Source organism: Vibrio sp. ABH4_348 (genome assembly GCF_056159765.1).
Window position 1 is genome coordinate 57,672 of sequence record NZ_JBSWVW010000003.1, and the last position, 57,671, is coordinate 115,342.

General features: G+C 46.4%; 47 protein-coding genes, 6 tRNA genes, 1 rRNA gene and 1 pseudogene (1 of these 55 only partly in view). 14 read left to right on the forward strand and 41 right to left on the reverse strand.

Translation table 11 applies throughout. The annotated features are described in order from the left end of the window. Positions 1-201: 201 nt before the first annotated feature. From ACXAFJ_RS19820 to trxA, 8 genes and pseudogenes are all read right to left on the reverse strand, one after another. Positions 202-277: transfer RNA gene (locus tag ACXAFJ_RS19820), tRNA-Glu, on the reverse strand. Positions 278-367: 90 nt separating this feature from the next. Next, positions 368-1,919 (reverse strand): 16S ribosomal RNA (locus ACXAFJ_RS19825). A gap of 495 nt (positions 1,920-2,414) precedes the next feature. Beyond that, complete coding sequence (gene fre / locus ACXAFJ_RS19830; protein ID WP_475325879.1) at positions 2,415-3,128, reverse strand: NAD(P)H-flavin reductase; 714 nt, start codon at positions 3,126-3,128, stop codon at positions 2,415-2,417. Positions 3,129-3,248: 120 nt separating this feature from the next. Continuing rightward, on the reverse strand, positions 3,249-3,671 hold the full coding sequence (locus tag ACXAFJ_RS19835; RefSeq protein WP_475325999.1) for a hypothetical protein: 423 nt from the start codon (positions 3,669-3,671) through the stop codon (positions 3,249-3,251). Between the two features lie 23 nt (positions 3,672-3,694). Further along, positions 3,695-5,114 (reverse strand): annotated as a pseudogene (gene ubiD, locus ACXAFJ_RS19840) (4-hydroxy-3-polyprenylbenzoate decarboxylase); the annotation flags it as partial. Positions 5,115-5,182: 68 nt separating this feature from the next. Further along, a complete protein-coding gene (locus ACXAFJ_RS19845) occupies positions 5,183-6,187 on the reverse strand; it encodes a hypothetical protein (RefSeq protein WP_475325880.1) in 1,005 nt (334 codons plus the stop codon). A 110-nt stretch (positions 6,188-6,297) separates the two neighbouring features. Continuing rightward, a complete protein-coding gene (gene rho / locus ACXAFJ_RS19850) occupies positions 6,298-7,557 on the reverse strand; it encodes a transcription termination factor Rho (protein ID WP_112418499.1) in 1,260 nt (419 codons plus the stop codon). A 200-nt stretch (positions 7,558-7,757) separates the two neighbouring features. Further along, complete coding sequence (trxA, locus tag ACXAFJ_RS19855) at positions 7,758-8,084, reverse strand: thioredoxin TrxA (RefSeq protein ID WP_475325882.1); 327 nt, start codon at positions 8,082-8,084, stop codon at positions 7,758-7,760. A gap of 113 nt (positions 8,085-8,197) precedes the next feature. On the opposite strand from trxA, the gene rhlB reads away from it, so the two are divergent. Further along, entirely contained in the window at positions 8,198-9,487 is a 1,290-nt protein-coding gene (rhlB, locus tag ACXAFJ_RS19860) for an ATP-dependent RNA helicase RhlB (protein ID WP_475325883.1), read from the forward strand. A 6-nt stretch (positions 9,488-9,493) separates the two neighbouring features. After that, positions 9,494-10,987, forward strand: a complete 1,494-nt coding sequence (gene gppA / locus ACXAFJ_RS19865; protein ID WP_475325884.1) for a guanosine-5'-triphosphate,3'-diphosphate diphosphatase — start codon at positions 9,494-9,496, stop codon at positions 10,985-10,987. Between the two features lie 98 nt (positions 10,988-11,085). Here gppA and ACXAFJ_RS19870 read toward each other — a convergent pair whose 3' ends face one another. From ACXAFJ_RS19870 to recQ, 3 genes are all read right to left on the reverse strand, one after another. Beyond that, complete coding sequence (locus tag ACXAFJ_RS19870) at positions 11,086-11,754, reverse strand: 7-cyano-7-deazaguanine/7-aminomethyl-7-deazaguanine transporter (protein ID WP_475325885.1); 669 nt, start codon at positions 11,752-11,754, stop codon at positions 11,086-11,088. A 189-nt stretch (positions 11,755-11,943) separates the two neighbouring features. Beyond that, positions 11,944-12,264, reverse strand: coding sequence for a DUF3630 family protein (locus ACXAFJ_RS19875; protein ID WP_475325887.1), 321 nt, complete (start codon positions 12,262-12,264; stop codon positions 11,944-11,946). 3 nt (positions 12,265-12,267) lie between these two features. Continuing rightward, positions 12,268-14,103 (reverse strand): ATP-dependent DNA helicase RecQ, encoded by a 1,836-nt coding sequence (gene recQ / locus ACXAFJ_RS19880; RefSeq protein WP_475325888.1) that lies wholly within the window; start codon positions 14,101-14,103, stop codon positions 12,268-12,270. 176 nt (positions 14,104-14,279) lie between these two features. Between recQ and rarD the strand changes: the two genes are divergently transcribed. From rarD to ACXAFJ_RS19895, 3 genes are all read left to right on the forward strand, one after another. Continuing rightward, positions 14,280-15,206 carry an EamA family transporter RarD gene (rarD, locus tag ACXAFJ_RS19885; RefSeq protein WP_475325890.1) on the forward strand — a complete coding sequence of 309 codons (927 nt, stop codon included), beginning with the start codon at positions 14,280-14,282 and terminating at the stop codon, positions 15,204-15,206. A 368-nt stretch (positions 15,207-15,574) separates the two neighbouring features. Further along, positions 15,575-16,366 (forward strand): AraC family transcriptional regulator, encoded by a 792-nt coding sequence (locus ACXAFJ_RS19890; RefSeq protein ID WP_475325891.1) that lies wholly within the window; start codon positions 15,575-15,577, stop codon positions 16,364-16,366. A gap of 105 nt (positions 16,367-16,471) precedes the next feature. Further along, complete coding sequence (locus ACXAFJ_RS19895) at positions 16,472-17,158, forward strand: LysE family translocator (RefSeq protein ID WP_475325892.1); 687 nt, start codon at positions 16,472-16,474, stop codon at positions 17,156-17,158. 637 nt (positions 17,159-17,795) lie between these two features. On the opposite strand, the gene ACXAFJ_RS19900 is transcribed toward ACXAFJ_RS19895, so the two are convergent. Both ACXAFJ_RS19900 and uvrD read right to left on the reverse strand, forming a co-directional pair. Then, positions 17,796-18,299, reverse strand: a complete 504-nt coding sequence (locus ACXAFJ_RS19900) for a prepilin-type N-terminal cleavage/methylation domain-containing protein (protein ID WP_475325894.1) — start codon at positions 18,297-18,299, stop codon at positions 17,796-17,798. Positions 18,300-18,393: 94 nt separating this feature from the next. Beyond that, positions 18,394-20,568: a DNA helicase II gene (gene uvrD, locus ACXAFJ_RS19905; RefSeq protein WP_475325895.1), complete on the reverse strand. Its 2,175-nt coding sequence runs from the start codon at positions 20,566-20,568 to the stop codon at positions 18,394-18,396. A 254-nt stretch (positions 20,569-20,822) separates the two neighbouring features. Between uvrD and ACXAFJ_RS19910 the strand changes: the two genes are divergently transcribed. The 4 genes from ACXAFJ_RS19910 (at position 20,823) to ACXAFJ_RS19925 (ending at position 23,268) form a co-directional block, all read left to right on the forward strand. Beyond that, a complete protein-coding gene (locus ACXAFJ_RS19910) occupies positions 20,823-21,083 on the forward strand; it encodes a BufA1 family periplasmic bufferin-type metallophore (protein ID WP_475325896.1) in 261 nt (86 codons plus the stop codon). Positions 21,084-21,146: 63 nt separating this feature from the next. After that, a complete protein-coding gene (gene bufB, locus ACXAFJ_RS19915; protein ID WP_475325898.1) occupies positions 21,147-22,013 on the forward strand; it encodes an MNIO family bufferin maturase in 867 nt (288 codons plus the stop codon). Continuing rightward, positions 22,013-22,798: an HvfC/BufC N-terminal domain-containing protein gene (locus ACXAFJ_RS19920; protein ID WP_475325899.1), complete on the forward strand. Its 786-nt coding sequence runs from the start codon at positions 22,013-22,015 to the stop codon at positions 22,796-22,798. The genes bufB and ACXAFJ_RS19920 overlap by 1 nt, the downstream gene beginning before the upstream one ends. Positions 22,799-22,815: 17 nt before the next feature. Beyond that, positions 22,816-23,268: a DoxX family protein gene (locus tag ACXAFJ_RS19925; protein WP_475325900.1), complete on the forward strand. Its 453-nt coding sequence runs from the start codon at positions 22,816-22,818 to the stop codon at positions 23,266-23,268. Positions 23,269-23,364: 96 nt separating this feature from the next. Here ACXAFJ_RS19925 and prlC read toward each other — a convergent pair whose 3' ends face one another. Continuing rightward, a complete protein-coding gene (prlC, locus tag ACXAFJ_RS19930; protein ID WP_475325902.1) occupies positions 23,365-25,407 on the reverse strand; it encodes an oligopeptidase A in 2,043 nt (680 codons plus the stop codon). A 279-nt stretch (positions 25,408-25,686) separates the two neighbouring features. Between prlC and ACXAFJ_RS19935 the strand changes: the two genes are divergently transcribed. From ACXAFJ_RS19935 to ACXAFJ_RS19945, 3 genes are all read left to right on the forward strand, one after another. Continuing rightward, positions 25,687-26,523: a 23S rRNA (adenine(2030)-N(6))-methyltransferase RlmJ gene (locus tag ACXAFJ_RS19935; protein ID WP_475326000.1), complete on the forward strand. Its 837-nt coding sequence runs from the start codon at positions 25,687-25,689 to the stop codon at positions 26,521-26,523. A gap of 101 nt (positions 26,524-26,624) precedes the next feature. Beyond that, entirely contained in the window at positions 26,625-27,983 is a 1,359-nt protein-coding gene (gene gorA / locus ACXAFJ_RS19940) for a glutathione-disulfide reductase (RefSeq protein WP_475325903.1), read from the forward strand. 333 nt (positions 27,984-28,316) lie between these two features. Next, positions 28,317-31,172, forward strand: a complete 2,856-nt coding sequence (locus tag ACXAFJ_RS19945; protein ID WP_475325904.1) for a cellulose-binding domain-containing protein — start codon at positions 28,317-28,319, stop codon at positions 31,170-31,172. A gap of 51 nt (positions 31,173-31,223) precedes the next feature. Here ACXAFJ_RS19945 and ACXAFJ_RS19950 read toward each other — a convergent pair whose 3' ends face one another. The 10 genes from ACXAFJ_RS19950 to ACXAFJ_RS19995 form a co-directional block, all read right to left on the reverse strand. Next, entirely contained in the window at positions 31,224-32,186 is a 963-nt protein-coding gene (locus ACXAFJ_RS19950) for an SPOR domain-containing protein (protein ID WP_475325906.1), read from the reverse strand. A gap of 209 nt (positions 32,187-32,395) precedes the next feature. Beyond that, positions 32,396-33,337 carry an ABC transporter permease gene (locus ACXAFJ_RS19955; RefSeq protein ID WP_475325907.1) on the reverse strand — a complete coding sequence of 314 codons (942 nt, stop codon included), beginning with the start codon at positions 33,335-33,337 and terminating at the stop codon, positions 32,396-32,398. Positions 33,338-33,339: 2 nt separating this feature from the next. Beyond that, positions 33,340-34,317 (reverse strand): ABC transporter permease, encoded by a 978-nt coding sequence (locus ACXAFJ_RS19960; RefSeq protein WP_475325909.1) that lies wholly within the window; start codon positions 34,315-34,317, stop codon positions 33,340-33,342. A gap of 258 nt (positions 34,318-34,575) precedes the next feature. Next, positions 34,576-36,129 carry an ABC transporter substrate-binding protein gene (locus ACXAFJ_RS19965; protein WP_475325910.1) on the reverse strand — a complete coding sequence of 518 codons (1,554 nt, stop codon included), beginning with the start codon at positions 36,127-36,129 and terminating at the stop codon, positions 34,576-34,578. 72 nt (positions 36,130-36,201) lie between these two features. Next, entirely contained in the window at positions 36,202-37,917 is a 1,716-nt protein-coding gene (locus tag ACXAFJ_RS19970) for a dipeptide ABC transporter ATP-binding protein (protein WP_475325911.1), read from the reverse strand. Between the two features lie 1,273 nt (positions 37,918-39,190). Continuing rightward, positions 39,191-39,267: transfer RNA gene (locus tag ACXAFJ_RS19975), tRNA-Pro, on the reverse strand. Between the two features lie 3 nt (positions 39,268-39,270). Continuing rightward, positions 39,271-39,346 (reverse strand) — tRNA-His (locus tag ACXAFJ_RS19980). 68 nt (positions 39,347-39,414) lie between these two features. After that, positions 39,415-39,491: transfer RNA gene (locus tag ACXAFJ_RS19985), tRNA-Pro, on the reverse strand. An 83-nt stretch (positions 39,492-39,574) separates the two neighbouring features. Beyond that, positions 39,575-39,650, reverse strand: a tRNA-His gene (locus ACXAFJ_RS19990). Positions 39,651-39,682: 32 nt separating this feature from the next. Further along, positions 39,683-39,759, reverse strand: a tRNA-Arg gene (locus ACXAFJ_RS19995). A gap of 290 nt (positions 39,760-40,049) precedes the next feature. On the opposite strand from ACXAFJ_RS19995, the gene ACXAFJ_RS20000 reads away from it, so the two are divergent. Then, positions 40,050-40,463: a c-type cytochrome gene (locus ACXAFJ_RS20000; RefSeq protein WP_475325913.1), complete on the forward strand. Its 414-nt coding sequence runs from the start codon at positions 40,050-40,052 to the stop codon at positions 40,461-40,463. A 68-nt stretch (positions 40,464-40,531) separates the two neighbouring features. Here the strand turns inward: ACXAFJ_RS20000 and ACXAFJ_RS20005 are convergent, their stop codons facing one another. The 17 genes from ACXAFJ_RS20005 to ACXAFJ_RS20085 all read right to left on the reverse strand — a co-directional run bounded on the left by ACXAFJ_RS20005 (position 40,532) and on the right by ACXAFJ_RS20085 (position 55,878). Beyond that, the gene (locus ACXAFJ_RS20005; protein WP_475325914.1) at positions 40,532-42,202 is read right to left on the reverse strand and encodes an amino acid ABC transporter ATP-binding/permease protein; all 1,671 of its coding nucleotides are present in this window, start codon (positions 42,200-42,202) and stop codon (positions 40,532-40,534) included. Beyond that, a complete protein-coding gene (locus ACXAFJ_RS20010) occupies positions 42,196-43,770 on the reverse strand; it encodes an ATP-binding cassette domain-containing protein (RefSeq protein WP_475325915.1) in 1,575 nt (524 codons plus the stop codon). Before ACXAFJ_RS20010 ends, ACXAFJ_RS20005 begins: the two co-directional genes overlap by 7 nt. 171 nt (positions 43,771-43,941) lie before the next feature. Further along, positions 43,942-44,352, reverse strand: coding sequence for a YbaN family protein (locus tag ACXAFJ_RS20015; RefSeq protein WP_475325917.1), 411 nt, complete (start codon positions 44,350-44,352; stop codon positions 43,942-43,944). A gap of 23 nt (positions 44,353-44,375) precedes the next feature. Further along, a complete protein-coding gene (locus ACXAFJ_RS20020; protein WP_475325918.1) occupies positions 44,376-44,924 on the reverse strand; it encodes a HugZ family pyridoxamine 5'-phosphate oxidase in 549 nt (182 codons plus the stop codon). Positions 44,925-44,941: 17 nt separating this feature from the next. Then, positions 44,942-46,321, reverse strand: coding sequence for a VWA domain-containing protein (locus ACXAFJ_RS20025; protein WP_475325919.1), 1,380 nt, complete (start codon positions 46,319-46,321; stop codon positions 44,942-44,944). Next, positions 46,318-46,809, reverse strand: coding sequence for a TadE/TadG family type IV pilus assembly protein (locus tag ACXAFJ_RS20030; protein WP_475325921.1), 492 nt, complete (start codon positions 46,807-46,809; stop codon positions 46,318-46,320). Before ACXAFJ_RS20030 ends, ACXAFJ_RS20025 begins: the two co-directional genes overlap by 4 nt. Then, on the reverse strand, positions 46,806-47,270 hold the full coding sequence (locus ACXAFJ_RS20035) for a TadE/TadG family type IV pilus assembly protein (RefSeq protein WP_475325922.1): 465 nt from the start codon (positions 47,268-47,270) through the stop codon (positions 46,806-46,808). The genes ACXAFJ_RS20030 and ACXAFJ_RS20035 overlap by 4 nt, the downstream gene beginning before the upstream one ends. After that, complete coding sequence (locus ACXAFJ_RS20040) at positions 47,263-48,051, reverse strand: tetratricopeptide repeat protein (RefSeq protein WP_475325923.1); 789 nt, start codon at positions 48,049-48,051, stop codon at positions 47,263-47,265. Before ACXAFJ_RS20040 ends, ACXAFJ_RS20035 begins: the two co-directional genes overlap by 8 nt. 5 nt (positions 48,052-48,056) lie before the next feature. Then, complete coding sequence (locus ACXAFJ_RS20045) at positions 48,057-48,971, reverse strand: type II secretion system F family protein (RefSeq protein WP_475325925.1); 915 nt, start codon at positions 48,969-48,971, stop codon at positions 48,057-48,059. Between the two features lie 5 nt (positions 48,972-48,976). After that, complete coding sequence (locus ACXAFJ_RS20050) at positions 48,977-49,873, reverse strand: type II secretion system F family protein (RefSeq protein ID WP_475325926.1); 897 nt, start codon at positions 49,871-49,873, stop codon at positions 48,977-48,979. Next, complete coding sequence (locus tag ACXAFJ_RS20055) at positions 49,870-51,171, reverse strand: CpaF family protein (RefSeq protein WP_475325927.1); 1,302 nt, start codon at positions 51,169-51,171, stop codon at positions 49,870-49,872. Before ACXAFJ_RS20055 ends, ACXAFJ_RS20050 begins: the two co-directional genes overlap by 4 nt. 12 nt (positions 51,172-51,183) lie before the next feature. Then, a complete protein-coding gene (locus ACXAFJ_RS20060; protein WP_475325929.1) occupies positions 51,184-52,299 on the reverse strand; it encodes a CpaE/TadZ family protein in 1,116 nt (371 codons plus the stop codon). Positions 52,300-52,302: 3 nt separating this feature from the next. Then, positions 52,303-52,932 (reverse strand): hypothetical protein, encoded by a 630-nt coding sequence (locus ACXAFJ_RS20065; protein ID WP_475325930.1) that lies wholly within the window; start codon positions 52,930-52,932, stop codon positions 52,303-52,305. Then, positions 52,932-54,347, reverse strand: coding sequence for a type II and III secretion system protein family protein (locus ACXAFJ_RS20070; protein WP_475325931.1), 1,416 nt, complete (start codon positions 54,345-54,347; stop codon positions 52,932-52,934). The genes ACXAFJ_RS20065 and ACXAFJ_RS20070 overlap by 1 nt, the downstream gene beginning before the upstream one ends. Before the next feature lie 3 nt (positions 54,348-54,350). Further along, entirely contained in the window at positions 54,351-55,238 is an 888-nt protein-coding gene (gene cpaB / locus ACXAFJ_RS20075) for a Flp pilus assembly protein CpaB (RefSeq protein ID WP_475325933.1), read from the reverse strand. A gap of 9 nt (positions 55,239-55,247) precedes the next feature. Further along, positions 55,248-55,691 carry a prepilin peptidase gene (locus ACXAFJ_RS20080; protein WP_475325934.1) on the reverse strand — a complete coding sequence of 148 codons (444 nt, stop codon included), beginning with the start codon at positions 55,689-55,691 and terminating at the stop codon, positions 55,248-55,250. Continuing rightward, positions 55,678-55,878, reverse strand: a complete 201-nt coding sequence (locus tag ACXAFJ_RS20085) for a Flp family type IVb pilin (RefSeq protein ID WP_475325935.1) — start codon at positions 55,876-55,878, stop codon at positions 55,678-55,680. Before ACXAFJ_RS20085 ends, ACXAFJ_RS20080 begins: the two co-directional genes overlap by 14 nt. 235 nt (positions 55,879-56,113) lie before the next feature. Here ACXAFJ_RS20085 and ACXAFJ_RS20090 point away from each other — a divergent pair, with 235 nt between their 5' ends. After that, a protein-coding gene (locus ACXAFJ_RS20090; protein ID WP_475325936.1) for an Lcl domain-containing protein crosses the window boundary here: on the forward strand, positions 56,114-57,671 show its 5' end (the start). 2,021 nt of this gene lie beyond the right edge of the window; 1,558 of the gene's 3,579 nt are visible here — the first part of the coding sequence; it begins with the start codon at positions 56,114-56,116; the stop codon falls past the right edge of the window.

Here is a 57,671-nt window from a genome sequence, read left to right on the forward strand (position 1 = left end):
TTGAATGTGTGTTGGTACCTAAATCACTTATATTTCAAAGTAAGTTAGGATTTGAGAACTTTTAAATGAATAACAACGCATATCCGAAGATATGGGGATTGTTGTTATTCGTCAGCTTTCCAAATTGTTAAAGAGCAGAGTTACTTTCTATCTAAAGAAAGAAACCATTTTTAAAAACTCTCAAAAGAGAATGTTTAAAGATGGTATCCCGTAGGGGAGTCGAACCCCTGTTACCGCCGTGAAAGGGCGGTGTCCTAGGCCTCTAGACGAACGGGACACTAAGCAGTAAGTGTTGGGCACTTACTTGTAAACTCTTTACATCATAAACCATCAATCTGTGTGAACACTCATCGCAATAATCTTTTCGTAAGGAGGTGATCCAGCGCCAGGTTCCCCTAGCGCTACCTTGTTACGACTTCACCCCAGTCATGAACCACAAAGTGGTGAGCGTCCTCCCGAAGGTTAAACTACCCACTTCTTTTGCAGCCCACTCCCATGGTGTGACGGGCGGTGTGTACAAGGCCCGGGAACGTATTCACCGTAGCATTCTGATCTACGATTACTAGCGATTCCGACTTCATGGAGTCGAGTTGCAGACTCCAATCCGGACTACGACGCACTTTTTGGGATTCGCTCACTCTCGCAAGTTGGCCACCCTCTGTATGCGCCATTGTAGCACGTGTGTAGCCCTACTCGTAAGGGCCATGATGACTTGACGTCGTCCCCACCTTCCTCCGGTTTATCACCGGCAGTCTCCCTGGAGTTCCCACCCGAAGTGCTGGCAAACAAGGATAAGGGTTGCGCTCGTTGCGGGACTTAACCCAACATTTCACAACACGAGCTGACGACAGCCATGCAGCACCTGTCTCTCAGTTCCCGAAGGCACAAGACTGTCTCCAGTCTCTTCTGAGGATGTCAAGAGTAGGTAAGGTTCTTCGCGTTGCATCGAATTAAACCACATGCTCCACCGCTTGTGCGGGCCCCCGTCAATTCATTTGAGTTTTAATCTTGCGACCGTACTCCCCAGGCGGTCTACTTAACGCGTTAGCTCCGAAAGCCACGGCTCAAGGCCACAACCTCCAAGTAGACATCGTTTACGGCGTGGACTACCAGGGTATCTAATCCTGTTTGCTCCCCACGCTTTCGCATCTGAGTGTCAGTATCTGTCCAGGGGGCCGCCTTCGCCACCGGTATTCCTTCAGATCTCTACGCATTTCACCGCTACACCTGAAATTCTACCCCCCTCTACAGTACTCTAGACGACCAGTTTCAAATGCAGTTCCCAGGTTGAGCCCGGGGCTTTCACATCTGACTTAGTCATCCACCTGCATGCGCTTTACGCCCAGTAATTCCGATTAACGCTCGCACCCTCCGTATTACCGCGGCTGCTGGCACGGAGTTAGCCGGTGCTTCTTCTGTTGCTAACGTCAAATGATACCGCTATTAACGGCACCACCTTCCTCACAACTGAAAGTACTTTACAACCCGAAGGCCTTCTTCATACACGCGGCATGGCTGCATCAGGCTTGCGCCCATTGTGCAATATTCCCCACTGCTGCCTCCCGTAGGAGTCTGGACCGTGTCTCAGTTCCAGTGTGGCTGATCATCCTCTCAGACCAGCTAGGGATCGTCGCCTTGGTGAGCCTTTACCTCACCAACTAGCTAATCCCACCTGGGCATATCCTGACGCGAGAGGCCCGAAGGTCCCCCTCTTTGAGCCGAAGCTGTTATGCGGTATTAGCCATCGTTTCCAATGGTTATCCCCCACATCAGGGCAATTTCCCAGGCATTACTCACCCGTCCGCCGCTCGACGTCCAACAAATCATCCGAAGAGTCAATGTTGCCGTTTCCGCTCGACTTGCATGTGTTAGGCCTGCCGCCAGCGTTCAATCTGAGCCATGATCAAACTCTTCAATTTAAGTTTTGGTTGGCTCAATGAATACTGACATTACATATGTAATGTTGAATTGACTGTGCTGAATCCGAAGATTCAATGGTCACTTCGTTCATTGAAACCGAATTGATACCGCTCTTTACTAAGAGAAATATCTAATTGGATTATCATCAACGAGTGCCCACACAGATTGATAGGTTTATATTGTTAAAGAGCGTTTCTCTATAAAAGAGAGGCCTCTCAGCCTGCTTGCTTGTCTGGTTACCCTTCGAAGCGGAGGTGCATTCTAGCGAGTTAATCTTCGGTGTCAAACACTTTTTAAAACTCTTTTTGAACCTCTTTCCGACTCGTTTGATTCGTTGCTCTCCCGTGTCGGTGGATGCGCATTATAGGGAGCAAAGATTTGCACGCAAGTGTTTTTTATCAAAATCACAAAAAAACACTCTAGATGCTCAAAAAACATTCTAAAAAGCAAAAAAGAGAGCAAATTGCTCTCTTTTATCTCTTCCAATAGCACTTTTAGATAAAGGCGTAAGCATCCGCATACAAGTGATCTCGACGAGCTTCTTTATTTTGAGTAAACAAATCTCGCGCAGCTCCAGCCATTTCAAAACGACCAGCAATATAGATATCGAAGTTCTCTAACGATTCAAAGTTTCGCTCAACAGCTTGCAAGACATTACCGTGCTCTCCTTTCCAATCATCAGTAATGTTTTCTAGTACAGGAATAAAGTGAACGTGGTCGTTCTGATCAGCAATTGCTTTCAATTCACTGTAAGCATAAAGCTGCTCGTGAGCTTTTGCTCCCCAGTACAAGTAGACTGGTCTAGTAATATTCTGTGCAATGCAATGATCTAGTATTGAGCGAACATAGCTAAACCCAGTACCACCAGCGATAAGAAGAATATTTGACTCGCTGTCTTCACGAATCCATGCATCACCGTGTGGTGCGTCGATTTCAATCGACGAACCTGAATCAAATGCCGCCTGCATCGCCTCTACGACTTCTAACGCATAGGCATTTTGCTCTGACGCACCAATGTGCAGCTCTAGTTCACCTTGATGGCGACACGGGCTGCTCGCGATCGAAAAAGGTCGTTTGTCTTTTTCACCCATCACCACCATTAGATACTGCCCCGCTTTAAACGCCACCGGCTGTTCTGGGTGAAGCAAGATACGATAGGTATGACTTGCTAGTGGTTCGATAGCTTGAACGGTACATTGAATGGTCATGGTTTTCCTCATGGTTGCCTATTGGGCAATTAACTAACTATTACTACTTTAATAACGTGGGAACTAGGCCTTAGTTCCGTCTAGATAATCTAGATTTAGGTAACTAAGGTGCGTTTATTATTATTTTGTTGGAAATATACCCAACTCATCCCAGAATGCATCAACTCTTTTCACCAATTCAGAAGATTTGATAATCGGAGTGCCCCATTCTCGGGTAATTTCTTTACCTTGTTTGTTTGTCGCATCCCACATCATCAGATCAACAGATTCTCGATGGGTTGTCACAAATGTCGTATCTCGCGCTGGATCCATCCGAGTGGTTACCGCCCAAATCACATCATTCCAATCTTGAATATCAACGTCTTCTTGGTCACACAAAATGATGGTTTGAATATTCTGTCGAATTTGCGGCTGTTCGGACAAACGTGAGAGCAATTCCCTCGACTCACCTTCTCGCGTTTTTTGCATAGAAACTAAAAGGGTTCGTTGAGTCGTTTCCTTATCAACGACCAAGGCACGATAAATCGTTGCTTCCTCACTCACCAAAGAATCAATCAGCCCATCAACATCAAACGTTTGAGTTTCTGGCGTGATGTTCACCTGTTGAACTTCTGCGTCCCACTTAGAAGTTGTATCAATACCCATCTTTGAACCTAGCCCTGTCACTGGGGAGGCAAAATCCAGAGAATCGATCGGCGTATTTTCAATTAGCAAAACATCACGAGACGGCAACATGTTTTCACCCATAGCTTGAGTTACTTCAGTCCAATCTCGTGCGTTTACCGCTTCGTCACATACAATCACATATTTGGTATACATAAATTGTCGAAGGAAGGACCAAACACCCATCATGACGCGCTTTGCATGACCGGGGTATTGCTTTTTCATCGTCACAACCGCCATTCGGTAAGAACAGCCTTCCGGTGGCAAGTAAAAATCAACAATTTCTGGGAACTGTTTCTGTAGGATGGGGACGAACACTTCGTTGAGTGCGACACCTAATACCGCTGGCTCATCCGGTGGACGTCCAGTATACGTACTGTGATAAATAGGTTGGTTTCTCATTGTCACATGAGTCACCGTGAAAACATGATGCCTTTCTTTCTCGTTATAGTAACCGGTATGGTCTCCATACGGGCCTTCATCCGCATATTCATTCGGGTCAATGTATCCTTCGAGAACAATTTCCGCGCTAGCAGGTATATCTAAGTCATTACTAATCGACTTAGCAACTTCTGTTTTTTTGCCTCGTAAAAGCCCTGCAAAAGCATATTCAGATAAGGTATCTGGCACCGGAGTTACTGCGCCTAAAATGGTTGCCGGGTCCGCACCAAATGCAACAGAAACGGGAAATGGTTTACCCGGATGTGTTTCCATCCAATCTCTTAGATCTAACGCACCACCACGATGTGCCAACCAGCGCATGATGATTTTGTTTTTGCTTATTTTTTGCTGACGGTAAATGCCAAGGTTCTGCCTTTTTTTGTTGGGACCTCGAGTCACCGTTAAACCCCAAGTCAGCAGTGGTGCCACATCGTCAGGCCAACAACTCATCACGGGGATTTTATCTAGATCGACCTCTTCACCTTGCCAAATGATCTGCTGACAAGCAGGCTTTCGAACTTTCTTAGCTGGCATATTAAGCACTTGCTTGAACACAGGAATTTTGTCTAGCGCGTCTCGAAAGCCTTTTGGCGGCTCAGGCTCTTTTAAGTAAGCCAGAAGTTTTCCCACTTCACGGAGCTCTTTAACATGCTCACGCCCCATACCAATCGCAACTCGCTCGGTTGTTCCGAACAAATTAGTCAGTACTGGATAGTCATAGCCAATTGGATTCTCGAACAATAATGCCGGGCCACCGGCTCTTAAGGTCCGGTCACTGATTTCAGTCATTTCATAAGCTGGATCGACTGGGTGCTGGATTCTTTTCAGTAACCCTTTATCTTCGAGATGTTCAATAAAATCACGTAGGTTTTTAAAACTCATAAGCCAACATAAATGAGGTTAGATTTGGAGGAGTATACCGCAACAAGACCCAAAGTTTGGTTTTGGTATTACTGGTTCTGTTGAGACAAAGCCATTTGAATATTGTTAACCAGCGCGTGCGACTCTTGAGTCAACAAACTCTCCAACCAATGGACTTGGCCTTGCTCAACCAAAAGACGCGCTATATAGAGCCCCTCTTCCTTATGACTCATTTGAGTAATGAGGAAGCGTTGTACATCTTCCGAAGAGAGCTGCCTGGTTACTAAAGCTCTTAATGCACGCTGATGAAGTACTGGATTTTTGCTGGCAAGGATCAGTATCTCATCAGAAAACTTCGTTTTTTCTTCTATCAGTCGTTCAAATTCTTGTTCAATATGATGGTCAACTTTTATTCGCCAAATCAAACGATACAGCTCTCGATTTTCGCCGACCTGGGCCAAGCGGACTAAAAGCTTGGTAGAAGGAAGCCAGCCGGTGATCTTAGGTTCCAGGATTTGTTGGATTATTGCATCTAGTGCGTGCTCTGAAAAATACGGAAGCTGCTGATGCAAAACCGTCTCTCGCACCTTAACCAAATGAGTATTACCCGATAACCACTCACGCAAAAATAGCTTTTTTTGCTCGGCCAATATCATGACATCCAAAATCGACTGGTCGATACGCCATTGCTTTAGCAGTCGGTGGGCAATGGCCGGGTAATCAAAAGCAGGTGACACTAGCTCGTAGCCCGGTCCTAGCTCGCGCTTGAGATAAAGCGGATCTCGTTGGGAGTAGGTTTTCATAAGCACCGCCATCTCAGCAGTCAGTGCCACTTGGCGGTTTTCCATAATGGAGAGCAAGCGAAATAAGGCAACTTCTTGTTGAGGTAAGGTCAGACGTTCCAAAGAAAAGCGTAATGTATCAATATCATCTTGGACCGCGTATTGAAGTAACTCTGCGACCTTTGGTTGTAATTGTTCATCCAATAACCAACGTTCAACCTCTGCAAGTGGCATTTCTTTTGAAAAAACCGGAGTACTGCATAAAAGGTAAAACAATAACAACGCAAATTTCCGAATCCTTCGGAATAGCATAAGGCGATCCTTGTCATAAGCGGGGCTATAAACCTTGTGTATTTTATCAGCAAATATAAAAAAAGCGCCACTTTAAAAAATGGCGCTTTTTAAACGGATTAAGTTGCTAACTATTGGCGACGCATCGCATCAAAGAACTCGTCGTTTGTCTTGGTCATTGCTAACTTGTCGATCAAGAATTCCATGGCATCGATCTCGCCCATAGGGTGGACAATCTTACGTAGAATCCACATCTTCTGTAGTTCTTCATTCTTTGTAAGCAGTTCTTCACGACGTGTACCTGAACGATTGAAGTCGATAGCAGGGAAAACGCGTTTTTCTGCAATCTTACGGTTCAGGTGAATTTCCATGTTACCTGTACCTTTAAATTCTTCGTAGATAACCTCGTCCATCTTAGAACCGGTATCGACTAGCGCAGTAGCAAGAATCGTTAAGCTACCACCCTCTTCCACATTACGTGCTGCACCAAAGAAACGCTTTGGACGGTGTAATGCGTTGGCGTCGACACCACCGGTCAAGACTTTACCTGACGAAGGTACTACCGTGTTGTAAGCACGAGCTAGACGAGTAATCGAATCGAGTAGAATCACCACGTCTTTCTTATGTTCAACAAGGCGTTTGGCTTTTTCGATCACCATCTCAGCAACCTGTACGTGACGAGATGCTGGCTCATCAAAGGTAGATGCGATCACTTCGCCTTTTACGAGGCGTTGCATTTCGGTTACTTCTTCTGGACGCTCATCGATTAGAAGTACCATCAACTCACATTCTGGATGGTTGTACGCGATGCTTTGGGCAATGTTTTGCAACAGCATGGTTTTACCCGCTTTTGGCGGGGCAACTATCAAACCACGTTGACCTTTACCGATTGGCGATGCCAAATCTAACACACGCGCGGTGATGTCTTCTGTAGAGCCATTACCGCGTTCCATAACCATACGCTCATTAGCGTGCAATGGAGTCAAGTTCTCAAATAAGATCTTATTTCGCGCATTGTCTGGTCTGTCAGCATTAACTGTATTGACCTTCAGCAACGCGAAGTATCGCTCACCGTCTTTTGGAGGACGAATTTTACCCGCAATGGAATCACCAGTTCGCAAGTTGAAGCGTCGAATTTGGCTTGGAGATACATAAATATCATCCGGACCTGCCAAATAAGAACTGTCTGCACTGCGCAGGAAGCCAAAGCCGTCTTGAAGAATTTCCAATACGCCGTCACCGAAGATGTCTTCACCGCTTTTTGCGTGAGCTTTCAGGATAGCGAAGATGATGTCTTGCTTTCTAAGGCGCGCTAGGTTTTCAAGGCCCAAGCTTTCGCCCAACTTAACAAGCTCAGACACAGGTCTGTTCTTCAGTTCTGTTAGATTCATGGTGGTGGATACTTGTTTTGTCAAAATAGGATCTGTTGGTTAGTTTAAGAAGTTATTGGTCTGAGGATCGACCAAGAGGAGAAATCTGTTTATTAAACGTGCGATAAATTAGCACTAATTGATAGCCTAGTCTAGGCATTGTTATCTTGCAAAACAAAAACCGCGCTTTTTATTAGAAGCACGGTTTTCATTGATTTTGCTTAAATATTGTCGTTTAAGAACTCGACAAGTTGTGTTTTTGACAGCGCGCCAACTTTCGTCGCTGCAACTTGGCCATCTTTAAACAACAACAGAGTTGGGATACCGCGAATACCATACTTTGGTGGTGTACCCGCATTATGGTCAATGTTCAGCTTCGCGACAGTCAACTTACCATCAAACTCGTTTGCCACTTCGTCCAGAATCGGGGCAATCATCTTACAAGGACCGCACCATTCTGCCCAAAAGTCTACAAGTACCGGGCCGTTTGCTTTGATTACATCAGCTTCGAAACTATCATCGCTAAGCTGTACAATCTTGTCACTCATCTTCCACTCCAATGTGTAAATCTTGCACTGGTTTTCAAGTTTACCAGTAAATAGATGCTCTATTGGAATGTATTTACTTCCGTATTGCAAGCGTAAGCTGATATTCTATGTGAATGAAAAAGACACATATCACAGAGCAAAAGTTCGCCGAATTGGGCTTACACCCTAAAGTGGTTGAAGGTTTACAGACCAAGGGGTTTGAGTTTTGCACCCCAATTCAAGCATTGGCGTTGCCGGTACTGCTCACCGGCCAAGACATTGCAGGCCAAGCCCAAACGGGTACAGGTAAGACGCTTGCGTTCCTTACTGCAACTTTCCATCACCTGCTTAATACTCCTGCACCAGAGGGACGGGAGGCAACTCAACCACGAGCAATCGTGATGGCACCGACCCGTGAGCTGGCGATACAAATTTATAACGATGCTGCGCCTTTGATTGAGTCAACAGGCCTTAAAGCGGCATTGGCTTATGGTGGCGAAAGCTACGACAAGCAGCTAAACAAATTGCAAGGCGGTGTGGATATTTTGATTGGCACCTGTGGCCGAATCATTGATTTCTACAAACAGCGTGTCTTCAATCTGAAAAGTATTCAAGCCGTGGTGCTCGACGAAGCTGATCGTATGTTCGATTTAGGCTTTATCAAAGACATTCGCTTTTTGTTCCGTCAGATGCCAGCTGCAGACCAACGTTTGAACATGCTGTTTTCCGCTACTCTGTCGTATCGAGTACAAGAGTTGGCATTTGAGCACATGCACAATGCCGAGCGCGTGGAAGTGGAACCAGAGCAAAAAACCGGCCGACGCATCAAAGAAGAGATGTTTAGACCGTCCAACGAAGACAAAATGGCTCTCCTTCAAACCTTAATTGAAGAAGAATGGCCAGAACGCGCTATTGTGTTTGCCAATACTAAATACAAATGTGAGTCTATCTGGGGTCATCTAGCCGCCGATGGTCACAGAGTTGGGCTGTTAACGGGTGACGTGCCGCAGAAGAAGCGCGAGCGTATTCTCGACCAATTCACGAAAGGTGACGTCGACATTCTAGTTGCGACTGATGTGGCAGCTCGAGGTTTGCACATTCCACTGGTGACTCACGTATTCAACTACGACTTACCGGATGATTGTGAAGACTACGTACACCGCATTGGTCGTACTGGACGTGCTGGTGAAAGTGGTCACTCAATTAGCTTTGCCTGTGAAGACTACGCGGTAAATCTTCCTGCTATCGAAGAATACATTGAACACTCAATCCCAGTGTCGGATTACGATGTGTCTGCCCTATTAACCGATCTCCCTGCACCATTGAGATTGCGCACTAGGCAGAATACACGCCGCACCAACACGGGCGGTCAGAGAAAATCGCCTCATCGCAGACCTAGACATAAGTCTTCGACTGGAGCGTAAATATCGATGAGCAGTACGACCTCGCCACTCTATGCCGCTATTGATTTGGGTTCCAACAGCTTCCATATGTTGGTGGTACGCCATGTCGATGGCAGCATTCAGACCTTAGCCAAAATCAAACGCAAAGTGCGCTTAGCCGCTGGCCTCGATAGCCAAGGTGCACTTAGCCAAGAAGCTATGCAACGCGGTTGGGATTGCTTGACGCTATTTGCTGAGCGTCTACAAGATATTCCAGCAGAAAATGTTCGTATTGTTGGCACTGCTACGTTAAGAGTGGCAACCAACATAGAACAGTTCCTCACCAAGGCCAATACCATCCTCGGTTGCAATATTGAAGTGATCTCGGGGACAGAAGAAGCAGCAACAATTTATCGAGGTGTTGCTCATACCTCAGGTGGTTGTGGCAAACGGCTCGTGGTAGACATTGGCGGCGCCAGTACAGAACTCATCATTGGCGAAGGTTTTGAAACCAAAGCGCTAAACAGCTTAAAAATGGGCTGTGTCACTTGGTTGGAAAACTATTTCACCGATAGGCAATTGAGCCAAGAAAACTTTGATCGCGCCATTGAAGCCGCCAAATCAGTGCTGGCACCTATCGTGTCAGAGTATCAAGAAGTTGGTTGGAATGTTTGTGTTGGAGCGAGTGGTACTGTTCAAGCATTGCAAGAAATTATGTTGGCGCAAGGAATGGATGAGCGTATCACTCTAGCCAAGTTAAAGCGATTGCAAAAACAAGCCATGCTTTCCGATCATTTGGAAGAACTGGAAATTGACGGTTTAACGTTAGAAAGAGCCCTCGTTTTCCCAAGTGGCTTGTCCATTCTTATTGGTATTTTTGAAACTCTGAACATCGACTCGATGACACTGGCAGGCGGTGCGTTACGCGAAGGCTTAGTGTACGAGATGGTTGAAAGTATGCGAGTAAATAATGTCTGCGATCGTACACTTGCGAGTATGCAGTCACGCTTTCAAATCGACCAACAGCATGCGAATAATGTAGCCAACCTAGCTAGCCGACTCTACCAACAATGCGGTGGTCAGAACTGGATCCAAGAGCCTATTGCGGAACACCTACTAGGTTCGGCCAGCAAACTGCACGAGCTTGGCCTGAGCTTAGATTTCAAAAAAGGTGGTGAACACGGTGCCTACTTAATTCAACACTCTGACTTACCGGGCTATACACGAGCTCAAAAGGTGTTGATTGCTGAAATGATTAAGCGTTACCGTGAACATATTAGTCACTTACCTGAACAACATGCATTGTCAGCAAGTGGCGCGCGCAATATTTTAAGGCTTTTACGATTGGCTGTACTTTTATGTCATCGCCGAAACAAAGACACTTTGCCACAGCAGATGCAGCTTGTTGCTAAGCAAGACACTTTAGAGCTTCGTATTCCTCAAGCGTGGTTAGAGAAAAACCCGTTGAGCAGTGCAGAACTGGAGATTGAAGCCAATCGTCAAAGTGATTTAGGTTGGCCTCTGAACTTAGTGGCGAGTTAATTGCTTCATGAATTAATCCTGAAAGCAGGCCAAATCTAATCACAATCAAAAAAAGCCCGATGATCACTCATCGGGCTTTTTATTAGCTGTCTTTGGAACTAGCGAGCTTGTGCCGACACCCAGTTTTCCTCAACAGCTGTGATTTTCTTGACTAAGTAGTTAAGCAAAACCCCATACATTGGAATAAACAAACCTAAGCTAATGATCATTTTGAATACAAAATCGACCCAAGCAATTTCCATCCAATGAGCTGCCATAAAGGCATCTGGGCTTTGATAAAACGCGATGCTGAAAAATGCTGCTGTATCTAGCGCGTTACCGAAAACGGTTGAACACGCTGGCGCAATCCACCAAGTTTTAAGCGAACGCAGACGGTTGAAAACCTGAACATCCAATATTTGACCCAGCATGTAAGCCATAAAGCTTGCTGCTGCAATTCGCGCAACGAATAAATTGAACTCACTTAACTGACCAAAACCTTGATAGCTGCCTTCAAAGAACAAGACAGATAGCACATATGACACGACAAGTGCCGGTAGCATGACCCAGAAAATAATACGACGAGCCAAATGCGCGCCAAAAATACGCACCGTTAAATCAGTCGCTAAGAAAATGAATGGAAACGTAAACGCACCCCAAGTGGTATGGAAACCAAATACGGTAAATGGCAACTGAACCAAATAGTTACTTGATGCGATAATGAATAAGTGAAATGAGACGAGCAGAATCAACGCTTTGCGCTGTTGCTCAAGAGAAAAGTTCTTCATGAGATACCTTTTTAGTTTGGTTTGGGGGCGAGGGAACCCAAATCGAGCCGAAGCTCTAACCTACAATGTAAAATGAACAGCGACGCTGTTCTCCGGAGGCGCATTATACATAGTGTTTCTATTGCTGCAATGCTTATTTAATAGGCAAACGCTTGCGCTGCAAATTCGTATTATAAGTGGTTAGTTCGTTCAAAAACCTGAGTGAAATAAGTTTGCCAGATACTCAATAACATCTTGATATTGTTGCTTATCTAATGCTTCTAACCACACAGACTGAGAATAATGCTCGGCGCGTAAAAAGAACGGGGTATCTTCAAAATCAATCAACCAAGAGTGCAAATCCGCATCAACTTGCTTTTCTTTGATAGAGGCTGATAACAAAGCCACTAATAGCTCTCCCATTTCGGGAAAACTGTCATAGTCAAACTCGGGGGTTTTCAGAATTAAACGACCTTGCTCTAGGTCGGATTCAATCAATCCAAATCCATATTTTGTTTCGGCAGTTGTCATTGATTAACCTCGATAGGTAATGTGTTCTTGGATTAAATCTAAAAATGGATCGGCGTATTTTTCTAGTTTTCGCTGACCGACTCCATTTACCGCTAACATTTCGCCATACGAAGTAGGAAGTAGCTCGGCCATGTCAATCAATGTTGCGTCACTAAACACCACATATGGCGGTATATCATCGTCATCAGCAATGCTCTTGCGCAACTTGCGTAACTTGGCAAATAGCTGCTTATCATAGTGTTTGTTGGCAAGTTTATCGGATTTATGAGCGCGGGCCGCTGCATCTAAACGAGGTACTGCCAAATGCAGAGACTTATCACCGCGCAAAACAGGACGTGCTTCTTCGGTTAGTTGAAGCGTGGAGTTACGAGTAATGTTCTGGGTAAGTAAGCCTTTGTGTATCAATTGACGGATAATACTGACCCAGTAGTCATGATTATGGTCTTTACCGATACCCCAAGTGCTCAGTTTGTCATGACCGTGCTCTCGGATACGAGCCGTTTGCATGCCTCGCAGCACCTCAACTACATACCCCATTCCAAAGTTTTGATTAACGCGATAAACGCAGGATATCGCCTTTTGCGCTTGCTCGGTGCCGTCGAAATGCTTCGGTGGGTCTAAACACACATCGCAGTTACCACAAGGCGTGTCGCGATACTCACCAAAATAGTTGAGCAGCACTTGGCGGCGGCAGGTTTGCGCTTCGGCAAATGCGCTCATTGCATTGAGCTTATGCGATTCAACTTTTTTCTGCTCACCGTCAGGCTTTTCATCCAACATTCGTCGTAGCCAACTGATATCAGCAGGGTCATACAACATCATGGCTTCGGCAGGCAAACCATCGCGGCCTGCCCGACCTGTTTCCTGATAGTAGGATTCAATGTTTCTTGGCACGTCAAAATGCACCACATATCTGACATTAGGTTTATTGATGCCCATGCCAAAGGCTACCGTGGCCACCACAATTTGAATGTCGTCTCGTTGAAATGCATCTTGAACGTAAGCGCGTTCATCCGCATCCAAACCGGCGTGATAACTCGCTGCTCTAAGATGATTAGCACACAGTTTTTCGGTCACCATCTCGACTTTTTTGCGACTGCCGCAATAAATGATTCCACACTGACCGCGCTGCCCTTCTAAAAACCGCATTACTTGAGAAATGGGTTTATGTTTTTCGACCAGTGTGTAGCGAATGTTGGGTCGATCAAAACTACCCAAAAACTCAACGGGACTATTCAGTTGTAATCGTTGACGAATATCGCGACGGGTGACTTCATCCGCCGTCGCCGTCAACGCCATGACGGGTACATTGTCAAACCAAGATTTTAATTGACCTAACGAGGCATACTCAGGACGAAAATCGTGTCCCCACTGAGAAATACAGTGCGCTTCATCTACGGCAATCATGGAAAGCTGACAATCCTGTAAGCGCTGAACAAAATCACGTGAAAGCACACGTTCCGGAGAAACATAAACCAATTTCAACTTACCTGACTGCATGTCTTGATAAGCCTTAACTAGGTCTTCCCTTTCCATTGATGAATTGATGCACTGCGCGGCAACGCCGTTGGCTCGCAACTGGTCGACTTGATCTTTCATCAGAGAAATTAGAGGAGATATCACTAACGTGATACCGGGCATCAACAGTGCGGGCACTTGATAACAAAGAGATTTCCCTCCCCCTGTAGGCAGGATGACTAAGCTATCTTGTTGGTCCAACACCGCATCAATCGCGGTAAGTTGGCCATCGCGAAATTCTTGATAACCAAATACTTGCTCCAACACCGCTTGTGGCGTGCTTGGGCTGGTTTCGGTTTCAGCGGTCAAGATGGCAGTCATGCAATACTCAAGTGGGATCAGAAAGCCGACATTCTATACTTAACCCTCTCTGCTTCGCCAGTCTCCAGACAAGGCAAGTGAATCACCAGCCCAGACAAATGTTGCAAAGTGTTAGCTGATATACACAGTGAAGCGTATACTGGCAGCGATTACTTCTCGACCTCCATCAAAGCTTTATGACTCAAGACGATCACAGCCAAGCCAAAAAAGGTGTGTTGTTAGCGATTAGTGCTTACACCATGTGGGGCATTGCGCCTATTTATTTCAAAGCGATCCAACACGTTTCTGAGTTGGAAATACTCGCCCATCGCGTGATTTGGTCTGTGGTTTTCTTAGCGCTACTGATTTTCGCTAGTCGAGGCTGGAAAAAAGTCATCAAGGTCTTAAAAGACAAGCGAAGTTTGATTTACATGTTGGCGACTTCAGTACTAATTGCCGCCAACTGGCTCGTCTTTATTTGGGCGGTCAACAACGACTATATGCTCGATGCCAGTTTGGGGTATTACATCAACCCGTTGTTTAACGTGCTGCTTGGGATGGTATTTTTAGGAGAACGGCTTAGAAAAGCACAATGGTTTGCGGTAGTACTTGCCGGATGTGGTGTGCTAGTCCAGCTATTCGTGTTTGGCTCAGTGCCCATAATCGCGTTGATTCTTGCTGCAAGTTTCGGCTTTTATGGCTTGTTGCGAAAGAAGGTCAAACTGGATGCTCAAACAGGATTGTTTATTGAAACCTTACTCTTGCTGCCCGTTGCTTTTGTCTATTTATTCTTGATTGCAGAGACGGCAACCTCAGACTTGTCTCTCAACCACTGGCAACTAAATCTGTTATTGCTCAGCGCAGGTGTGGTTACTACATTACCACTGCTTTGCTTTACTGGCGCTGCCACTAAACTGCAACTCTCAACGTTGGGCTTCTTCCAGTATATAGGTCCAAGTCTCATGTTCATTCTTGCGGTGACCATTTATCAAGAAGCCTTTACTACCGATAAGGCCATCACCTTTGCCTTTATATGGTCTGCTTTGCTTGTGTTTGTTGCAGATGGTTTAAGTCACAATCGCAAAACTAAAAAGGCAATGACTGCGCCAATACAGACTGACTAAATAGGGCGTGTTTACCTTTTGCGGTTAAATTTTGTTCGGACTAGGCGTCCCCAGAAAAAAGCGTTTTGATCGCGGCGAGAGGTTTGTAGCCTAGTCATTCTAAGCAAAACACCTCTCAACAAAGAGTAAAACGCTTTTAGCTGAACCCTTTGGGCAGCGTTTGTGGCTCCTTTCTACGGCGTTATCGGCTTATCGAGTAGAATAACTACACGTCAAAGCCTCTGCCTTGTATAAAGAACCCACAAACTGCTGCAAAAGTCAGCTCAAAAGGTCAACACGCCCTAACTGCTTTGATCAAAATTTACAAGCGCACGCTTGGTTCATTAAGTAAATTTGGCGCTGCGCTAATAATCGTGTAAGTTTTGAACATGGACAGAGTTGAATACTTTAAAACCGACACTCAAGCGATCAATTTGATTGACGCAAATTATCAAAAATTTGCGTTTCAGAAACACTATCATCTCGATTTTCATCTTGGGTTAATCACTAAGGGCCAGCAAACTTTCCGATTTGGTGGAGAGAAATACACGGCTGGGCAAGGGCAAATGATTGTCATGCCGCCCGATGAAATTCACGACGGCGAATCTAAGCTAGATACCGGATACCAAGTTCGGGTTTTCTCAATTGAGCCAGAATGGTTAAGTCAATTGGCAGAGCTTAACCGCAGCCAAACGATCAGTTTCAACCAACTCATCATTGACGATCCGTTAGTCTTCAATAAACTCTGCGCACTGCATAAATTGTTGCTCACCTCCAACTTAAGCCAGCTTGCCAAAGATGGACTACCTCTAGAAGGTTTTGAGCTTCTCTTTCAACGATACGGCTCAAGCCAAACTAAAACACCAGTTCCATTGGGAGAGAAGTCCCTGCAGACGCTTCGTGATTATCTGATGGCTAACCTTGACCAAGCGGTGAAGCTGAGTGAGCTCTCTGATCTCGTTGGTTTGTCGCCGACTAAATTTCAACGCCATTTTAAAGCCAAGACTGGTTTTACTCCTTATGCTTGGCTGTCTCGACTTAGGTTAGAGCAAAGCATGCGCTTACTTAAATCCGGCGTACCTAGCACAGAAGTAGCGCAAGAAGTCGGGTTTTACGATCAGGCCCACTTTTGCAAAGCCTTTAAAATTCAATTCGGCGTGTCACCATCGAAGATTAATTAGCTTTCCTAACCCGGCCTATTTCACTTTGTGCAAAAAGTTTACAAGCGCTGTTAAGTTCTATTGCGCAAAATAATCAACAAGATTGATTAACACGGTATCCATACAATGAACGAACTCACCGTTCTTTTTACCTTAGCTTCAGTACACCTGATTGCGCTTATGAGCCCTGGTCCTGATTTCGCGTTGGTTGTACAAAACGCCACTAAACACGGCAGGCAAACAGGTCTCTACATCGCACTTGGTTTGGCGTGCAGTATTACCCTTCACGGAGTTTTTAGCTTAACCGGAGTCAGCTACCTAGTTCAACAAACCCCGACTTTATTTGCACTCTTACAGTTAGCGGGTGCCAGTTACTTGAGTTACTTGGGCTATGGCGCTTTACAAAGTGTGTGGCGAACTTGGAAAAGTAAACGCGAAACGGCTACTTCATGCGAAAGCCCTCAATACAATCAAGTAAGTGCCTTAATACTCAATAGTCGGCGCCATGCATTTCAGCGTGGATTCATCACCAATTTGATAAACCCAAAAGCCTTGGTGTTTTTTGTCAGCTTGGTATCCAGCTTGATCCCCGCAACTATGTCTATGAGCGGCAAAGCAGGCGCTATCGCGATCTTTTTCTTTTTGTCTTTAATTTGGTTTGCCGGACTCGCTTGGTTACTTGCCGCAGAAAGACTACAAAAGAAAATTCAATCTTGGAGTCCTATCATAGATGGCTTATGTGGAATGGTTTTCCTTACCTTAGGAGTGGGTATTTGGCTTCAAGTAATTGGGAGTCTCTTCGCCCTGTTCTAATCCATCCGGCCATTAGCCAATACGCGTGTAAGAGATCTCTCACAATGCATTGCGTTTTTATCTTTATTTCATCTAGAGATAAATCATAAACAAAGCATAAGTATTTGAATAAATTGATTTAGTTATTTTTTGAGCAATATTTACCGTGTTTTATTTGCTCTAGATAATTGCTCAAATTCGTCAGAAGCTTAATATGAATCAAGTCGACAGGATGACGACACGGAATGGAAAGACCACGGATTGGGTCATCTTCAGGAAGAAGATTCGGTTACTCAGGATGAGCAACCAGCACGGATAGCAAAACTGGACATTGAACGGACGCAATAAGTAACTAGGATGGTTACTTCTAAGGACGGGAAATGGACACCTCTGGAAGAGGCAGGACTTATCATCAGGATGATGAAAGGGACACCGCTCAGGGAACAAGTGATGTGAGCTAACTAGGATAGTTAGTGGACCAGGATCAGGTCATGGACACCGCTAGGATGGCGATGAAAGGATTAGGTTGATGGATTCAGCCAGCTTATCAAGGATTTGATGCAGGGAGCACATTCGTAGCTGGATTGCTGCAAGTAAGACTACAACCCCGAAGGGCTCAGCCCTCGGGGTTTTTCTTTTTTGTCCCATCACATATTGTCTAACAGTCATCAGAGACCAGGTTGGTACTGATGCTGCCATCTGCGGCGGACGCCGAAGGATAAAAAATCTCAATCATGCACTTTTTGTTGTCTGCTGGCGCTATTTCCAACAGCGACACCAAAAAATACGCGTTGCTAAAAGCCACACCTGGCGATTTTGTAATAGTTAGAGAACTGTCTAAGCCTGCAAGCGCTCTAGCGGGTGCTGCATTTTTAATGTGTCCGAAGTAACCGATCACATCGGCATTTCCATCGTTATCGGTGTCAATATTAAATACGTCGGAATCAACCGTGGTCTGACTTTGTATGAGCGCTTTAGTGTATACCTGGGTATTGGCGGCCAAAAATGCACTGGCAGCCCCTTGTAGACTTGCCACTCTAGCTTGCTGTTGAAGGTTGAGAAATCGGGGGGCCGCGATAACTGCCAACGCGGCAATAATGACGATGACAGTAATCAGTTCTATCAGAGAAAAACCACGAACATCTAAGGTAAGAGGTTTCAACGGCCATACTCACAAAGTTGCACTTTCACTGAGTATAGCCATAACTGTCACTTTTGCGCGCTTGGCCCTATATAGAAAAGCCTAATTTTACTTGTTACAGGGCTTCTAACTTAGCGTAGGCCGTGACTAACCACTTTATCCCTTCACCATTAAACGCCACCTGGACACGACTTTGAGGACCAGCACCTTCAAAATTGATGATGGTTCCTTCGCCAAATTTAGGGTGTTTCACCCGAGCACCTAGTGAAAAGCCAGTTTCATTAAAGCTTTCTTTAACAACGCTTTGGCTGAACCTCCCTGCACTTGCTGGTCGACTTACTTGCGCCTTCATGCGCACTTCATCTAGGCATGACTCCGGCAATTCTTTAATAAAACGTGACGGCTTGTGGTACTTATCTTGACCGTACAATCGGCGCATCTCAGCGTAAGTGAGATACAACTTCTGCATAGCACGAGTCATTCCGACGTAGCATAGGCGACGCTCTTCTTCCAAACGGCCGGCTTCTTCAACCGACATCTGGCTTGGGAACATGCCCTCTTCGACACCCACCATAAAGACTAAAGGAAACTCCAGACCTTTTGCGCTGTGCAGCGTCATCAACTGCACCGCGTCTTCAAATTCATCCGCCTGCCCTTCGCCAGCTTCCAATGCAGCGTGGGTTAGAAATGCCGTTAACATTGACATTTCATCGGCCTCTTCCGGCTTTTCAAACTGGCGCGTTGCGGTTACCAACTCTTCCAAGTTTTCTATTCGAGCTTTGGATTTTTCGCCTTTCTCTTGCTGGTACATCACAAACAAACCGGACGATTTGATCACATGGTCAGTTTGTTGGTGTAAAGGCAGTTCAGCCGTATCATCTTCAAGCGCGTTGACCAATTCGATGAAACGCCCCAACGCACCTGCTGCTCGGCCAGTCAGCACTTTTTCTTCCAATAACAACTCACTAGCTTGCCACAAGGTACAGCCACGATCTCGAGCAGCAAATCGCACCGTTTCCAGTGTCTTATCACCCAAGCCGCGAGTTGGCGTATTCACCACACGTTCAAAGGCCGCATCGTCATTGCGGTTTGAGATCAGGCGTAAATAGCCCAAAGCGTCTTTGATTTCTTGGCGTTCGAAGAATCGCATACCACCATAGATTCGATATGGTAAACCAGCTTGAATCAGGGCTTCTTCTAACACACGAGATTGGGCATTGTTGCGGTACAACATAGCCGCATCTTGCAGCGCACCGCCTTTGTCTTGCCACTCTTTAATTTTATTTACAGTAAAGCGTGCTTCATCGAGCTCGTTATAGGCGGAATAGACCGAGATTGGCTCGCCTTCTAATCCCTCAGTCCACAACTCTTTACCCATTCGCTCGGTATTATTAGCAATCAAGGTGTTTGAAGCCTGCAAAATCGTTTTGGTAGAGCGGTAGTTCTGCTCAAGGCGTATGGTCTTAACACTAGGGAATTCCACCGTGAACTTTTCAATGTTTTCGACTCGGGCACCACGCCAACCGTAAATTGATTGGTCGTCATCACCCACGATCATCACATGGCTGTCTTGTCCTGCCATCAATCTCAACCACGCGTATTGAATCGCATTGGTGTCTTGAAACTCATCGACCAGAATATGTTTGAATCTGGCTTGATAGTGTTCACGAAGAAACTTGTTGTCTCGAAGTAGCTCCAGTGCTCTTAACAAGATTTCGGCAAAATCCACCAGCCCAGCGCGGTCACAGGCTTCTTGGTAAGTTTGATAAAGCTGCAAATATGTTTTAGTGATTGGATCTTGATAGGTATCGATATGAGATGGGCGCAGCCCTTCGTCTTTTTTGCCGTTAATCCACCAAGCCACTTGGCGCGCAGGCCACTGTTTATCATCCAGATTTTGCGCTTTAATCAGACGTTTCAACAAACGTTGTTGATCATCGCTGTCTAGAATCTGAAAGTCTTCTGGTAACTTGGCATCCAGATAATGCGCGCGAAGAATACGATGACAGATCCCGTGAAACGTACCATTCCACATACCCGAAGCACTACCCATCATTAACTCTTCAATGCGCCCACGCATTTCAGCCGCCGCTTTATTGGTGAAGGTCACTGACATGATCGAAAACGGTGATGCTTGCTCAACCGACATCAACCAAGCTATTCGATGTACCAAAACTCGTGTTTTACCACTGCCGGCACCCGCTAATACCAACAAATTTTCTAACGGAGCACCGACGGCTTCGCGTTGTTTTTCGTTGAGACCATCAAGCAATAAAGAAGGATCAATCATGTCAAAAAAGCACTGGGTATTTATACATAATGACGCAGTATAACGTAATTTAGCGCAATTTTTTTGTACTTTTTAAGTCCTTATTTTTCATACAGATACTCTTTTCTTTCCATCGTCTTGAAAAATATTTTGAAATATTTCTGAGCCGCCGCCTATCTTTTTGATTGAGCGAGATGATGAAAAAAACACCAACTCATCACTTGCAAATACAACATCAAAAAATCACGGAAAGTAAAGAAACTGAGGAATACACAATGAAAAAATCAAATCTTGCTGTTACTGCTGCTGTTACTGGTCTACTTGCTATGGGTGGCACACTTCTTACCGCTGGTACCGTTGCAGCGGCAGAAAAAGAAAAATGCTATGGCGTATCCAAAGCGGGTAAAAATGACTGTGCGACCAACAGTAGCTCTTGCGCAGGTACCGCCAAAGAAGACAACCAAAGCGATGCATTTGTTGTGGTTCCAAAGGGTTTGTGTGACAAACTTGTTGGTGGCAGCACTTCGTCATCTTAATCAACTAATCTTTAAGGGCATCTCCATTGATGCCCTCATTTTTCCCGCTAAGAGCCGCCTTACATGACAAACACCAACCAATCTCAAATTCATGACCTAACTGGCGTCGGCTTACGTCATCCACACTATGACTTTTTCATCGAAAACACACCTGCAGTGGGCTGGCTAGAAATACACAGTGAAAACTATTTCGAACCCTATTCAGTGGCGCGAAACGTGCTCAACCAATTAAAAACGCGTTACCCAATCAGTTGTCATGGAGTAGGTTTGTCGTTGGGCAGCGTTGCACAGCCCGATCAACAACACATCCTTAGGCTTAAAAACCTAATCGATGACGTAACACCATTTTTGGTCTCAGAGCATCTAAGCTGGAGTGAAAACGGTGGGCATCACTTTAACGACTTGCTACCACTGCCCTACACTGAAGAAGCCTTGGATGTGTTTTGCCGCAATGTACTTTTGGTTCAAGATGCCTTAAAGCGCCCTATCGCGATTGAGAACCCATCCAGCTATCTGTCATTCAAACACTCCACCATTCCTGAGTGGGAGTTTTTAAATGCGGTTCAGAAAAGAACCGACTGCCAATTACTACTCGATCTGAACAATATCCATGTCTCCGGTTTTAATCATGGTTTCGATAGTCGTCACTATCTGAATTCAATACCAAAAGAAAAAGTAGTTGAAATCCATTTGGCCGGTTTCACCATCAAAAATCTTGAGCAAGGTGAAATTTGGATAGATACCCATAGCAAGCCAGTTTCTCAAGAAGTCTGGGATTTGTACCGCTATTGGTTGACGATCGCTGCTCCTGTTCCAACCTTAATTGAATGGGATCTCGACATTCCTGATCCCGAAGTCTTGTTGTCTGAAATGAGCAAGGCTCAGCGATTGCTTAGTGACCACCTTTCACAAAACGAAGCGGTTGTATAATGATGGAAACTGCAAACAGTAATCTTGCGGCAATTCAAAACGCTTTTTCCAAGGCATTAAAACGCGAAGGTGATGTCACAGACTGCCATATTGTCAGCAATCAGTTCAGTGATGAACAACGGCTACAAATTTATCGCAATAACTATGTGTTCTCTCTAGTTGAAAACCTTGAAAATACTTACTCAACCGTCCGCCAACTGGTTGGCCACGACTGCTTTGAAGCGTTAGCCAAAGCCCATGTCCTGGCATCACCTCTGCAAGAAGGCAACATCAACCGGTATGGTGCCGATTTTGACCAAACCATAGAATGCTTCACCAACATCACCGAACCTGTGCCCTATTTACCTGATATGGCGAAGCTTGAGTGGTTGCTCGATCTTGCGCGCCAGAACAGAGAAGCTTCACCGTCACCAGCATGTTTGCCACTCGAAAATTTAGCAGCACTGACACCGGAGCAGCAAAGCCAAGCTTACCTGGTCTTAGACCCGAGTTGCTTAACTTATCAGTTTGATTTTTCAGTGGTCTCGTTGTTTCACGCGATTCAGGCTGACAATATCGATGGATTGAAGCTAGACGACCCTGAATGGGGATTGTTTGGGTGTGATTTGTACTCAGTACCTTGGTGTACTCAGGTAGATGAAAAAACACATCAGTTGCTTCAAACCATTCAAAATCAAACCCAGCTTGGTGACATAGGTGAAAACTTGCTCGAATACTTACCGCGGCTGTTTCCACTCAACATCGTCATTGGATTTACCCTACCTCATTCGTTAACGGAACATTAGAACTAGGAGAGTGTCACATGTCATCTCGTTATTCCGCTTTGTTATCCAACTACGATAGCCTTATACAACGTGTTCAAACCGCCCTCGTTCCATGGTTACTTTTGTTTTTCCGCCTATGGGTGGCATGGGTGTTTTTTAAGTCAGGACTCACCAAGATTGCTTCTTGGGATAGCACCTTGTTTTTGTTTGAGTTGGAATACCAAGTCCCGCTGTTACCATGGGAATTAGCTGCCTATCTGGGAACCGGCGCCGAATTGATTCTGCCCGTGTTTTTGGCGCTAGGGTTATTGACTCGCCCGATGGCATTGGCCTTGTTTGTCTTCAATATCATCGCGGTCGTATCTTACCCTGTGTTGTGGGATAAAGGTTTTTACGACCATCAGCTATGGGGGCTGATGTTACTGAATGTCGTGATTTGGGGACCGGGTTTCGTCTCTATCGACCACTTTGCTCGCAAGAAATTTAGCTAACCTTGTACGCTGTAGTGGAGCATCCCGTACATAAAAAAACGTCCTCGCTGTGAGGACGTTTTTTAGTTCAATAGGCATAGAGCTCAATAGGTAGAGTTACGCCGCAATTCCGCTATGTCGCAACAAGGCATCGATTTGAGGCTCGCGACCACGGAAGCGTTTAAATAGCTCCATGGGTTCTTCACTACCCCCCATTTCCAAGATGTTTTCTAGGAAGCTCTGGCCCGTTTCGGTATTGAAGATTCCTTCTTCTTCAAAGCGTCCAAACGCATCAGAAGACAGAACCTCGGCCCATAAGTAGCTGTAGTAACCTGCGCTGTAGCCACCTGCAAAAATATGACTGAATGAATGAGACTGACGCGCCCATTCAGCTGCCGGCAATACACCGACACGCGATTTGATCTCTTTCGACGTTTCCAGCACTTTTGGCCCTTCTTCTGGGTCGTAGTTGGTGTGCAACGTGAAGTCGAACAAACCAAATTCCAGCTGACGTAAAATGAACATCGCCGATTGGAAGTTCTTCGCCGCCAACATTTTTTCTAACATCGCTTTTGGCAGCGGCTCATTCGTCTCATAGTGACCAGAGATAAACGCCAGCGCTTCTTCTTGCCAACACCAGTTTTCTAAGAATTGGCTAGGCAGTTCGACCGCATCCCATGGCACGCCGTTAATACCTGAAACCGCGCCATTCTCTACTTGCGTCAACATATGGTGAATACCGTGACCAAATTCATGGAACAAAGTCGTCACTTCATCGTGCGTAAACAAAGCAGGTTTGTCGCCAACCGGGCGGTTGAAGTTACATACTAGGTACGCCACTGGGGTTTGTAGCTCGCCAGATTGATTAATACGACGCACACGACATTCGTCCATCCACGCACCACCGCGCTTGTGCTCACGAGCGTACAAATCGAGATAGAAGCTGCCGCGTAAGGTGCCTTCGCCATCAAAGATATCAAAGAAACGAACCGATTCATGCCAAGTATCAACATCAAAGCGCTCTTCAACCGACATGGCAAATACGCGCTTTAAGACTTCAAACAAGCCTGTAAGTGCGCGTTGCTCAGGGAAGTAGGGTCTCAAGCTTTCATCTGAGATTTCAAACAAATGCTGTTTTTGTTTTTCTGCATAGTAAGCAATGTCCCACAGTTCGAGGGCCTCAACACCGAACTCTTGTTTGGCAAAGGCACGCAATTCTTCAACTTCCTTCAAGCCCTGCGGACGCGCTTTAGTTGCCAAATCATTGAGGAAAGTCAGAACCTGATCCGGTGTCTCCGCCATCTTGGTCGCTAGTGATTTTTCGCTATAGCAGTTAAAGCCGAGTAGCTTGGCAATCTCATGGCGAAGCTTCAGCTGCTCATTAATAATTTCGCTGTTATCCCACTGACCCGCATTTGGACCACGATCTGAAGCACGAGTATTAAACGCTTCGTATAACTCGCGGCGCAACGCTTGGTTATCACAGTAGGTCATGACTGGCATGTAAGAAGGGACTTCAAGTGTAAGCAAATAGCCTTCTTTTTCTTTAGCTTGAGCCGCCGCTTGCGCCGCTTCTAATGCCGATTCAGGCAGCCCTGCCAATTCTGCTTTGTCAGTAATGTGTTTCGACCAACCCATGGTGGCATCTAACACATTATTGGAAAATTTTGAGCTCAGCTCAGACATACGCTTGCTGATCTCACCGTATCTGTGTTGCTCATCGGCAGGTAAGCCAATGCCAGACAATTCAAAGTCACGCAGAGAATCCGTGACGGTTTTTTGCTGAGCGCGAGTCAAAGAAGCAAAGGCCTCACTTTCTTTGATCGCTTTGTATGCTTCAAACAAGCCTTTGTGCTGTCCAACCCAAGTACCGTATTCTGACAAAAGCGGTAGACAGCTTTCGTAGGCTTCGCGCAGCTCTTCGCCGTTTACGACAGCATTCATGTGGCCTACCGGTGACCAAATTCGGCTTAATCGGTCATCCACTTGTTCAATTGGTGCGATTAAATTTTCCCAAGTTGGCTGACTATTGCCTTGCAATACTTCTTCGATCTTTGCACGACAATCGGTAATTGCTTGCTCAACTGCAGGCTTAATATGCTCTGGTTTAATTTGAGAAAAAGGCGGTAAGTCAGTAAAACTTAACAGTGGATTAGACATGTGTGGCGTTCCTTGTTTGTCACCGGAATCCGTTTTGCCATCAACACACTAGTGCTCGGCAAAACGCTGTGTATAAGAATAAATATAGCCAGCGACCACGAATTTCAATACAGCGCACTTGTGTTGCATCCTAAAACACTCATTTTGTGCTGTTTGGTCACGCCTTGTAACGTTTTTGTTGTGCTTAACCACTCAAGATAGAAAGTCGGGTTGAGCAGTTTAACCGCGAAAGTTGCGGTATACTGCCAGCAGTTTTTACGACATTTCAGAGAAACCATTGTGCTCAGTTATCGCCACAGTTTTCACGCGGGCAACCATGCCGATGTAATCAAACACATAGTGCAAAGCCTGATCCTGCAATCTTTAAAACAGAAGGAAAAACCTTTTGTTTACCACGATACCCACTCGGGTGTAGGTCGCTACGATTTGACCCATGAATGGTCGGAAAAAACTGGAGAATTCAAACTTGGCATAGCCAAAGTATGGCAGCAAGACGCCGACGAACTGCTACAACCTTATTTTGACGCAATTTCTGCCATCAATTCAGGTGAAGGCTTACGCTACTACCCAGGCTCTCCGCGCGTAGCTCGGCATTTAATTCGCCAGCAAGATCGCATGGTACTAACTGAACTTCACCCAAGCGATCATCCATTGCTTGAACAAGAGTTTCACCGTGACCGTCAAGTCTCGATTTATAAAGAAGATGGCTTCAAAAGACTCAAGGCTAGCTTGCCGCCACAAGAAAGACGCGGTTTGGTGCTGATTGATCCTCCTTACGAGTTAGCCAAAGAATATCGAGACGTAGTCAATGCCATAGCGCAAAGCTACAAACGCTGGCAAACCGGTATTTACGCTATCTGGTACCCAGTGGTTAATCGCTGCGATATTGATGACTTGTGTGATGGTCTAAAAGAATTAGGAATTCGTAAGATTCTGCAAATCGAGTTAGGTGTAAGTCCTGATACCGACGAACACGGCATGACGGCCTCTGGCATGATCGTTATCAACCCGCCTTGGAAGTTAGAACAACAGATGCAAGAATTGTTACCTAAACTCAAGAAAGCAATTGCCCCGGCAACCGGTCATTACACTTTGGAATGGCTAGTTCCTGAGTAGAAAGCCGTATTAGGTTAAGGGTTGCATTTGCACCCTTTTACCCCCACAACTTTAATAACAAACTAATACCACGAATAACGTGAAAAAATCTGGAGAAAGGAATGGCGACTCATCACTTTGATTACATTTGTATCGGCGGCGGCAGCGGCGGTATCGCTTCGGCTAATCGTGCAGCCATGTACGGTGCAAAAGTGGCGCTTATTGAAGCGAAAGACCTAGGTGGCACCTGTGTAAACGTGGGCTGTGTACCAAAGAAAGTGATGTGGCACGGTGCTCAGATCGCGGAAGCGATGAACCTATATGCGCCAGACTACGGTTTTGATGTGGATGTGAAAGGCTTTGATTGGAACAAACTCGTTGAAAGCCGCCAAGCCTATATTGGCCGTATTCATCAAGCGTACGACCGTGTGTTGGGCAACAACAAGATCGAAGTCATCCAAGGCTTTGCCAAGTTTGTCGATGCCAAAACAGTTGAAGTGAATGGCGAGCATTATACCGCCGACCACATCTTAATCGCTGTCGGCGGACGCCCTACTATTCCAAATATTCCCGGAGCAGAGCACGGTATTGATTCTAATGGCTTCTTTGAATTGGACGCTAAGCCAGAGCGCGTTGCCGTTATTGGTGCAGGTTATATCGCCGTAGAAATCGCTGGTGTGTTACACGCGCTAGGCAGCGAAACTCATCTCTTTGTTCGCAAAGAGTCGCCACTGCGTAGCTTTGACCCTATGGTTATCGATACCTTAGTTGAAGTAATGAACACTGAAGGCCCAACCCTTCACACCCACTCAGTGCCTAAAGAAGTGGTTAAAGAAGCCGATGGCAGCCTAACACTTCACCTAGAAAACGGTAACACCCAAAACGTTGACACCTTGATTTGGGCAATTGGTCGCCATCCAACGACTGATGCCATCAACTTATCGGCTACTGGTGTAGAAACGAATGATGGCGGCTACATTAAAGTGGATGAATATCAGCAAACTAACGTTGAGGGTATCTACTGTGTGGGCGACATTATGGAAGGCGGTATTGAGCTAACTCCAGTTGCAGTTAAAGCCGGTCGTCAGCTATCTGAGCGTCTGTTTAACGGTAAAACCAACGCGAAGATGGACTACAACCTAGTACCAACCGTCGTCTTTAGCCACCCACCAATTGGCACAATTGGCCTAACCGAGCCAGAAGCCAAAGCGCAATACGGTGAAGACAACATCAAGGTTTACACCTCAACCTTTACAGCAATGTACACTGCGGTCACTCAGCACCGTCAACCTTGTAAGATGAAGCTAGTGTGTGCCGGTGAAGAAGAAACCGTCGTCGGTCTTCACGGCATTGGCTTTACCGTCGATGAAATGATCCAAGGCTTTGGCGTAGCCATGAAGATGGGCGCAACCAAAGCAGACTTTGATTCTGTTGTCGCGATTCACCCAACGGGCTCTGAAGAGTTCGTGACTATGCGTTAATGACTAGAATTAATGGCTAGCGCTAATTACTGACTCAGTTTACTGCCAGTAAGACAGATAAAGACCACCGATAAATTGGTGGTCTTTTGGTTTGGGTAAAAAAAACAAAAATCGTACACTGATCCAAAGTACACAAAACATGACCAATGTGTCGAAATCTAATACTTTTTTCTACTGCTGATACACTCCGGCTGAGCCTTCACTCGAAAAGCATTTAACCCATCCAAATACTCATTTGAGTAGCACTAAAACAGCGACCAACATACTTAGGTATTGGCTCGTTGTTCTGTCTTGCCAATCACCTCAAACACCCTACATTCAAGGTGACATACCATGACAACATTTAGAAAAACCAAGTTGGTATTAGCAGTGGCAATCGCTGCCGGTGCCGCAAGCCCACTGCCGGCGCTTGCAAACCTTTGTGCCAACATAAACGAATACCCCAACTGGCCACAAACCGATTGGGAAGGCAAACCGAGTCACGCCAATAAGGGTGACCAAATGCACTACCAAGGCAAAGCTTACACCGCCAATTACTGGACTAAATCGATTCCTGGTTCAGATGGTTCTTGGACTTTTGCTTTTAACTGTGACGACACACCCGGACCAAACCCGACAACGGCTGAGCTACTAATTCGCAAAGATCCGGTAAACCTCAATGTTGCTGGTTGGCCTGCCAAGCTAGCACTGGGTACTTACACAAACAATTCAACCGCTTTGAATACGGAGCTCGCGAATGCGCAAGTCGATTCTCTATTTAGCCCTGTTGCCACAGCCGCTGAAACCTTAGCAACATTGCAACAAGCACGAGCAGTAGAACAAACTAGCTCTGCTAACTCAGTTGTACCCGTCACCTCTGTATCCACAGCATCAGGTATGGGTGATACCGACATTCTCAACTACACCAATTTGGTCGCTCAATACCAAAATCTGATCCACATTGCCGCACAAGTACAGGCCTTCAAAGATGCCAATCACCAAACACCGGGCTCCATTATTTTAAACGAAGACCTATTAGCAGCGTGGCAGAAAAATCGGACCGGATTTGATACCACTTACGGAACTGACACAGCACTAACCGCGATACAAGTAAAACGCGCATTGCGTGAGGCGATTGCGAATGCAGCCAACTTAACCGTCACCTCCGCATCAGGCACTTCTCAAGCGTTAAGCAGTGCCTACGATCTTGTTGCGATAGATTCAGCGGTGAGCGCACTTGAAGACAATATCAAGGGTTGGGTCGCGTCACAGAACTTTGTGATTGAGCAGTTTGCAAAAGACGCCACCTACGGTTGGTCATTAAGCGTTGATAATCCAGGCACAACTAATTGGGTACATCAAGACTACGCCGGATTGCGCGCCACATGGAATGCATCATCTCAGTCTGTCGTTGCTTTCCTAAACCAGCTCGGTGCCTATAGCAATCCAGATGCAAAACCTGACTTCTTAGCCTTCAAACAAAGTGACAACAATGGCTTATCTACGGCTGGACGCACTCAACATGCCTTTGGTCCAATCGCATGGGATAACTACCTTATCTATGTCAAACAGGTCACCGACTCCACCAATGCACCTGCCATGTTGTACAAACTGCCTGGTGCGCACCTTGGCACCACAGCCCATACCGGTAACTATGATGTTGCAACACAAGGTGGCACAGCAGCATCTTACTTCTTTGGCGATAAGACACTAGGCAGCTCAGCGGCTAACTTGCGCAGTGACGTAGCCTCAGTTGCATTGGATAGCGCGACCTATGGTGTGTCTTCAGTCTCAGCTTTGGTTGAGCAAGAAGGGTACGATTGGGGCGTTAGCCAGTTGCGTAGGGCCGCACACAGCAATGTGTTCTCAATTCTATGGGGAAGTGAAACGTCCACTCCGGTTGTTTCCGCCACGGCCAATACCGATTGGCTAAAAGCTAAGGTCGCCGCCTATCAGGCAAACACTATTCCTACCTATTACATCCCAGAAACCTTGGTAGAAACGCCGCTTACATCGATTCCCGCGCTCAACACAGACCTAGCCAGTGTTGAAACCGCGATGAATAATGAGGCCTTCTTATGGGAGTACGCTCAAGCCAAATGGAAACCTTCTACCTTATATAAATGGAATGACTTCCTCACCGCGCTTAATTCCATGCACAACATCGGTGTGGCGGGTAACAAGTTCTGGTTGATTGATCCCAATGCCGATGTGGAAACCAACAAGAAATACGCCAAAGTCGCGATAGCCGCTTTCCTTGCGCAGAGTATGAAAGAAACCATTCGCTACAACGCGTGTGATGAAAACAACTGGGCGCAAATCAAGTATGGGGCAGCAACGGATTACCCAATCAGCGCATCATGTGGTCAGCTCGGTCAAAACTATGCTGATTATGGTGTTAACCCAGTCACAGGGGTTGACCATCCGTATTCTTGCCCGCGCAACAGCAAGTTTGAAATGTCCGCCAACACCCATGCTGGTTGGTATGGCGCGCCTGCTCCTATGTTTGTCGCCCCTGATGCTGTGATGCAAGAGGAAGGCAAGCTGGTTGGAGGCGCAGTTGGTCGCTGGAACCACAATGGCGAGCACTGCAACACTAGCCCGACATCAATCGATGAAAATCAACAAGTGTGGGAGCGTGAGAAGTGTAAAACCTACGTGGGTCAGAAAGCTGGAAACTTCCAATGGGATGGCAGTAGCCAAAAATCCATTGAAGGTTGTGGCTGGTGGGGCCGTGGCGTAATTCAAACCACAGGACGTCAAAATTTCGGTACTTTGAACCACTTTATCGGACGTAGCCATGTCGACCCTGAAACCATAGGTACCACGATTGAAGGTGTATTGGTGGAAGCACCACCGGCCAACCCTTTGTATGCAAACCTAGATTTATGCTCTAACCCGCAATACATCTGTTCTACCGAAGTTCACAAAGAAATCAAATGGCTAGCTGGCCTCTTCTATTGGGTGACGTCTGTGCAAGCCTACGATGACGCTGGTGGCAATTACGCCAACTGGAACTACTACAACGAGCTAAAAGCGTATGTGGATGGCGGTTTGGTGGGAACTAAGTTTATCGATGACATCTCTGGCATCGTAAACCGTGGCTGTCCAGACAAAACCTGTCCAATTAGTGGTCCAGTAGATGGTTTAGGCGACCGACGCGACAACTTCAAACTTGTACTGCAGAAACTTGGGTTAAATCCACAGTAGGTCTAACTGAATTCTAGAAATACCAAATGGAGCGTTTTATCCGCTCCATTTTTATTTCACGCACATTACATTCAACAGTGAATCCCCATTGAGCTTGACCACCTTGCCTGAAGTGAATAAACCCTGCATTCCTTCCCCCCAATAAGGCAGATGCATAGGCCAGTTGTCTTGGTTCATTAACTTGGCATCAAGCAGGGTTTGCCAATCGGCGTTGTTGGGTAAACGCATCGACAGCTTAGTACATACCGATTTGGCTTTGCCAAAATCCACACGGTTCCATGGCAGTTTGTGTTCCATGTAAAACTGCTCTTTTGTGTCAGTCCAGAATGGAACAGTAAAATCTAACCCAGCTATGGCAGCGGTACGGCGGATTTCAATTCGTGAATCAGATTGAGTGGGTGTGGCTACCTGCCCTGCTTTTGGCGGGGTTTTCAACGTTCGTCTAACTTTAGGCTGATCACTGTTAGGTTCATTTGCCACAGGATCTGGCTGCGCCATCATCTTTTTGACCGGCTTTGTTACTGACTGTTGTGCTGGCATTTTTGCAGCGGCCGGAGGCTTGGTCTTTGACTTAGACGTGGCATTACTGTGCGGTGCTTTATGTCGCTCAACTTCTCGAATAAATGCATCACTGTAGCGCGACATGCGCTTAATACTGGTGAGCTCGGTTTTGGCTACCGATAAATCCGTGTATGGCCCAATTAGGCAACGATATCCGTTTTTGTAGGGCTTCAACCAGACATTGGTGGAAATGTTGGCATACAGCGGTTTAGCGCCTTCTAGAGACAAAGCTTGGTCTAAGATGCCGCATTGCAACCAAAAGACTGAGTTGGAGCCTTTAGCCGCGCGATTACCCCACATGCCATCGCCAATTGGGCAGCTTTGTGCGAGCACTGGTAGTTCGTTTGTGCTCGCTTGGGTGGCATCACACAAAAAATGTTCCGCGCTTGCGGTGGTCGGCACTAACGCCAAGCCCATTGCAACTGCCAATAGGGTTAGGTGGTTTCCATTCATATCTAACATCCTACGTCTTGTCTCTACATCTTAGAAAGCGCCAATAAATTACCGTGGAAATGACTTGCCGCTGTTTAGCCTAGTTAACAATAAACGGTGTCTATTTAGCGCTAGTTTATGAAAATTCAGCAAAATTTAAGCCAAAAAAAGAGCCGTAATAGTACGGCTCTTAGTTAAGGCGAAAAAGTTAGCAATTGCCAGCGCTTAGATCACCCTTTGTAGATTTTCGGGTTGAATACGTCACGTAAGAAGTCGCCCAATAGGTTAATCACCAATACTAGAGCAACCAGAACCACACCAGGGAAGGCAGTAATCCACCACGAGCCCGAGAATATGTAGTTAAAGCCGATACTGATCAACGCACCCAATGATGGTTGGTCTACCGGCAAACCCAAACCTAGGAATGATAGCGCCGCCTCGGACATGATCGCGTTCGCGACCTGTACGGTTGAGATAACCAAGATTGGCGACAAACAGTTCGGTAAAATGTGGCGGAACATAATACGAGGCGCTTTAAAGCCCATGACTTTTGCTGCTTCTACGTATTCTTTTTTCTTCTCAGCCAATACCGATGCACGGATAGTACGAGCGTATTGCGGCCATTCTGCGACACCGATGATCACGACAAGCATCACCACCGCATATTGACTAAAGAATTCACCACCAAAACTGGCCTTAAAGATAGCCGATACAATGATCGCAACCATCATAGTTGAGAACGACAACTGAACATCAGCAAAACGCATCAAGAAGCTATCGATACGACCGCCGAAGTAACCTGCCGATAGGCCAATGATAATACCCAAAATAAGCTGAAGGCCAACTGCCATAAAACCAATGGTCAGTGACAATCGAGAACCATAAAGAATGGTCGAGAAGATATCACGGCCTTGCTCATCGGTACCCAGTAGGAATCGCTCGTCACCGTCTTCCATCCAAGAAGGTGGTAATTCTGAGTCCAAAATATCAATCGAAGACAAGTCGTATGGATCAGTCGGTGCAATCAGTGGTGCAGCCAATGCAGCGATTAAGAACACCATGAATACAGAAAAACTGAACATGGCCACTTTGTCTTTCTTGAAGTAGTACAAGAAATCGGATTCTTTAAAACGCGCCCACAGTGAAGGAGCGGCATTACTGGTATTGCTCATGATTATGCTCCTTTACCTGTTAGATTAACCGTTGGGTTGATGATGCCATACAGCAAGTCAACGATGGTGTTGGTGACAACGAAGATAAGTCCAACAAAAATAACGTACGCGGTGATAAGCGGTGTGTCGACTCGGTTAATCGCTTCAAGGAACAAGAAGCCTGTGCCTGGCCATTGGAATACGGTTTCAGTCAAAATGGTGTAAGCCACCATAGTACCGATTTGTACGCCACCAACGGTTAACACTGGCAACATGGTATTTTTCAATGCGTGCTGGTAGTAAACCTTGCGCTGTTCAAGACCTTTTGCCTTGGCAAACTTTACGTACTCAGAACTCAATACTTCCAACATTTCTGAACGTACTAAGCGGATAAACAGCGGCAACATAATGGAAGATAACGCTACACACGGCAAAATTAGGTGTGATAAGCCATCAAGGGTGAAGAACCCAGACTCCCAGCCGAGCACATTGACCGTATCCCCTCGCCCATAAGACGGCAGCCAATTCAGCTCAATCGAGAATACGTACATCAGCATGATTGCGGTTAAGAACACCGGAATCGAAATACCAATCGAGCTACCCGCCATGACTATTTTCGTCAAAATACTATTTGGTTTAATCGCCGAGTAAACTCCGAGTGGGACTGAGAAAAAGATAATAATTAGTGTGGCACCAAAAACGAGTTCTAACGTCGCCACTAGCTTATCGAGAATAACCTCAACCGCCGGGCGCTTAAAAAAGTAGGATGTGCCAAGATCGCCTTGTACAGCATTGCTAACAAAACGCGTGTATTTGGTAATGAATGGATCGTTGAGGCCGAGCTCATCACGAAGCGCTTGACGCTCTTCTTCAGAAACCGACTGACCAACTAGCTCGCGCAACGGATCGCCAAGATTGTCTTGGATGGCAAACGCCACCAAACTGATCACAAACATCACTATCAGTGCCTGAAACAGGCGCTTGACGAGAAACGTAAACATTCCTTGCCCCTTAACTATCCATAAATATCGTGTCACGGATATTGTGTAAGCTTTCAGTCTGCAATTCTTTTTAATTCACGATAATCGTAAATTTATAAAAATGGTGCTCAACTCGACTGAAAGAAAAAGTTAAGCACCCTTTGCTCATAAAGTAATTACTCACAAAGCAATTACTCATAAAGAGTGCAGTGGTTAAATGAGCCTGCAACGACAAGCCTGACTTTGAGTGTCAAAGTCAGGCTTTGAAGTCATCACATATTATTTAACGACTAGGTCACCGAAGTATGGGAAGTTCATACCGTTGATGATTGGTTCGATATCTACGTTCTTCTGAGCTGCCCATGAAGGATCTTGCCAGTGTAGAGGTACGAACGCCGCTTCGTTGTAAAGAATCTCTTCAACTTTCTTCAGAGCTGCACTACGTTTTGCTAGGTCAGTCATCTGGTTAGTTTCTTCGATTAGCTTATCAACTTCAGCGTTTGAGTAGTAACCACAGTTGTACTGACCTTTACCCGTTTCAGCGTTACGAGTCATCGCTAGGAACTCAGTAAAGTTACCTGAATCCTCAGTATCTGGGTGCCAACCGATCATGAGCATGTCAGCTGCACACTTATCAAACTCTGGCCAGTACTGTGCTTTTGGCATAGTTTTTAGGTCAACTTTGATGCCAATCTTAGATAGCATTGCTGCCGTTGCTTGAGCGATTTTGTCATCGTTCACGTAACGGTTGTTAGGCGCCATCATAGATAGGTTGAAGCCGTTTTCGTAACCTGCTTCTTTCATCAATTGCTTAGCTTTCGCTAGGTCGTAACGTGGTTTTAGGTCAGGGTTGTGACCTACGAAACCAACTGGGCTTTGTTGAGCTGCTGCAGTTGCTGCACCCTTCATTACTTTCTTAGTGATACCTTCATTGTTGATCGCGTATACGATAGCTTGACGTACACGTACATCTTTCAATGCAGGGTTGCTGTTTTGGTTCAATTGGAAAGTAATTACACGTGTACCTGGCATAGTGAACAGGTCGACGTTTGACGCTTTTTCAATACGATTGTAGTCATTTGGCGCAACAGGCGCGATCATGTCTACGTCACCAGAAAGAAGCGCAGCAACACGAGTTGCGTCTTCTTTGATTGGCACTAGAGTTAGGTTTTCAACGTTACCTGGGGAATTAGTATCCCAGTAGCCATCAAAACGTTCGAACTCAACTTTAACGCCCTGCTCACGAGAAGTGATAGTGAAAGGACCAGTACCAGAAACGTTAGTCGATGCAAACGAGTTACCGTGCTTAACTAGCTCAGACTTGTCTTTACCGTCAGCTGTAGTACCTGAGTAGAACTTGCTGTCCATTGGGAACAGGTAAGTCATTACGTTTTCTACTAGTGGGTAGATACCGTCAGTTTTTACTTCAACTTTAAAGTCATCAACTTTAGTTACCGATGCGATAGGACCAAAAATGCCTTTGAAATCTGGAGAAGATTTCAAACGCTTGAACGTCCATACTACGTCGTCAGCCGTAAAGTCGTTACCAGAGTGGAACTTAACACCTTTACGTAGGCTGAAGTGCATAGTCTGGTCGTCAATACGCTCCCAAGACTCAGCCAAACGACCTTCAAATTCCATTTTTTGTGTAAAGCGTACTAGAGGATCAAATACCATGTGCGACATTTGCATTGTGCCGCCAGATAGCTGCTCTTGTGGGTCAAGTGATACTGGATCAGCATCGTAAGCTACTGTGATATCAGCAGCAGACGCGCCGAAAGCCAAGCCTGCAGCCATCAAAGCCGTAGCAATTTTGGTCTTTATGGTTTTCATTGCATAACTCCTTATGCGGGAATCCTAAATCCCTTGTGTTTTTGTGTTGTGTTTATAATGTGCCAAAGCTGCTTATGCAGATTCAGCTTCTTCTCGTAAGCCCGTAAACTCAGGCATCAAAGAAATCAGTTGTTTGGTGTACTCATGTTGTGGGTCAGTGTATAGCCGCTCCGTAGGCGCAACTTCCAGCAAGGTACCTTTTTGCATTACACCCACGCGGTCACACATCTGTCTAATCACAGGTAGATCGTGACTGATAAACAACATCGTTAGATTTAGCTCGTCCTGTAGATCTTTCAACAAGTTAAGAATCTGTGCTTGCACTGAAACATCAAGTGCTGACGTTGGCTCATCACAAATTAATAAACGCGGACGCGTAGCAAGTGCACGAGCGATAGAAATACGTTGACGCTGACCACCAGAAAACTCATGTGGATATTTAACTGCGGCCATACGACCCAGTCCTACGTGTTCTAGTAGGTCATTAACAATTTGACGAGTTTCTGCCTCGTTCTTCGTCAACTTGTGGAAGCGAATAGGCTCGGCAATGATGTCGAAAATTTTCATTCTCGGGTTCATTGACGTGTATGGGTTTTGGAACACCATCTGCATTTGACGACGCAATGGGCGGCGCTCATGCTCAGACTTCAACGACGTTAGGTCAATGCCTTCAAACGTCACCTTGCCTGAGTTAGGCGTATACAAACCGGCAATGACACGAGCAATAGTCGATTTACCAGAGCCAGACTCACCTACTAGTCCAAAGGTTTCACCTTCGTAAACATCAAAACTGACATTGTTTGATGCTTGCACGTATTCACGGCGACTTTCAAAGAATGAGTCTTTAGTGGTAAATCGTAGATTTACATTTTCAACGGTAAGCAAGTTACCTGTGTATTCACGGTGGTCTTGGCTTTGTCCCAACCAGTGGTTTTTAACATCCAAAGGCTCCATTTCGGTCGCTTCTTCGATGTAGCTCACTAGTGGGAAGCGATCAAGCTTCTTGTCTGAACGCGGCACGGCTGAAATCAAGCTGCGCGTGTATGAATGATCTGGGTCGCCCAATACTTTTGCTGTTGGACCGAACTCAACCAAGTCTCCACGGTACATAACCGCGACGCGATCAGTAACATTGGATACCACACCCATATCGTGGGTAACCAACATACAGCCGACATTTTTTTGCTTACACAGCTCACGGATCAAGCTCAGGATTTGGTCCTGAATTGATACATCAAGTGCTGTGGTAGGTTCGTCGGCAATAATTAGGTCAGGTTCACCCGCAAGCGCAATCGCGATTACTACACGCTGGCGCATACCACCAGAGAATTGATGGGGGTATTGCTTAAGACGATTTTCCGGTTGAGGGATGCCCACTTGATTCATTAGCGATAGAGCGCGTTCGTACGCTTCTTGATCGCTAACCTTCATGTTAGCGTGAATCGTTTCTTTCAGCTGCTGTTCAATCGTGAAGAGTGGGTTAAGCGAGGTCATTGGGTCTTGGAAAATAAAACCAATCTTAGAGCCACGTACAGCACGCATCTGTTCACTGTCTAAACCCGAGACTTTTTCTCCATCCAAGAACACATCGCCACTTGCAATGCGCCCTGGAGGGCTAAGTAGATCGATAACAGCGTTACCTACTGTCGATTTGCCTGCGCCGGATTCCCCTACCACACCCACAATTTCGCCTCGTTCAATATTGAACGATAAAGATTTTACTGCGGCGTGTACTCCATGACGCGATGGGTACTCGATACGAAGGTTTTTGACTTCTAAAAGAGACATTAACCAGACCTCTACTGCTTTGGCAGCTTTCTGCCCTGTCTGAACATTGATTCCATTCTTACCGAATAATCATTCCGGTAATGAGATAAGGGCATCAATTTGGCAAAAATTTCACAGAAAAGCAACAAACAGAGGATAAAAATTGGCTTTTGCGCAAATTTAAAGCAATTGATAAGAATTTATATGCACTTATAGCGAATAACACACACAAATCATCTATTAAGTAGCACACAAAAAACGTTTAATGACAGTTAGTTGCCATAAAAATCAAGCAGATAAAGCCAGAAACCAAACATTCAATAGTGAATAAATGTCAATTTTAACAAATTAAAAACACTTAAAGCTAGATTAAGCCCCATAACCCCAAACTTAGAACCAGACAAAGGACCATAATTGGAATAAATAACCATAATAATCAGCATATCTAGCACTTAAATTCGGTGGAATTTATTTTGTATTTGAAAAATAATTTCTTTAAATCATCAAGATTTCTTATCTAATGGGAGAAAAGATAAGCCGAAACAACTAGGTTTTATGTGGCTTACAGAATTAATAACTAAACGAATGAGCGATAATGAGGAGTGCAGCACATTGTGAAAAACGAGCTTAGACAGTGTAATACAAGCAGTTTTCGAGGCTTCAACTTTGGTCACAGTTCTCGACTTTGCCTAATGTATTTGGTCTGAGTAAAGCGCAGACACTAGCTAAATAGAATCGGTTGGAAGTTTTATACAGCTATTTATTATTGGTCTAACGTGATTGGTGAAGAGAAAAACCGACAAGATTGGCAGAAGGTGGAGAGACTTTCCGAACGCGGCCTCGAGAAGTGACACATTCTCAACTGACTTTCACAACACTAAAAAGTCTGCTCGTTTATGCAGGCTTTTAAATAAGCGATTGGTGAAAAGGAATTCGTACGGTTTGGCCTTCCGCACCCGACCCCAAGAAGCAAACCAGCTCTCAATCGACTTTCTAAAACATATAAAAAAGCCCTAGTTGCAAGACTAGGGCTTAGTATAGTGATCGGTGAAGAGGGATTCGTACGGGGCGGCCTTCCGCACCCGACCCAAAGAAACGAACCAGCTCTATATCGACTTTTCTAAAACAAATAAAAAAGCCCTAGTCGCAAGACTAGGGCTTAGTATAGTGGTCGGTGAAGAGGGATTCGTACGGGGCGGCCTTCCGCATCCGCCCCAAAGAAACGAACCAGCTCTCAATCGACTTTCTAACACATACAAAAAAGCCCTAGTCGCAAGACTAGGGCTTAGTATAGTGGTCGGTGAAGAGGGATTCGAACCCCCGACCCTCTGGTCCCAAACCAGATGCGCTACCAGGCTGCGCTATTCACCGACATGGGGTGGCTAACGGGACTTGAACCCGCGACAACCGGAATCACAATCCGGGGCTCTACCAACTGAGCTATAGCCACCATCAATTTTGTTTTTTTGGCTTTCGCCGTGACTTCGATTCGTATTTGAATCCAAACCACTTAAATAGTGGTCGGTGAAGAGGGATTCGAACCCCCGACCCTCTGGTCCCAAACCAGATGCGCTACCAGGCTGCGCTATTCACCGACGATTTTTTGCCGTTTTTCCAGGGCTTATACGCCATTTTCCCGTAAACGTTCACTACATAAGCACGTTTTTCGCAAAGGAAATGGGGTGGCTAACGGGACTTGAACCCGCGACAACCGGAATCACAATCCGGGGCTCTACCAACTGAGCTATAGCCACCATTGAGTATAACCGATGCATCCTCCGGGAAATGGCACGCCCGAAAGGATTTGAACCTTCGACCTTTGGCTCCGGAGGCCAACGCTCTATCCAGCTGAGCTACGGGCGCATGCCCTATCGGCGGAGTGGAATAATACGTATATCACATTTAGTCGTCTAGTTTTTTTTGTACTTTTTTTCCCGTTTGCTGCCTTTTTGGGCATCAAATGCCGATAAGTAACGTTAAATAGTTGTGATATAAAGCTTGAAGCGAACAACTTGTAGTTTCTTGCAACAAATTTAGCATATATAATCACCTATAAATATTGTTGATATAGCCGTGTTTTTTGGCTAAACATTATTCAATACACAATAACGGGCAAGCACGAACTTGCTCTTCTGGTCTTGTAAAGTGAGTTAATGGATATGTCTCGTAAACTAGTTACCCTATTGGTCGCAGCCTTAACCTTTTCCGCAACATCTTTTGCTGCCAATATTAGCCAAGAAGAATACGACGCTATCGCTGAGCGCACTAAACCGGTTGGCAGTGTCTATTTAGCAGGTGAAGAGCCTGTAGTAGAAGTTGCGACAGGTCCGCGTACTGGTGATGCCGTCTACAATACCTTTTGTTCAGCTTGTCACTCAATCGGTGTTAGCGGCGCGCCAAAAACTGGCGTAAAGGCGGATTGGGATGCACGACTTGCTGCTGGTCGTGACACAGTCAACAAGCACGCGATCGAAGGCTTCAACGCCATGCCTGCTCGCGGCACTTGTATGGACTGCTCGGATGATGAAATCATCGCAGCCATCGATTACATGATTAAAGATCTGTAAATCAAACCCTTAAAATGTGAAAAAACTCGGCTTTGGGCCGAGTTTTTTGTTTCTCATTGAATGATCGCTTAACAAGCGACCGTTTCACTCTCTAGTTCTTTGACTATTCGTCCGGCTTTTAACGTCAGTGTCTGATGCGGTCGATGGATTGTCGACTTGTGGCACACCTCAAGAATCAAGGCATTTTCGAAATAAAGAGCGAGGTTGTCGCGCAAAGTGCGCTCTGTTTGTGTATCCAAGGCACTAAAAGCCTCATCGAGTACAAACACGTTGGGCTGACGAACCAGCGCTCGCGCTAACGCTATTCTTTGCGCTTCGCCACCACTAACTCGAGCACCATTAAGTCCCAAAGGAGTGTCTAACCCCTGCTCCAACTCAGCATAAAACTCAGTCAGTTCTACAATATTTAGCACATCTACCAACTGTTTATCGCAGATGGCGTAGCCAAAACACAAGTTGTCGCGCAGCGACGTTGGCAATATCACGGGTTTTTGGGGTATGTAAGCCAGCTGAGACCACCAGCTATCCCGATTGGAACTATCAATGGAATCACCATTTACGAGCAGCTCGCCAGATTCCAGAGGCTCTATAGCGGCCAAAACTTTTAGCAGTGTGGTTTTACCGCTGCCACTCATTCCTGTGATCAGCCAATGCTGCCCTTGGTTAAATTCGAGTGATTCAATATCTAACACGGGATCACCTTCGACTGAATAACGCTTTAGGGCGCCCTGTAACCTGAGTGAACTGGATAACTCCCACTCGAAAGAAGAGTGTAAGGATTGATAGCTAGGCAATGAACGGCTGGGCTCAATCAATTCAAACACTCGACGACACGCCGGCAAGGTTTGCGGCAAGTCTTCAAATGTGCGGTTGAGCGCCAATACAGGACCAAACGCCGCCGCCAATAACACCAAAACCAACGCGAGATCATCTGGCTGGGATAGCTGATCAGTCCCCCACAATATTGCGAGTAGGACAAAGCCCATGGCGATCACGCCATCTGTCAGTACATCTTTCACACCGCTTTGTTGTGCCAACGCTTGATGAGCGTTTTGCAACTTAGCACTTTTTTCTAGTAGCGACGTTTTAAACCAATGCATACAGCGCCAGTTTTGGATCTCCTCTAAACCATTAACCGCATCGGTCAACGATTGATTAAACACCCCAAAGTCATGACGCAACTGTGCCCCTCGAACATATAGCTTTGTTAAATGCCAAAAAGGTAGAACGGCGCCCACTAACGCCAACAAGCTTGTTAACGCAATTGCCATTGCAACGCCTTGAATCTGGGCCATCAAGAACACGACGCACACCGAAACAATCACAGCGGATAAAACGGGAACCAGGGTGTGCGCATAAAATACTTCGACACGCTCGATGTCAGCCACCACTCTTGCCGTTACCTCTCCACTGGACAAATCGCGCATATTATCCGGCGCTCTCTGTTCTAACTGCCAATAGACTTGATTGCGAAGATCTTCTTGAATGGAAAATGCAGCATTGTGTCCCAATAACTGCTCAAGATATCGACATACCGCTTTAACCACGCCAATGAGCAGTAACGGCATCACCAGTTCAGACCACCAGACTATAGTTTCGCCAGCAAACAACCGTTGTGATTGATACGCCGCGACCAACAACAGCAAGATACCGCCAATCTGATTCACGACTCGGCACAATAAGGATGCGGAGAGATAGGGCCAAAAAGGACGCGCATAACAAAATAGTGTCTTTAACATCTGGCAGCCTCCACTTCGAACAACTGACCATCACGTAATGTGAGAATGCGGTCGGCACTGTGTATCAGCGCCTCAGAATGGCTGATGACTAACACGCCAGCTTCGCTTTTAAGGCTTTGAAGTTGTTGAATTACCCTTTGTTCATTTACTGTATCGAGCTGGCGTGTCGGTTCGTCGATCAAATACAGCTCTGCCCGATTTACCAAAGCGCGGGCCAGGCTCAAACGCGCCCCCTGTCCACCGGATACACTCTGGCCTCCTTCGCTGAGTGCTTCTTTGTGTTCGCTCGCCAATTCTTGATTGAGATGCAGGTTTTCCAGTATTTGTTCCAGCGTCTTTGCTGAAATATCAGCACCCAGAGTGGTATTGTCTTGCAGTGTTTGTTGAAACAAATAAGGCATTTGCTGCAGCACTCGAAATGGCGCGGCAAAGATATCACCCTGCTCTGCACTGAGGTGACCTTGAATCAATTTAAACAAGGTGGATTTGCCGCTGCCGCTCTTACCGGTCAACACCACCAGCTCACCTTTATTTATTGACAAGTTGGCTTGCTCAACAATGGAAGCGCGATTGGCATAAGCAAAGCTGACATAGCTTAGTGTTAACACGGTATCGTCGCAAGGTTTCGGATAACGCGGCGTTTCATCCAAAGCTAACGTATGTTGGATATTTTTTTGGACGTCTCGACCTAGAGCACCTGCGAAGAAAAACGCGCCCATCAGCGACAATGGTCGAATCAACTCGATACTCGCCAGAACAATAAACAACGCTTGCGCCGCGCTGATGTGTTGATGCTGAAACTGCCACAAAGCCAGTCCACTGGCGGCAATGACGGTTCCCAACGAAAACAATAAGTCGACCAACAAGATCACCAATTGATTGGTTTTAAGCAAAGACATGGTCGCTTGACGTAAGCTCTTGCCTTGCACTTCGATTCCTTGCCCCCAAAGCTTGGAATAGCCATACAATTTGAGTATCGGCAACCCATGAAGGCTTTGGGTAAATACCTCAGTCAGCGATGCCAAGTTGGATTTGTATTGCTCGCTCACTTTGGCAAAGCGTTTGAAAACCAACATTAAAATGGCAGGTATCAGCGGAATTAGTAGCAGCAGAGTCAGCCCGATGGTGAGGTCAATACAAGCAATCACCACACACACAGCCAGTGGACCAATCAAGCCGATAAAGAACTGAGGCACAAATAGGCCCCAATACAAGTCGAGGATCTCGATACCCTCACCTAATAGGTAGGTAAGACGCCCTCTCAGCTCCGGGGTAACTTGGCGAGGATTAATGCACGCCAGTTTATCCAACAGGCTGGAACGCAATTCATATTTAATGGTCGACGCCACTTCCGAAGAACATCGGCGGTGTAACCAAATTAAAACCGCGCGCAGCGCAAAGCAGCCCAGTAACGCCATCACCAAAGCAAGATAATGCTGACGAAAATCCGGTGCGAGCATTACACTCACTAGGCCATATTGAGCCACTATGGCGAGTATGACAAAAATCCCGGTCGCGACGGAATAAACCAGCCATTTGCGACAAGGTTGTGGAATAGGACCTACCATATTGGTTCTCCAAACTTGGCTTGAACCAAAACAGATAGGCGTATGAGCCGATAACTTAAACCGCACATCGTGTTGCTCCAAAAAGACAATTAGGCGGCTGATTTACTTTCTTTATAAGACCTGCTGATACATTGTCAGCAGGTTCAGTAGATGGTTTCCCACTAATGGGGACTAACTTTGAATAGACACACTGCGCCTTCTCTGCCAACGCTTCTTCCACACTGGAAAGCGATTCCAAAACGCCAATACAAACGCTTCCAGCACAATGGCAACGCCAAACCAGAACTGCAGATGAGGGTTGTCTTTCGCGGCAAAGATACCAAATAGCATCATTGACTTACCAAGCAAAAAAATGCCGAATCGATGACGTCGACTCAAACGCTGCCCCGAACCAAACGTGTTAAAAATGGGTTTAAACAACTTGTGACCTTTGAGCCAGGCCTTAAGTCTGGGGCTGGAATGAGTAAAACACAGCGCCGCAACCAAAATAAACGGAGTGGTCGGCAACAACGGCAATAAAGCCCCCAAGGTGCCAAGCCCGACAAACAACCAACCCAACCCCATCAACATGATACGACGCATACTTGATATCCTTTTAAGCGTGACTAGGCCGCTTGTTCTTCCGCTACAATTTTTGAACCGTCGGCTTCTTTGGTGTGGCCTTCTGTTAGGTGTTCTGCCATCTTCAATTCGTGATTGAGAGAAAACGCCTGACCAAAACCTTTTACGTAGTTGCCTGATACCGGAGTGAAACGATAAAAATCGAAATCTTTCATCCCGCACAGCTGCTCAATAATGTCACCAAATTTGTTCAGCATGGCGGCTTTGAGAGGCTCGGCGGCTTCTGAGTGTTTGTTGATGTGCTCGACTTGGCTTTCAATCACCAAGCGTTCGCGAGCAAACACAGTTTTGGCGCTTTCTTCCGATTCCACTAACATCAGAGACGCTTGAGGTACCGCTTGTAAGTTGCGAGCGTGTTTAGACACAGTGCTGAGTAACATCACAAAATCGTTTTCGATACGGACAAACGGCCCATAGCTTGCCAAAGGCGCACCATTGCTATCGACTGTCCCCAATTGCGCGGTTGAGAAACGCTCAATAAATGCTTCAATACGAGCGGGTAGCCGCTCAAGTTGTTCTTTGCGATATGCCATCGACTTTCTCACTTTTATTATTGTGTTAGTTCAATCTTGTCTAAGGTGTGTGCGACGTTCTGCAAAACAGTGCGAATTGTTCGGTTTGTTGCTTTGAAATACATATTGTCCGAAGCACACGCTTGCACCACGCCCGATCTGTGGTTGAAATCAATACCCACAACCTGAATCCCTTTGCGGCGCATCTCACGACACAAAGCAATTTGTTTTTTGTCGACTAAAGCCTTGTCTCCGGTGTTTTCACCATCGGTAAACAACAACATCACTTTGCGATTGGTGACATCACTGTACGCTCTTGGTAAATCTGGTTGTTGTCTATCCCACAACCCGCGCCATTCGGGTGACAACAATCGCCATGCCCACAGCACACCTTCCGCATTGTTGGTATCAAACTCGGAATACAAGGTATCCAGTGCATTGAGAAAATCTTTTTTACGAGTCATCAAGGGTTGGATTCGACTGACTCCACACGCAGGGTGATCAAACAAACCTTTGTATTGTTTTTTGTTTTCATCATAGGGCTTACGGTTTTGGGAATGATAAAAACGCGCTAACTCGGTGCCGTCGCGATACTCGCTGATATCTGGTTCTTTTACTGAATAACTCAACACGATGTCGTTGGCTTTAGGAGAGCGCTCCAATAAGCGAATCCAAGTTGGCGTGACGCCACTGGCGCGCACAACGCCGTCCGTGTGTTCCGCCAACTGTGGACAATAGGCATCACGCCCGCGTCCGGGTACGCGCTTGTCAAGAAAACTCCGCCAGCCTTGCTCAATAGCAAGCGGACGCAATCCAACAGGAAACTGCAATGACCCTTTGGTAAAAAACTGCGGATAGTGACCGATATTGATCATGCCTGTCGATGGCACAATACTGATCACCCGATTGTTGTTGCGGCGGGCGTTGGCGTAGAGTACTTCCGCGAAATCTTGTAGCGCTTTTTTAGCCTGTTCCATGGGTTTACCACTCATGGAATCGGAGACGTCTAGCATCACGACGATTTCTAAAGTCGTGCTATACACCGCCGTCTCGACATCTCGAGTTAAGACGACTTTTTCGTCAAACAAGTCTTGGCTCATACTCAAGCTTTCCGCATCCACTTTGCCTTGTACGCGAGCATGTGCCGTTTTGTTGCCCTTTACGATATTGACATTCACATCCGCTAGCCTAGTACTGTCAGGCGGTGTATTGCCTTTGCTTACCTCAAACGAGTCCCGCTGGGCAAAGTCACTGTCCGACGCGGAATACAGCGCAGCGTCACCTATTCCCAGCAGTTTGCTTTGCGCTGACGCACTGACGATGACTACTACGGCAAAACTAACAAACGCCAAAATGCCGGAAAGAAACAATAACGCCGCCAGCGACAAAGCGCCGTTTTGATTGTGTTTGGTCGTCATCCGTTGGTTTCCCGAATGATTTGCATGGTGAATCGCTCCGATGGCCACAACGACCAAATGGCATTTGAGCGAATCTCTGAACTTGGCTGAAAACACAAGCGTACGCCGACTAAACTAGCAATCCCCAGCTGAGGCCAACGAAACGTTCCCGGGCAATTGCCATGTCTTAATAGTTCTATGGTTTGCTGTGATTCCGCATCGTGCAGCGACACCACCATGCTTGCCTTACCGTCAACAATCTTGCTCAGGCTTTGGTCGGCGTAGTCGACAAAAAACGGTAACTGGTCAATATTGTTGTCGCGAGTCAGAATGCGGCGCTTACCCACCATCTCGACGATGTTTTGCGTGAGGTTAGTAACTCGCAGTTCAACGCGCACAATGCGCAGCAGTTCGTTACTGGCGACCAAAATCATCAGCATTACGGGAATAATAATTGCGAATTCGATACTGACGGCGCCACGCTGATGTAAAAAAGAGTAGCGCTTCATTTTAGTAGTAGGTCCCGTGACAAAATCAGCGTGCTGCTCAAGGTTTGTGTTCGCTGCTCGACCAATTCCATAGGAATAAAACTAAATTCGGTATCCAAACTGGCGGTCACCCGAAACACTGGATCAGACGGACGGAAAATTTCCGTTCCCGTCTCATCTTTTGTGTTCGCACCAACCATGGTTTCCAATGAGTCAAAACGTTCAATTTTGACTGACACCTGATCCAAATAGCCGTAACCATGCTTTTTAATCAATGCTTTGATTCGCTCAGCTGACTCAGATTGCTCCGTTTCATGCTGCACGGTTGCCAAGCTACGTAAGGTTTGTCTGAGCCCATGATCCAGTAGCCCAAACTGCAAATGAATTCGCGCGACATCAAATGTCATCAATACCACGGCCAAAAATGCGGGCAGTAGTAAGGCCATTTCTAAGGACACCGAGCCTCGACAACGTTTAGTCATGGGACACCTGAAGGCGAGTGGCGAGCAATCGCATATCACGTTCAACTTCGCTGACTGGTAGATGGCGCGCCAAAATGTCTCGTGCTTGATCAAACTTGCCTTCAGCGATCAACAACATGGCAAAGTTAAGCTCAACTTTGACCGGCCAGTTTTGATAACTGAGCAAAGGTGTAAATGCTTGTCTGGCTTTTGCCGTGTCACCCTGCAATAGCCAGCTCAAGGCTAAGTTACTGCGATAGTCCGGATTATCTGGCTGCCACAAGATGGCATTAGAAAATGCATGTTGCGCGGCTGCGACATCCGTTTCCAACAGAGAGACGCCTAAACCATTTGAAAGCAGCGCCTGTTGCTCGGGTGACTGAGCGGCTTGCAGCCCGTCTTGATACACTTGCACCGCTTGTGCATTGCGGTTGGCGTTTAACAAAAAACGTCCTAGGTACGTGGCAACCTCAACCGCAACCTCAGAATCGGTCGGCTCCAATTCAGCTAAGCGCTGAATCGCCGTTTCTTTTTTACCGAGCGCGTATTGGCTGCGTGCCCACATCAACTGGGCATGGTGATCGCTGCTATCAATATCCACTAACTGCTGATACTGCTTTAATGCTTTATCAAACTGCCCGTAATCAAACGACGCTTGCGCCAAGGTCCGGATGTTGTCTTGACTGTGTTGTTTGACTTTATGGCTTGTGGTGCAAGCCGATAACGCCAGCACGGCTAACGACATCAATACAACGCGAACTAAAGTGGCTAACTGTTGTGCGGAGAAACCCACACGGCTCATTCTGGTCATCGTAAACTATCTAACAGTAGGTTCATGGTTGGTGCGATGATCAGCACCATCAGGGGCAGCATGATAAAAGCCATCTGGATCAGAGTGATGCGGCCGGGCAATTTACCAGCTTGCTCTTGCAGGTTCATTTTGCGCATTTGTCTGGCATCGCTGCTTATACTGCGCATCGTTTCGGCAAGTGGTGAGCCGTAACGCTGCGCCAGCGCTAAGGTGTTGGCCAATCGCTCCAACTCTTCCGACCCCGTGCGCCACGCTAGTTTTTTCAAGCACTCAGCCGCGTCACCCATCACTTGTATTTCTGAATGAGTACGCAAAAACTGAGCGGATAATGTTGGCTCTACGTCGTGTAAGTACTCACCTACTTTTTGCAGAGAACGTTCCAGCGAGAGTCCCGCTTCAATACTGATCACCATAAGGTCGATGGCATCGGGCACCACTTCTTGTTGCGCGGCCTTTTTTTGCCCCGCTCGTTTCTTCAACCAATATTCCGGTAAATTCGAGCCGAGAACATAAGCCACCAACACCATCGCAAGGGTAGCGAAGTCGAAGCTTTCACCTTTAAACCATTGCCAAGCTGCCAGCGCCAACATGCTACCAACACCCAACAACAGCTTAGCGCCGCGCACTCGTTCCACACTGCGTTTAGCACGCACCCCCGCTTGTTCCACCAATTGCGCTAAGCGAACCGACTCTTTTTCAGACACGGGATACGCCAGACCTAATGTGGCAAAAAAGTCGCGGTCGTTTTGCTCAATCGATCGCGCGGTGTCGCTTGAGATATGCCGATAACGCTGGCTTTGTCTATGCCAGCTTTGTTTTTGCTCTTCGGCGCCAAGTATCATCATCAGCACTGCTAACACCACCAAAAACAGCGCGACAAACAACAAAATTAAGTCAGGGGATAGGTTCATCACGGTTACCCTCTAAGCTGTGTCATGCGGCGAATAATCACCAATCCCAACAAGACACTGGCAATGACATACGCCATGACCAATTGACCACCGCTTGAGGTCATCAAAAAATCAAAGTGTTCGCGACCGGTACTAAATAGAACTAAACACACCAACACAGGTAATGCGGCTAACACCTTGGCCGAGTTTCGCGATTCTGAGGTAATGGTTTGAATACTGGCGGCCAGTTCTGCGCGAGCGCGAAGGGTGTGACCCAAGCGTTCTAATACACCAGTCAATCGTCCCCCGGTCTCTTGCTGCAAACTCAGCACTATGGTTAAAAATCGAAATTCAGCAATTGGCATTCTTGACGACGCTTGAGACATAACATCAGACAGGGTTTGCCCAACTTTGAGCTCATCGTGCATGCGCTTAAAAACGCGGGACGCGACACCAGATTGCTGCATCGCCATCTCATCCAAGACATCCACCATGGGCGCACCCACTCGCAGGGCGCGAATTAATCCGTCTATGATGTCGGGAAGTTGATCGCGAAAGGCGTCCATGGCCTTTTGCTGTAATTGCGCATAGCCAAACACTAAGAGCAGAACAATACTGGTGGTGGACAAGGAGATAGCGACTAATGGCGTCATGCTATTGGCAATGAGTACACCCGGTGCCACGACAAGTGCTGCCGCTGAAAACGTTGCCCACTTGCGAATTTGAGCGGGAGAAGCGAAGGTTTGCAGGTTTTGAAACCACGCCCAATGCTCCCAAAATTGCACGTCTTTTTCGTCTTGTTTTTGGGTTTGATACGCATAACGACTAAGCTGTTTTTGCCACGCTTCCCGTTGACGCTCGTAGCGCCAAACTGCGGCGATAATCAACACGCCAATCGCAACACTCACCAATAGCACTGTCATAGCGCCTGCTCCACTGCAGCAACCAATTGCTGCTGCTGACCAAAATGGGCGGCTTTGTGCTGAAGCTCTTCCGACACCGAAAACGCGCGATAGTCGCCTTGAATCTGCGTGGCATCCGCATAAGAAAGCTCAAACTTAAACACAGGGCTCAATATTATGTGCTCGCCATCAACACCCACCACTTCACTGATCGCAGTGATGCGGCGCTGGCCGTCACGCATTCGCTCTAACTGCACCACCAAATCAATGGCACTGACAATTTGACTGCGAATAATGGTGTCCGAAAGGCGCTCGCCACCCATTTGCAACATATTGGTCAAACGAACTATGGCATCTTCTGGGTTGTTGGCATGCAGTGTACACAAGGAACCATCGTGACCAGTATTCATGGCTTGCAACATGTCGAACGCTTCTGCGCCGCGTACTTCACCCAACACAATACGATCTGGTCGCATCCGCAGGGCGTTTTTTACTAGATCACGAACTGTGACTTCGCCGTTGCCTTCAGTACTGGCGTTACGGGTTTCCAAAGGAACCCAATGCGGCTGAGCTAAACGTAGCTCCGCGGCATCTTCGATAGTCAAAATCCGTTCATCGTCACTGATGTGTCGACTTAACGCATTTAACAAGGTGGTTTTACCCGATCCAGTACCGCCGGAAACCAAGATGTTGCTGCGGCAATAAGTGGCAATGGCTAAGAAATCTGCCATAGGCTGAGACAAACTGGCGTTTTGCACTAAGTTACTCAGCATGAGTTTACTTTCCGGAAATTTTCGGATTGAGATACAGGTCCCGTGCAATGCCAGTGGTGGAGCTATCACGTTAACGCGGCTACCGTCGGCGAGTCTGGCGTCCACCATAGGGTTGGACTCATCCACGCGGCGACCTAGCGCATTCACGATACGCTGTGCCACGTTCAATACGTGCTTTTTATCGCGAAAACGAATATTGGTTTTTTCTAGCTTACCTCTGCGCTCAACATAGATGGTGTCTGGACCATTCACCAAAATATCCGATACTTCGGGGTCTTCGAGTAGTGGTTGGATCGGACCAATGCCGACCATTTCATCCACTTGCTGCTGAGCTAGAACCGCCAGCTCTTGCGCGTTGTACGGCAATAGTTTTTTCGCCGACACGGCAGCCAATGCCTCTTTGACTCTCGGCAATAACTCATCGCGTGAAAGTGAGGCGGAGACCGAAGGGTCAACCAACTCATAGAATGCGCTTTTAGCTTCATCCGACATAGAAAACAGCTTGTTGGAGCGGCTATCCGACATCTTCATCTGTGTGTTAAACATCATTTAACCCAACTACTCCACCGAACCGACAACAAAGGTGGCCAGCTTAGTTAGCTTTTTACCTAGCTTGCTGCTTTGTAAGACCAGCGGTTTGCCCAAAGCTTCAGATTTAGCAAGGCCTTTACTATCAAACGGCAGTTCAAAGCTGATGCTACTTTCTAGTGCTTTTTCAAACTCGGCTTTGGGTGCGCGACCTTTGTTATCTCGGCTTTGATTCGCCACCACAAGCAGACGTTGTCTGGTTGTAACTAACTGGGACTGCAGTTTTTTTATCATGCGTAAACTGCTTAAACTGTAGTCGGTCACCAGGAGACAGATATCCGCTTGCTGCACCAACTCAAGGTTTGCGCTCTGAGTCAGGTTTGGGATATCCAAAGTGACGGTACCGTAATGCTCGGCCAACGCGGTGATGCATTGAGATAATTGTGCTTCTTGGTCTGAGTTCAAAAACTGGTTTTCATCATAAAACGCATGCAAACGCGGACTGATTTCTTGGCTACTGTGCGCCAGTAATGTGGCATCAATTCGGTTGGCATCGCCAATCAACTTTTTAAGGTGAGGCTCGTAGTCCGCCCCCAATAAAATTGGGTGCTGACTGTGGTACAAATTGAGATCCAAAAGCGCCACATGCTGCTTTTGTTTTTCGGCAAAACAAAATGCCAAATTGCTGGCAATGGTACTGACTCCCAATCCACCGCCTGTGCCGACAACAGCGACCACTTTGCCTTTGCGGATGGGTGCATTCACTGAGTGCCCTTGCAAATGCATGATGCTCAGGCGCATTGCATCCACATCAAGCGGTTTACTGTGGTAATCGCCGACACCGGCGAACATTAAGCTGCGATACAGAGCAACATCACTTTGCTCACCCAATACAATCAACTGGGTCGTAGGAGACAAATAGTTGGCCAAGCGTCGCAATTGCCCTTCTAGGTTGACGCAGTTCCCGGCATCAACAATCAAAATTTCTGGCGCGCTATTTTTGCCGCACCATTCGATGACTTTGTCCAAATCACCTTTTTTTACTTCGATATGTTGGGGAGCAAGGCTATCTGCCAACTGTGCTAATCGCTGTTGGGTTTCAACATCAGCGGCAAATCCGACCAAGGAAATGAGGTTATCAGACATCCGTTATTCCCCTGTTACTTGCTGCTTTTCAGCAAACTTAATTTGGTTGTCATACAAACGCTGCACCGCACCTGAATCCAAAGCGGTATCGCTCTCAAGCTCAGCCGGAGACACCCAGCGATCGTGATTCACTAAGCTGACGTAGCGATTTCGGTAGGTTTCGCAGATCTTGCTCGATACGCGGTAATTCACTTTTGAATAACGACAAGTTCCAATCTGCAATTTGGTCGACAAGTACACTTGTACGCCTGAGCCAGATAGCCCGTTTGATTCAACAATCACATCGGTCTCTAAAAGGGTTTGTGCGTACTTTTGTTTTAGGTGTGCCACTAGAGCATCTGCCAGTGGCTCGCCTTGGATTTCTATTCGCAGTGCACCGCGTTCTTGGGTTTGCAATAAGCCCAAGACTTGTTGGTCGATGTCTTGCTCCAACTGATTTGGTGTTGAGATCAGTGTTTGCTCATCACTGCGGTAGTTTTGGCGTGGCTCAATGCCGAACTCGCTTTGCCAATCGGATTGATAGACGGCATTCACCGGATCTTGGCTGACCCAAGGGGTTAACTGACAACCAGTGATCCAAGGCAACAACGCACAGCTTGCCCATAGTAATGGACGACTTGTTAAAGCTTTCATTAGTACTGATACCCGTAGTGACCAAATAGACGTGTGTGTGAATTTTCTGAGCTGCCCATATCTTGGAATAACAAGCGTTCTAAGCGTGTCGCCGGTCGATAGTGATCCAATGGTGTACTCAGTTGAGATAAGTCATTCACAGGCTCAACAATATGCGCCGTGGCAATAATGACTAATTCACTTTCAGTATTTTTAAAGCTGTTGGTGCTAAACAAAGGCGCCAGTAAGGGAATCTCACCCAAAATAGGCAGAGCCTCGATTTTGTGGTCCTGATAAGTGCGAACCAAACCAGCCAGTGCAAAGCTCTGACCATCTGCCAGCTCTATGGTTGTCGTCGCACGGCGCGTTTCAATTCCAGGAACTTCAACCCCTTGCACCGAGACACTGTACTCACGGCTTAACGTCGATACTTCTGGAGAAACGGTTAAGCTAATGTTGTTGTCACTCAGCACCGTTGGCGTCAACTCCAGTGAAATACCAAACTTTTTGAATTCGATAGATATTTCACCCTCACCAGTCGCGATCGGAAATGGGAATTCACCACCAGAGACAAACGTCGCAGCTTCACCAGACTTAGCAGTAAGGTTAGGCTCCGCCAACACGTTGACCAGACTGTTTTCAACCAAGGCATCGATCACCGCATTCAAACCGTGCTGCGAGTTGCCGCTTGGCAAGGTATCCTTGGGAAAGCGATTTCCCGGCGCCAGCCCCATGGCGGTTTGTAGCGTATCCCACTTACCCCAACGCAGGTTGCCAATGGAGCTCCAACGCAAACCCAGTTGTTCACTGGTCGAGCGTTCCATTTCAACAATACGTACAGAAATATTGACTTGGTTACTCGCCGATGTGGTCAGTTGATTGATGGCATACGGGTATTTACCAATACCACCACCGGGCACGGCTGAATCACCCCCTCTGGTCACCGGCGGTTTTGCTGCAGCCATCTGAGATTGCTGCTCTTCGGTTAACAAAGAACGAGCAAAGCCTGATGCCATGGTCAGGATTTCGTGAACTTGAATCGGACTGTCCACCACCCCTATCGCGGCAATTGAACCACCATGGTACTGAAAATGAACGTCAACACCTGGGTAGGCATGAAACACCGCGCGCTCTAACTTGCTGAGATCAGGTTGTACTTCAACCACGTAATGGCCTAGTGCCTTGCCACTTTCATCCAGGACCAATACGTCGGTAGAGCCCAGTGCTTTGCCCGCCACCATTAAATGAGTGGAAGAGGGTGAATGCACAATAGCGATTTTTGGATCCGCGACAAAGATATCGCCAATCTCATTAGAAAAAGACACTAGCGTACTTTGGTTTACGTCTAGGGTAAGAGTCTGCTTGGAAGACGAGTTGGCTTGAGCCGCCATCGTCGTCACTAACAAACATGCAAAAACAAAACGAATGAACTTCATGAATTAGTTTTCCAGCGTGGAGTCGGTGCTGTTGCGAATAGAGCCGCCGTCAAAGATGCGGACCTGTTTTTTGATGTGCTTTTCAGGGTTGTGGTTATCCGATACTTGGTCACCCCAAACGCTGGTTTTGCCTGCAGTATTCACCATTTCCACGTCCATATGACTGCGAAGTAGCAAAGACAGGTCACCCAGTTTTTTTGCTAGTAACAACTTGGGCGCTTGTTCGGGTGAGACTTCCAACGTGACACGAACCGGATCGAAATTACCAATTTCATTGTCGTCATCATCCTTGCCATCTAACGACACCAGTTCGTTGACCACATCGCCAATCGCCAATAGGCGGATACCTTCCAAAACAAGCTGAGAGCTGTAACTGGTTGCTAAGCCTTGGTCAGCAGGCATATCGACACTGCTCGCCAATAACACGTCGACATAATTACCTGGTTTAAGTAGTCCATAACTGACCGCCTCTTGATTCAGCTCTAGGGTCAATGCTCGTTTACCGGGAGCCAAAATAGAGGACACATAATGGCTTTGGTTAGGACGAATAATCGCATCTTGGCTAAGCAGTGAGTCCACATTCAGAGGGCGCGTAATTAAACTGCCAACAAGTTCGTCTACATCGGTTAACCCCTGCCAAAAGTACTGGTTCAGTTCGGTGGTGGTTGGCTCGGGTACCGTAAGAAAATAGAAGTCTTCAACGCGCAAAATCATACCCGCTTGCAATGGTGCTTTGCTCGCCAATGCCATTGCCACTACAGGCTCAGGAGGCAACTCAGCTTCAACATTGGCGTTCGATGCGTCTGATTGGCTTTTTTCAGTAGGCAATAACAGCACAGCCATGACTGCAAAGGCAGCAAAGCCCACAACTAAAATTAGAATTTTTTTCATGATTTGAGATCAGAGGTAATACATATAAAACGGAGCAGCGGTACAAATCGCAACGGCGTATGGAATGCTGGATGTGGGAGACTTAGCCAACACGCCCTTGAAAGACAGTTGGTTATACAACCAGCAAGCCGCACTCAAAACACCACCCAACAACACGACGGTGATTAGGTATTGCAACTCGTTCATCGGACACGCATACATCAAAATGGCCAGCAGCTTACTGTCTCCCGCACCTAACCAGCCTTGGCAGAAAAACCACCAGCCGGTTACCAAGACCAACAATGCCACCAATACACCCACCCAATGAAATGGCGTAAAGACCAAGACACACGCTAATAACACAGCACAGGTCCAGTTCGGTACTTTTCTAAGATAGATGTCTTGAATCGCAATATGAACGAGCAGCGCAACCGTCAGCAATTGACCACAGAGCAGAAGCTTATTCGCCTCCATTGCCCATGTTCATACCATCGATAATGGCTTGAAATTTCTCTTTTAATGCCGAAATAAATAGTCCATCAGAACCGAATATCGCCAGAATGCCTGCCGCTAGCCCAGCTGCCAAAATGCCATATTCGATAGCAGTCGCTCCCGACTCATTTTTTAGGTAACGACAAAGCGACTTTTTAATAGATTTCATGAATAAATAACCACCAACTCAAATTAATTGTTAGCAATTATTATCATTTTCATTATCAAAATCAATATTAATGATCTATTATATTCTGCAATTCGATCTGAGTATAAACTTTACAACTAGTTTTTCTCACTTCAACAGATCTTTATATGGTCACTTGTTCAGCAATGTTCGATTAGTAACTATTCGAAACATTAATTTCACATATGTGAATCTTTTGGCTTCTGCAGGTTTATTCATGTTGTTTAAGAAAATTCTCATCGCACTTGGAGCGGTTTTAAGTGTTGCTGCGTGTTCCGATCCACCGAGCGAGAACAATCAAAGTTCAGGTTCCAACAGCTCATCTAGTGGAACACCTCCCACGACGACACCATTGGTTCCCACTGAACCTGATGGCGAACGTCCAGTGCTGAGAAAATTGGAATATAGGATTGAAGGCACGATCGGCGCGGTCGCTGAAGATGAGTCATACACGGTTCGAGTCTGTTCGGAAAAAGTGTGTGAGGAGCAAAAACTCGCCAATGGCGTTGGCGACTACAGTATTTTGGTCGAGACTGAGCAGTGGCCACTAACCAAACCCGTTGAAATAAAAGTCATCTCCGACCAACTCGGTGTGGTCTCAGAGCAAAATTACGACTCAATTAAGGCCATGACCGAGCAAGATCTCAACGATGATGGCTCGTTTACAGAAGATGAACTCCCCAATATCAAAGTCGATGCGGGCAGTGTTTCAAACCAAATCGTCACGACCTATGTCACACAAGAAGTGGTCGCAGATTTGTCTGATAGCTTGAGTGATATTTCGACCTATAGTTCGACATCACAAACCAAAGTTCTAACCGAAAAGCAGAAGCGCAACAAAGCCTTGCATCACCTAGCCGACGAGTACAAGCACAGTGTGCTTGAGCTGACCGCCGAGCAAATTAAGGCCATAAAAGCTCACGTTGAAGCAGCCAATCCCGGTGCTAGTTGGCGTGATTACAAAACAATGGGGACACCGTACCAATTATCACTAAATCAAGAGCAATGGACTCATCTAAAAGGCAATGTGGAGACTCCAGACGACCAACGCATTCTTGTGGTTACTCTCGGACAAATAAATACCTTGTATCACGCTAAGTCTTGGCAAAAGCCACTAGATGCCAAGCAAATCATACTGTCGGGTAATCAAATCTCGTCGATTCGCGGCCAAGTAGTATGGAATAAACAAGTTGCGGTTGAAGTACTAGCACTGGTCGATCTCATCATGCAGCCCTTGCCAGACAAGCTTAAACTATCGACGAAGCAATACAGCGCAATTACCAGTGAGGTAAAAGCACTCAATGCGTCGCTGGACCTGGCAAAAATTGAAACTATGCCAACTAACCTACCTACTGAGGTTATTTTCGATAGTGAAAAAGAGCAAGAAACTCAGTTAGCGGCAGCTGGACCTGTGAAAATTCGCGCTTCACGTCAGCAAATACAAGCCATGTTTCAGGCCATGATTGACGATAAGTCTAGCGCTCACTTGACGCTGCTAACCAAACAAACCTTAACGCGCTGGCCTGCAAAATTTGAGTACACAGAGCAAGGCAAAACGATCAAAATTGAAGGGGTGCCCGACCTGATTCGCGCCATATTGCAAGCGTACAAAAACGCACCTCAAAAAAGTATCCTTGAGCACTATCAAGTGTTACTCGCGAAGGCGAATCTATCCCTGCCCTATTATGATGTCTTGAGCAGTTCAGCGACGAGCCAGCAACAGCTTATGCTCGAATATCGCGTCAAAGATATTATGAATGGCAACTTTAAACATA

Excerpts from the sequence above, each read along its gene's own strand:
- fre (WP_475325879.1), bottom strand. The coding sequence starts at position 3,128 with ATGACCATTCAATGTACCGTTCAAGCTATCGAACCACTAGCAAGTCAT.
- ACXAFJ_RS19845 (WP_475325880.1), bottom strand. The coding sequence starts at position 6,187 with ATGCTATTCCGAAGGATTCGGAAATTTGCGTTGTTATTGTTTTACCTT.
- rho (WP_112418499.1), bottom strand. The coding sequence starts at position 7,557 with ATGAATCTAACAGAACTGAAGAACAGACCTGTGTCTGAGCTTGTTAAG.
- trxA (WP_475325882.1), bottom strand. The coding sequence starts at position 8,084 with ATGAGTGACAAGATTGTACAGCTTAGCGATGATAGTTTCGAAGCTGAT.
- rhlB (WP_475325883.1), top strand. The coding sequence starts at position 8,198 with ATGAAAAAGACACATATCACAGAGCAAAAGTTCGCCGAATTGGGCTTA.
- gppA (WP_475325884.1), top strand. The coding sequence starts at position 9,494 with ATGAGCAGTACGACCTCGCCACTCTATGCCGCTATTGATTTGGGTTCC.
- ACXAFJ_RS19870 (WP_475325885.1), bottom strand. The coding sequence starts at position 11,754 with ATGAAGAACTTTTCTCTTGAGCAACAGCGCAAAGCGTTGATTCTGCTC.
- ACXAFJ_RS19875 (WP_475325887.1), bottom strand. The coding sequence starts at position 12,264 with ATGACAACTGCCGAAACAAAATATGGATTTGGATTGATTGAATCCGAC.
- recQ (WP_475325888.1), bottom strand. The coding sequence starts at position 14,103 with ATGACTGCCATCTTGACCGCTGAAACCGAAACCAGCCCAAGCACGCCA.
- rarD (WP_475325890.1), top strand. The coding sequence starts at position 14,280 with ATGACTCAAGACGATCACAGCCAAGCCAAAAAAGGTGTGTTGTTAGCG.
- ACXAFJ_RS19890 (WP_475325891.1), top strand. The coding sequence starts at position 15,575 with ATGGACAGAGTTGAATACTTTAAAACCGACACTCAAGCGATCAATTTG.
- ACXAFJ_RS19895 (WP_475325892.1), top strand. The coding sequence starts at position 16,472 with ATGAACGAACTCACCGTTCTTTTTACCTTAGCTTCAGTACACCTGATT.
- uvrD (WP_475325895.1), bottom strand. The coding sequence starts at position 20,568 with ATGATTGATCCTTCTTTATTGCTTGATGGTCTCAACGAAAAACAACGC.
- ACXAFJ_RS19910 (WP_475325896.1), top strand. The coding sequence starts at position 20,823 with ATGAAAAAATCAAATCTTGCTGTTACTGCTGCTGTTACTGGTCTACTT.
- bufB (WP_475325898.1), top strand. The coding sequence starts at position 21,147 with ATGACAAACACCAACCAATCTCAAATTCATGACCTAACTGGCGTCGGC.
- ACXAFJ_RS19920 (WP_475325899.1), top strand. The coding sequence starts at position 22,013 with ATGATGGAAACTGCAAACAGTAATCTTGCGGCAATTCAAAACGCTTTT.
- ACXAFJ_RS19925 (WP_475325900.1), top strand. The coding sequence starts at position 22,816 with ATGTCATCTCGTTATTCCGCTTTGTTATCCAACTACGATAGCCTTATA.
- prlC (WP_475325902.1), bottom strand. The coding sequence starts at position 25,407 with ATGTCTAATCCACTGTTAAGTTTTACTGACTTACCGCCTTTTTCTCAA.
- gorA (WP_475325903.1), top strand. The coding sequence starts at position 26,625 with ATGGCGACTCATCACTTTGATTACATTTGTATCGGCGGCGGCAGCGGC.
- ACXAFJ_RS19945 (WP_475325904.1), top strand. The coding sequence starts at position 28,317 with ATGACAACATTTAGAAAAACCAAGTTGGTATTAGCAGTGGCAATCGCT.
- ACXAFJ_RS19950 (WP_475325906.1), bottom strand. The coding sequence starts at position 32,186 with ATGAATGGAAACCACCTAACCCTATTGGCAGTTGCAATGGGCTTGGCG.
- ACXAFJ_RS19955 (WP_475325907.1), bottom strand. The coding sequence starts at position 33,337 with ATGAGCAATACCAGTAATGCCGCTCCTTCACTGTGGGCGCGTTTTAAA.
- ACXAFJ_RS19960 (WP_475325909.1), bottom strand. The coding sequence starts at position 34,317 with ATGTTTACGTTTCTCGTCAAGCGCCTGTTTCAGGCACTGATAGTGATG.
- ACXAFJ_RS19965 (WP_475325910.1), bottom strand. The coding sequence starts at position 36,129 with ATGAAAACCATAAAGACCAAAATTGCTACGGCTTTGATGGCTGCAGGC.
- ACXAFJ_RS19970 (WP_475325911.1), bottom strand. The coding sequence starts at position 37,917 with ATGTCTCTTTTAGAAGTCAAAAACCTTCGTATCGAGTACCCATCGCGT.
- ACXAFJ_RS20000 (WP_475325913.1), top strand. The coding sequence starts at position 40,050 with ATGGATATGTCTCGTAAACTAGTTACCCTATTGGTCGCAGCCTTAACC.
- ACXAFJ_RS20005 (WP_475325914.1), bottom strand. The coding sequence starts at position 42,202 with ATGTTAAAGACACTATTTTGTTATGCGCGTCCTTTTTGGCCCTATCTC.
- ACXAFJ_RS20010 (WP_475325915.1), bottom strand. The coding sequence starts at position 43,770 with ATGGTAGGTCCTATTCCACAACCTTGTCGCAAATGGCTGGTTTATTCC.
- ACXAFJ_RS20015 (WP_475325917.1), bottom strand. The coding sequence starts at position 44,352 with ATGCGTCGTATCATGTTGATGGGGTTGGGTTGGTTGTTTGTCGGGCTT.
- ACXAFJ_RS20020 (WP_475325918.1), bottom strand. The coding sequence starts at position 44,924 with ATGGCATATCGCAAAGAACAACTTGAGCGGCTACCCGCTCGTATTGAA.
- ACXAFJ_RS20025 (WP_475325919.1), bottom strand. The coding sequence starts at position 46,321 with ATGACGACCAAACACAATCAAAACGGCGCTTTGTCGCTGGCGGCGTTA.
- ACXAFJ_RS20030 (WP_475325921.1), bottom strand. The coding sequence starts at position 46,809 with ATGAAGCGCTACTCTTTTTTACATCAGCGTGGCGCCGTCAGTATCGAA.
- ACXAFJ_RS20035 (WP_475325922.1), bottom strand. The coding sequence starts at position 47,270 with ATGACTAAACGTTGTCGAGGCTCGGTGTCCTTAGAAATGGCCTTACTA.
- ACXAFJ_RS20040 (WP_475325923.1), bottom strand. The coding sequence starts at position 48,051 with ATGAGCCGTGTGGGTTTCTCCGCACAACAGTTAGCCACTTTAGTTCGC.
- ACXAFJ_RS20045 (WP_475325925.1), bottom strand. The coding sequence starts at position 48,971 with ATGAACCTATCCCCTGACTTAATTTTGTTGTTTGTCGCGCTGTTTTTG.
- ACXAFJ_RS20050 (WP_475325926.1), bottom strand. The coding sequence starts at position 49,873 with ATGACAGTGCTATTGGTGAGTGTTGCGATTGGCGTGTTGATTATCGCC.
- ACXAFJ_RS20055 (WP_475325927.1), bottom strand. The coding sequence starts at position 51,171 with ATGTTTAACACACAGATGAAGATGTCGGATAGCCGCTCCAACAAGCTG.
- ACXAFJ_RS20060 (WP_475325929.1), bottom strand. The coding sequence starts at position 52,299 with ATGTCTGATAACCTCATTTCCTTGGTCGGATTTGCCGCTGATGTTGAA.
- ACXAFJ_RS20065 (WP_475325930.1), bottom strand. The coding sequence starts at position 52,932 with ATGAAAGCTTTAACAAGTCGTCCATTACTATGGGCAAGCTGTGCGTTG.
- ACXAFJ_RS20070 (WP_475325931.1), bottom strand. The coding sequence starts at position 54,347 with ATGAAGTTCATTCGTTTTGTTTTTGCATGTTTGTTAGTGACGACGATG.
- cpaB (WP_475325933.1), bottom strand. The coding sequence starts at position 55,238 with ATGAAAAAAATTCTAATTTTAGTTGTGGGCTTTGCTGCCTTTGCAGTC.
- ACXAFJ_RS20080 (WP_475325934.1), bottom strand. The coding sequence starts at position 55,691 with ATGGAGGCGAATAAGCTTCTGCTCTGTGGTCAATTGCTGACGGTTGCG.
- ACXAFJ_RS20085 (WP_475325935.1), bottom strand. The coding sequence starts at position 55,878 with ATGAAATCTATTAAAAAGTCGCTTTGTCGTTACCTAAAAAATGAGTCG.